This is a genomic window from Poseidonocella sp. HB161398 (genome assembly GCF_005870025.1).
GTDB lineage: Bacteria > Pseudomonadota > Alphaproteobacteria > Rhodobacterales > Rhodobacteraceae > Mangrovicoccus.
The window spans coordinates 1-40,741 of record NZ_VATA01000058.1 but is presented as its reverse complement, the minus strand read 5'-3'; the positions used below and the strand labels follow the sequence as shown (position 1 = coordinate 40,741).

General features: G+C 69.2%; 45 protein-coding genes. 18 read left to right on the top strand and 27 right to left on the bottom strand.

What is annotated here, in order from left to right:
* Positions 1–259 (top strand): IS30 family transposase (locus tag FGX59_RS28980; protein WP_138470928.1); only part of this gene is annotated, 259 nt, incomplete at its 5' end.
* 53 nt (positions 260–312) lie between these two features.
* Here the strand turns inward: FGX59_RS28980 and FGX59_RS28975 are convergent.
* Together FGX59_RS28975 and FGX59_RS28970 are read right to left on the bottom strand one after the other, a co-directional pair.
* On the bottom strand, positions 313–915 hold the full coding sequence (locus FGX59_RS28975) for a superoxide dismutase (RefSeq protein WP_138470926.1): 603 nt from the start codon (positions 913–915) through the stop codon (positions 313–315).
* Between the two features lie 217 nt (positions 916–1,132).
* Complete coding sequence (locus tag FGX59_RS28970; RefSeq protein WP_138470924.1) at positions 1,133–1,819, bottom strand: FadR/GntR family transcriptional regulator; 687 nt, start codon at positions 1,817–1,819, stop codon at positions 1,133–1,135.
* A 175-nt stretch (positions 1,820–1,994) separates the two neighbouring features.
* On the opposite strand from FGX59_RS28970, the gene FGX59_RS28965 reads away from it, so the two are divergent.
* From FGX59_RS28965 to FGX59_RS28940, 6 genes are all read left to right on the top strand, one after another.
* Complete coding sequence (locus FGX59_RS28965; RefSeq protein ID WP_138470923.1) at positions 1,995–3,230, top strand: mandelate racemase/muconate lactonizing enzyme family protein; 1,236 nt, start codon at positions 1,995–1,997, stop codon at positions 3,228–3,230.
* Positions 3,231–3,263: 33 nt separating this feature from the next.
* Entirely contained in the window at positions 3,264–4,352 is a 1,089-nt protein-coding gene (locus tag FGX59_RS28960) for a mandelate racemase/muconate lactonizing enzyme family protein (protein WP_171060877.1), read from the top strand.
* Between the two features lie 37 nt (positions 4,353–4,389).
* Positions 4,390–5,364 carry a tripartite tricarboxylate transporter substrate binding protein gene (locus FGX59_RS28955; RefSeq protein ID WP_138470918.1) on the top strand — a complete coding sequence of 325 codons (975 nt, stop codon included), beginning with the start codon at positions 4,390–4,392 and terminating at the stop codon, positions 5,362–5,364.
* Positions 5,365–5,390: 26 nt separating this feature from the next.
* Positions 5,391–5,846, top strand: coding sequence for a tripartite tricarboxylate transporter TctB family protein (locus tag FGX59_RS28950; protein WP_138470917.1), 456 nt, complete (start codon positions 5,391–5,393; stop codon positions 5,844–5,846).
* A gap of 10 nt (positions 5,847–5,856) precedes the next feature.
* The gene (locus FGX59_RS28945; RefSeq protein WP_138470915.1) at positions 5,857–7,350 is read left to right on the top strand and encodes a tripartite tricarboxylate transporter permease; all 1,494 of its coding nucleotides are present in this window, start codon (positions 5,857–5,859) and stop codon (positions 7,348–7,350) included.
* A gap of 175 nt (positions 7,351–7,525) precedes the next feature.
* Positions 7,526–7,741, top strand: a complete 216-nt coding sequence (locus FGX59_RS28940) for a DUF1127 domain-containing protein (protein WP_138470914.1) — start codon at positions 7,526–7,528, stop codon at positions 7,739–7,741.
* A gap of 71 nt (positions 7,742–7,812) precedes the next feature.
* On the opposite strand, the gene FGX59_RS28935 is transcribed toward FGX59_RS28940, so the two are convergent.
* The 7 genes from FGX59_RS28935 to FGX59_RS28905 form a co-directional block, all read right to left on the bottom strand.
* On the bottom strand, positions 7,813–8,781 hold the full coding sequence (locus tag FGX59_RS28935; protein WP_138470911.1) for a dipeptidase: 969 nt from the start codon (positions 8,779–8,781) through the stop codon (positions 7,813–7,815).
* A 15-nt stretch (positions 8,782–8,796) separates the two neighbouring features.
* Positions 8,797–9,513, bottom strand: coding sequence for an ABC transporter ATP-binding protein (locus tag FGX59_RS28930; protein ID WP_240722790.1), 717 nt, complete (start codon positions 9,511–9,513; stop codon positions 8,797–8,799).
* A complete protein-coding gene (locus tag FGX59_RS28925) occupies positions 9,506–10,270 on the bottom strand; it encodes an ABC transporter ATP-binding protein (RefSeq protein ID WP_138470907.1) in 765 nt (254 codons plus the stop codon). Before FGX59_RS28925 ends, FGX59_RS28930 begins: the two co-directional genes overlap by 8 nt.
* Positions 10,267–11,247: a branched-chain amino acid ABC transporter permease gene (locus FGX59_RS28920; RefSeq protein ID WP_138470905.1), complete on the bottom strand. Its 981-nt coding sequence runs from the start codon at positions 11,245–11,247 to the stop codon at positions 10,267–10,269. Before FGX59_RS28920 ends, FGX59_RS28925 begins: the two co-directional genes overlap by 4 nt.
* A 4-nt stretch (positions 11,248–11,251) precedes the next feature.
* Positions 11,252–12,121: a branched-chain amino acid ABC transporter permease gene (locus tag FGX59_RS28915; protein ID WP_138470903.1), complete on the bottom strand. Its 870-nt coding sequence runs from the start codon at positions 12,119–12,121 to the stop codon at positions 11,252–11,254.
* A 53-nt stretch (positions 12,122–12,174) separates the two neighbouring features.
* Positions 12,175–13,353, bottom strand: a complete 1,179-nt coding sequence (locus FGX59_RS28910; RefSeq protein ID WP_138470900.1) for an ABC transporter substrate-binding protein — start codon at positions 13,351–13,353, stop codon at positions 12,175–12,177.
* Positions 13,354–13,452: 99 nt separating this feature from the next.
* Complete coding sequence (locus FGX59_RS28905) at positions 13,453–14,076, bottom strand: TetR/AcrR family transcriptional regulator (protein ID WP_138470898.1); 624 nt, start codon at positions 14,074–14,076, stop codon at positions 13,453–13,455.
* 304 nt (positions 14,077–14,380) lie between these two features.
* On the opposite strand from FGX59_RS28905, the gene FGX59_RS28900 reads away from it, so the two are divergent.
* Together FGX59_RS28900 and FGX59_RS28895 are read left to right on the top strand one after the other, a co-directional pair.
* The gene (locus FGX59_RS28900) at positions 14,381–15,445 is read left to right on the top strand and encodes a permease (RefSeq protein WP_138470897.1); all 1,065 of its coding nucleotides are present in this window, start codon (positions 14,381–14,383) and stop codon (positions 15,443–15,445) included.
* A gap of 12 nt (positions 15,446–15,457) precedes the next feature.
* The gene (locus FGX59_RS28895; protein WP_138470895.1) at positions 15,458–15,694 is read left to right on the top strand and encodes a thioredoxin family protein; all 237 of its coding nucleotides are present in this window, start codon (positions 15,458–15,460) and stop codon (positions 15,692–15,694) included.
* A gap of 10 nt (positions 15,695–15,704) precedes the next feature.
* On the opposite strand, the gene FGX59_RS28890 is transcribed toward FGX59_RS28895, so the two are convergent.
* The 8 genes from FGX59_RS28890 to FGX59_RS28855 form a co-directional block, all read right to left on the bottom strand.
* Positions 15,705–16,742: an AbrB family transcriptional regulator gene (locus FGX59_RS28890; protein ID WP_206078462.1), complete on the bottom strand. Its 1,038-nt coding sequence runs from the start codon at positions 16,740–16,742 to the stop codon at positions 15,705–15,707.
* Positions 16,739–17,755, bottom strand: a complete 1,017-nt coding sequence (locus tag FGX59_RS28885) for an ABC transporter ATP-binding protein (RefSeq protein WP_138470934.1) — start codon at positions 17,753–17,755, stop codon at positions 16,739–16,741. The genes FGX59_RS28890 and FGX59_RS28885 overlap by 4 nt, the downstream gene beginning before the upstream one ends.
* Before the next feature lie 2 nt (positions 17,756–17,757).
* Complete coding sequence (locus FGX59_RS28880; RefSeq protein WP_138470893.1) at positions 17,758–18,729, bottom strand: ABC transporter ATP-binding protein; 972 nt, start codon at positions 18,727–18,729, stop codon at positions 17,758–17,760.
* Positions 18,726–19,652: an ABC transporter permease gene (locus FGX59_RS28875; RefSeq protein ID WP_138470891.1), complete on the bottom strand. Its 927-nt coding sequence runs from the start codon at positions 19,650–19,652 to the stop codon at positions 18,726–18,728. The genes FGX59_RS28880 and FGX59_RS28875 overlap by 4 nt, the downstream gene beginning before the upstream one ends.
* 6 nt (positions 19,653–19,658) lie before the next feature.
* Positions 19,659–20,633, bottom strand: a complete 975-nt coding sequence (locus tag FGX59_RS28870; RefSeq protein WP_138470889.1) for an ABC transporter permease — start codon at positions 20,631–20,633, stop codon at positions 19,659–19,661.
* Positions 20,634–20,652: 19 nt separating this feature from the next.
* On the bottom strand, positions 20,653–22,266 hold the full coding sequence (gene ggt, locus FGX59_RS28865) for a gamma-glutamyltransferase (protein ID WP_206078461.1): 1,614 nt from the start codon (positions 22,264–22,266) through the stop codon (positions 20,653–20,655).
* Entirely contained in the window at positions 22,263–23,114 is an 852-nt protein-coding gene (locus tag FGX59_RS28860; RefSeq protein WP_138470887.1) for an alpha/beta hydrolase, read from the bottom strand. The genes ggt and FGX59_RS28860 overlap by 4 nt, the downstream gene beginning before the upstream one ends.
* 83 nt (positions 23,115–23,197) lie before the next feature.
* Positions 23,198–24,775: an ABC transporter substrate-binding protein gene (locus tag FGX59_RS28855; RefSeq protein ID WP_138470886.1), complete on the bottom strand. Its 1,578-nt coding sequence runs from the start codon at positions 24,773–24,775 to the stop codon at positions 23,198–23,200.
* Positions 24,776–24,972: 197 nt separating this feature from the next.
* On the opposite strand from FGX59_RS28855, the gene FGX59_RS28850 reads away from it, so the two are divergent.
* Entirely contained in the window at positions 24,973–25,731 is a 759-nt protein-coding gene (locus tag FGX59_RS28850) for an IclR family transcriptional regulator (RefSeq protein WP_206078460.1), read from the top strand.
* Between the two features lie 3 nt (positions 25,732–25,734).
* Here the strand turns inward: FGX59_RS28850 and FGX59_RS28845 are convergent, their stop codons facing one another.
* A complete protein-coding gene (locus FGX59_RS28845) occupies positions 25,735–26,364 on the bottom strand; it encodes a LysE family translocator (RefSeq protein WP_138470884.1) in 630 nt (209 codons plus the stop codon).
* A gap of 183 nt (positions 26,365–26,547) precedes the next feature.
* On the opposite strand from FGX59_RS28845, the gene FGX59_RS28840 reads away from it, so the two are divergent.
* Positions 26,548–27,327, top strand: a complete 780-nt coding sequence (locus tag FGX59_RS28840; protein WP_171060876.1) for a MipA/OmpV family protein — start codon at positions 26,548–26,550, stop codon at positions 27,325–27,327.
* Between the two features lie 14 nt (positions 27,328–27,341).
* On the opposite strand, the gene FGX59_RS28835 is transcribed toward FGX59_RS28840, so the two are convergent.
* From FGX59_RS28835 to FGX59_RS28810, 6 genes are read right to left on the bottom strand one after another with little or no spacing between them, the layout of a single operon-like run.
* Positions 27,342–28,100, bottom strand: a complete 759-nt coding sequence (locus tag FGX59_RS28835) for an IclR family transcriptional regulator (RefSeq protein WP_138470881.1) — start codon at positions 28,098–28,100, stop codon at positions 27,342–27,344.
* 34 nt (positions 28,101–28,134) lie between these two features.
* Positions 28,135–28,521, bottom strand: a complete 387-nt coding sequence (locus FGX59_RS28830) for a RidA family protein (RefSeq protein ID WP_138470879.1) — start codon at positions 28,519–28,521, stop codon at positions 28,135–28,137.
* 24 nt (positions 28,522–28,545) lie between these two features.
* Positions 28,546–29,310 carry an amino acid ABC transporter ATP-binding protein gene (locus tag FGX59_RS28825; RefSeq protein WP_138470878.1) on the bottom strand — a complete coding sequence of 255 codons (765 nt, stop codon included), beginning with the start codon at positions 29,308–29,310 and terminating at the stop codon, positions 28,546–28,548.
* A 9-nt stretch (positions 29,311–29,319) separates the two neighbouring features.
* Entirely contained in the window at positions 29,320–29,982 is a 663-nt protein-coding gene (locus tag FGX59_RS28820) for an amino acid ABC transporter permease (RefSeq protein WP_138470877.1), read from the bottom strand.
* A gap of 10 nt (positions 29,983–29,992) precedes the next feature.
* Complete coding sequence (locus FGX59_RS28815) at positions 29,993–30,655, bottom strand: amino acid ABC transporter permease (protein WP_138470875.1); 663 nt, start codon at positions 30,653–30,655, stop codon at positions 29,993–29,995.
* 25 nt (positions 30,656–30,680) lie between these two features.
* Positions 30,681–31,511 (bottom strand): transporter substrate-binding domain-containing protein, encoded by an 831-nt coding sequence (locus tag FGX59_RS28810; RefSeq protein WP_138470874.1) that lies wholly within the window; start codon positions 31,509–31,511, stop codon positions 30,681–30,683.
* Positions 31,512–31,680: 169 nt separating this feature from the next.
* On the opposite strand from FGX59_RS28810, the gene FGX59_RS28800 reads away from it, so the two are divergent.
* A complete protein-coding gene (locus tag FGX59_RS28800; RefSeq protein WP_138470872.1) occupies positions 31,681–32,724 on the top strand; it encodes a D-TA family PLP-dependent enzyme in 1,044 nt (347 codons plus the stop codon).
* 179 nt (positions 32,725–32,903) lie between these two features.
* Here FGX59_RS28800 and FGX59_RS28795 read toward each other — a convergent pair whose 3' ends face one another.
* From FGX59_RS28795 to FGX59_RS28785, 3 genes are all read right to left on the bottom strand, one after another.
* Complete coding sequence (locus FGX59_RS28795; protein ID WP_138470871.1) at positions 32,904–33,347, bottom strand: hypothetical protein; 444 nt, start codon at positions 33,345–33,347, stop codon at positions 32,904–32,906.
* A gap of 48 nt (positions 33,348–33,395) precedes the next feature.
* Positions 33,396–35,447, bottom strand: a complete 2,052-nt coding sequence (locus FGX59_RS28790; RefSeq protein ID WP_138470869.1) for a response regulator — start codon at positions 35,445–35,447, stop codon at positions 33,396–33,398.
* Positions 35,448–35,920: 473 nt separating this feature from the next.
* On the bottom strand, positions 35,921–36,826 hold the full coding sequence (locus tag FGX59_RS28785; protein ID WP_138470868.1) for a LysR family transcriptional regulator: 906 nt from the start codon (positions 36,824–36,826) through the stop codon (positions 35,921–35,923).
* A 131-nt stretch (positions 36,827–36,957) separates the two neighbouring features.
* On the opposite strand from FGX59_RS28785, the gene FGX59_RS28780 reads away from it, so the two are divergent.
* The 6 genes from FGX59_RS28780 to FGX59_RS28755 form a co-directional block, all read left to right on the top strand.
* Positions 36,958–37,875, top strand: a complete 918-nt coding sequence (locus FGX59_RS28780) for a VOC family protein (protein ID WP_138470866.1) — start codon at positions 36,958–36,960, stop codon at positions 37,873–37,875.
* Position 37,876: 1 nt separating this feature from the next.
* Positions 37,877–38,476 carry an alpha/beta hydrolase gene (locus FGX59_RS28775; RefSeq protein WP_138470865.1) on the top strand — a complete coding sequence of 200 codons (600 nt, stop codon included), beginning with the start codon at positions 37,877–37,879 and terminating at the stop codon, positions 38,474–38,476.
* Positions 38,473–39,141 carry a pirin-like bicupin family protein gene (locus FGX59_RS28770; RefSeq protein WP_138470863.1) on the top strand — a complete coding sequence of 223 codons (669 nt, stop codon included), beginning with the start codon at positions 38,473–38,475 and terminating at the stop codon, positions 39,139–39,141. The genes FGX59_RS28775 and FGX59_RS28770 overlap by 4 nt, the downstream gene beginning before the upstream one ends.
* A 77-nt stretch (positions 39,142–39,218) precedes the next feature.
* Entirely contained in the window at positions 39,219–40,148 is a 930-nt protein-coding gene (locus FGX59_RS28765; protein WP_138470862.1) for a pirin family protein, read from the top strand.
* 64 nt (positions 40,149–40,212) lie between these two features.
* Positions 40,213–40,482, top strand: coding sequence for a DksA/TraR family C4-type zinc finger protein (locus FGX59_RS28760; RefSeq protein ID WP_138470860.1), 270 nt, complete (start codon positions 40,213–40,215; stop codon positions 40,480–40,482).
* A partial coding sequence (locus FGX59_RS28755; protein ID WP_138470858.1) for a hypothetical protein occupies positions 40,479–40,741 on the top strand: 263 nt, incomplete at its 3' end. The genes FGX59_RS28760 and FGX59_RS28755, both read left to right, overlap by 4 nt.

The window sequence follows — 40,741 nt, the reverse complement described above, 5'->3', positions numbered from 1 at the left end:
CACTTCGTGGCGCGAACTCGGCACCGGCATGGGCACCGAGGCATGGTTCTGTGATCCCCAGGCGCCGTGGCAGAAGGGCCAGGTCGAGAACCTGAACCGCCGCGTCCGCCGCTACCTGCCCCGCGACACCGCGGTGTCGGCGCTCCCAAACCGATCCATGAGGTCGATTTGCGACCGCCTCAACGCAACGCCGAGGAAGTGCCTGGGCTACCGGACCCCGGCCGAGGCTTTCCGCGAGGAACTCGCCAGGCTAATCTGAACCCGAACCTATGTCGCAACCGGATTAGAACTCACCTTCGCCCCGGACCCGTCTCAGGCGAGGTTGGCCTCGGCGAAATCGTAATTCGCCAGCTGGTCCAGGAAGTTCGTCACGTAGTCGGGCCGGCGGTTGCGGAAATCGACGTAGTAGCTGTGCTCCCAGACATCGAGGCCGAGAAGCGCCCTGCCCTCGCCGGTGGCCAGCGGATTCGCGCCGTTCGGCGTCTTCGTCACCGCCAGCCGCCCGTCCTCCTTCTGGATCAGCCAGGCCCAGCCCGAGCCGAACTGGCCGGTCGCTGCCGCCTTGAACGCGTCCTTGAAGGCCGCGACCGAGCCGAAATCCTCGCTCAGCTTCGCCTCGAGCCTGCCCGGGACAGTGCCGCCCCAGGGGGCCAGCGCCTGCCAGAAATGGGTGTGGTTCCAGTGCTGGCCCGCATTGTTGAACACGGCCTGGCGCGCGGCGTCGCCATAGGTGGCCGTGACGATCTCCTCGAGGGTCTTGCCCTTGAGGCTGTCATCGGCCGCAACGAAGCCGTTGAGCGCGGTGACATAGGCCTGGTGGTGCTTGCCGTGATGCAGTTCCAGCGTTTCCTGGCTCATGCCGCGCCCGGCAAGGGCGGCGGCGGAATAGTCGAGGGCGGGCAGATCGAATGCCATGGGAGGTCTCCTTTCCCGGCCGGCCGCGGGCGCGGCGCCAGTACTTTTAACAAGTACGTACTTTGAAAACTTTTCCACCCATTTTGTCAAGTAATGACTTGCTAAAATAAAAGCCCCGCGCGAGCGGGGCCGGAGCTTTGGCCAATGGGCGTTCCGCCCGGGATGCCTGGGGACGCGAGCACCCGTGCCGGCGCTTGCCGAGGCGGGGGATGCGCGGTCAGGGCTCGTTGCCGAAGAGCCGGGCGATGCCGGCGCCGAGATGGTCGCGCATCGCCGCGCGTGCCGCCTCGGCATCACCCGCGCGGATCGCCCGGAGCACCTTGGAATGCTCCGCCACCACCCGCGTCGAGGTCTCGTTCAGCGCGACGGTGCGCAGCTTGCGCCCGAATTCGTAGGCCAGCCGGACCTGCGGCTTGATCCCGGTCAGAGCGCGCTCGAAGAAGACATTGCCGGTCGCCCGGGCCAGTTCCAGATGGAAGGCGAAATCCTCCTCGAAGAGGCTGCCGGTGCCTGAGCTGACCGAGAGCCGCTCATTGGCCTCCGCTAGCCGGCGCAGATCGGCGGGGGTGGCACGCAGCGCGGCGGCGGCAGCGATCTCGGCCTCGACCACCTGGCGGAAGAGCAGGCACTGCTCCAGCTCGCCGAGATTGCGCACCGTGCCCTCGCCCTCCTCCGGCGGGACCTCCGTCTCGCGCGGGCGGACGAAATTGCCCGAGCCCCGCCGCGAGGTGATGCGCCCCTCGGCGCGCAGCTCTGCCAGGGCGCGGCGCAGCACCGGACGCGACACGCCGACACTGCGCGACAGCGCGTCCTCGGGCGGCAGCCTGCCCCCCTCCGCCCAGTCGGGCCCCGCGATCATCTCGGACAGGCGGCGATAGGCCATGGCGGCGAAATCGTCGGGCATTCTTCCTCCGGTTGTTTCCTAATTAGTAAATATCAGTAAACCCTCGTCCCGTCCATGGAATTTTTCTCACGCAATTACAGCCATTAAAACGCGAACCGTCGGTTCTCCAAGAAAGACTCATTGACTCATTAGGACTAATTAAAACTAATCTCCGCACCAGGGAGGACTGCAGTACATGAAGATTACCGGCGTCGAAACCATCCAGATCGAGGAATTCAGCAACCTCCTCTGGGTCCGCCTGCACACGGATGAGGGGCTGGTCGGACTGGGCGAGACCTTCCGCAACCCGCAGGCGGTGGCGGCCTATGTGCACGAGACCTGCGCGCCCTTCCTGATCGGCAAGGACCCGATGCAGCGCACCGCGCTGCACGAGGCGATCCGCCATGACATCGGCAACCACTTCCAGGGCTTCCCGACCCGCTCGGTCGAGCTGAGGGGCAATTCGGCGGTCGATATCGCGCTGTGGGATCTCTGCGGCCAGGCGATGGGCCAGCCGGTCGCGATGCTGCTCGGCGGCTTCGTCAACAGCGAGATCCGGCTCTACAACACCTGCGCGAACTCCGCCTACAACAACAAGGTCCGCAGCGGCTACAACAGCCAGATCTATTCGCGCAGCGATCCGGCGCCCGGCCGCATCGGGCGGCACGAGGATCTGCTGATGCAGGTCTACGAGCCCGCGCGGCTGGCCCGCGAACTGCTCGACGAGGGCATCACCGCGATGAAGATCTGGCCCTTCGACGTGCATGCGCTGCGCAGCCGGGGCCGCTATATCGACGCCGCCGGGATGAAGGACGCGCTCTGGACGATCGAGGAGATCCGCCGCGAGACCGGCGACGCGATGGATGTCATGATCGAGTATCACGGCCTCTGGCAGCCTGCCGCGGCGCTGGAGATCGCGCGGGCCGCCGAGGCGTACGGGATCTTCTGGCACGAGGACCCCTTCGCCACCGACAATTTCGACGACCTGGCCGCCTATCACCGCGCCACCGGCAGCCGTCTCGCGGGGTCGGAGGCGCTTGGCACCACCGCCTGGTACCGCGAGATGTTCGCCCGCGGCGCCATCGACGTGGCCAATTTCGACATGGCCTGGGTAGGCGGGCTGACCGAGGGCCAGCGGATCGCCCATCTGGCGCAGATCCACAACCGCTGCATCGCGCCCCATGACTGCACCGGGCCGGTGACGCTGCTGGCCAATCTCCAGCTGATGGCCGCGTCGCCCAACGCGATCTTCGCCGAGACCGTGCGCTCGCATCTAGAGGGGTTCTACCGCGCGGCGATGACCGCGCTGCCCGAGGTGGAGAACGGCCATATCCGCCCGACCCGGACGCCGGGGATCGGCGCGGCGCTGAGCCCGGAGGTGCTGGCGCGGCCCGATCTCGGTCGCCGCGTGACCGGAAAGACCTGCGCCTGAGCCGCGCGGATGCATCGAAAAGAGGAAAGAGACGTGAAGATATCGAATGTCCGGGTCCGCCTGGCCGAGGTCCATGACGCCGACGGGGCCACGCTGGCCGCCGCGCGCCAGCCGAAGACGCGCCAGGTCGTGGCGGTGCAGGTCGAGGCCGGCGGGATCGAGGGGCTGGGCGTGGGCTTCCTGCATGGCGGGCTGACCGCCGCGCTGCTTTCGGCGACCGAAGAGCTGGCGGGACAGCTTCCGGGGGCGGATGCCGCGCGCCCCGAGGCGATCGCCGCGCAGCTGATGCGCCATGTCTACAAGCTGGAGGATGTCGGGCTCTTCCGGGTCGGGCTTTCGGCGATCGACATGGCCTGCTGGGACATCATCGGCAAGGCGGCCGGCCTGCCCCTGTGGAAGCTCCTCGGCGGGGCGCGGAGCAGCATCCCGGCCTATTCCTCGGGCCAGCTCCATCGCGGCCTGACCGACGAGGTGCTGGCCGAGTCCGCGGCGAAAATCGCCGCCGACGGGTTCCGCCATGCCAAGCTGCACCTGGCGCTGCCCGGCGGGCACGACCCGGCCCGCGAGGTGGCGCGCGCGCGGATCGCCCGCGAGGCGCTCGGCCCGGACGTGCGGCTGCAGGTCGATGCCAACGAGCTCTGGTCGGTGCACGAGGCGGTCGATACCGGCCACCAGCTGCAGGAGGCGGGCATCCGCCTGTCGATCCTCGAGGATCCGGTGCGCTACACCGATTTCGCCGGGCTGGCGCGGGTGACGGATGCGCTGGCTGCGCCGGTGATGGCGGGCGAGAGCAACTGGGGCGTCGCCCCGTTCGAGCACATGATCCGCCACCGCTCGGTCGACATCCTGATGGTCGACATCATGCAGGCCGGCGGCTTCACCGCCTGGCGCAAGATCGCGGCCATGGCCGAGGGCGCCAACCTGCCCGTGGTCTCGCACCTGTTGCCCGAGCTGCAGGCCCATGCCGTGGCCGCCGTGCCGAACGGGCTGATCTGCGAATACAAGGAATGGCTCTGGCCGCTCTTCGACGGGCTGCCCGAGTTCCGCGACGGGTGCTTCCACCTGTCCGAACGGCCCGGCCACGGCCTCGGCCTGTCGCCGGAGTTCCGCGACCTGTTCTGACGCGGGCCGGAACATTTGCCACAAATGGGAGGATACCATGGCAGTAACGAAACGCGCATTGATCGCGCTCGCCCTGGCCGCAGCCGCGGCCGTCCCGGCCGCATCGGCCTTCGCGCAGGAGGACTGGCCGAGCCAGCCGGTGAAGATCATCGTGCCGGTGGCGCCCGGCGGCACGACGGACGGCATCGCGCGGCTCCTGCAGGAGCCGCTCTCGCAGCGGCTCGGCCAGCCGGTGGTGATCGAGAACAAGCCGGGCAGCGCCGGGGTGGTGGCGACCGATGCGGTGGCGAAGGCCCCGGCCGACGGCTACACGTTCGGGATCGTCTTCACCTCGCATGCCGCCAACCCGGCGATGATGCCGAGCCTGCCCTATGACACCGAGAAGGACCTGGTGCCGGTCGCCTTCATGTGGCGCTCGGTCGTGTCCTGGTCGGTGCCCGCCAGCTCGCCGATCCAGACTTTCGACGACCTGGTCGCGGCCGCGCAGGAGCCGGGGGCGGTGATCTACGGCACCGGCGGGGTCGGCCAGGCCAGCCATTTCTCCGCCGAGCTCTTCGAGCAGGCCGCGGGGGTGGAGATGACCCATGCCCCCTATCGCGGCGCGGCGCTGGCCACCGCCGATGCCATCGCCGGGCAGCTGCCGCTGCTGATCGTCAACACCTCGACGGTGGGCGAGCATGCCCGGGCCGGCACGATGCGCATCCTCGCCACCGCCTCGCCCGAGCGTTCGAAGATGTTCCCCGACGTGCCGACCCTGACCGAGCTCGGCTATCCGGTCTCGATCGGCGAGTTCAACGTGCTGGTGGCCCCGGCCGGGACCGATCCGGCGATCCTGCAGAAATTCAACGCGGCGGTGCGCGAGGCAATGGCCTCGGACAAGGTCATGGACCAGCTCAACGCCCGCGATCTCGTCACCCAGGACTACGACCTGGAGGAGGTGCAGCAGTTCATCGCCGAGGAGACGGAGCGGATGGGCAAGCTGGTCGAGGACAATGACATCAGGCCGCAGTGAGCGGGCCCGCGGCAGGGAGGACGACCATGCAGATCAAGGATAGCGGAAGCGCGCTCGCCGGCGCGGGGATGATCGCCTTCGGGGCGGTGTTCCTCTGGGCCGGGCGCGACCTGTCGATGGGCAGCCTCCAGCGGATGGGGCCGGGCTATTTCCCGGCCCTGGTCGCCGGGCTCTCGCTCTTACTCGGCGCGGTGCTCCTGGCGGTGTCGCTGCGCCCGGGCGAAGGGGTGATGCGGATCGGCCGCCGCGGCGCTGTGGTGATCGGCGCGGTGGCGGCGGCGATCCTGGTCTTCGGCCACGGCATCGGCCTTTTCGGGATGGTGCCCTCGGCCTTCGCGGCGACCTACCTCGTCACCCTCTCCCAGCCCGAGGCCGGCCGCCGCCAGCGCCTGGCCCTCTCGGCGGTTTCGGCCGGGGTGATCTGGGGCATCTTCCTAGCGGCGCTGGGGCTTCAGGCCCCGGCCTTCGCCTGGCCATTCTGAGGAGGCGCGGATGGATCTCCTGCACAATTTCTACAGCGGCATCGGCATCGCCTTCCAGCCGCTTAACCTTTTCGTCTGCGTCGCCGGGGTGTTCTTCGGCACGCTGATCGGCGCCCTGCCCGGCATCGGCGCCATCGCCGCGGTGTCGATGCTCCTGCCCAGCACCTTCTACCTGGAGCCGGTCACGGCGCTGGTGATGCTGGCCGGGGTCTATTACGGCGCGGAATACGGCGGCTCGATCGCCTCGATCCTGCTCAACATCCCCGGCACGACCTCCTCGGCGGTGGTCTGCCTCGACGGCAATCCGATGGCGCGGCAGGGCCGCGCGGGGGTAGCGCTGCTGATCACCGCAGTGGCCTCCTATACCGGCGGCACGATCGGCATCGTGCTGCTGATGGCGGGCTCGCCGCTTCTCGTGGCGCTGGCGCAGTCCTTCGGCCCGGCGGAGTACTTCTCCTTCATGCTCCTCGGCCTTGCCGCGGCGGGGATGATGGGCAGCGGCAGCCCGGCCAAGGGGCTGGCGATGATCGTGCTGGGGCTGCTGCTGGGCTGCATCGGCGCGGACGTCAACACCGCGGCGCCGCGCTTCACCTTCGGGCTGACCCATCTCTATGACGGCATCAACGTGATCGTGGTGGCGATGGGGCTCTTCGGCATCACCGAGGTGATCTTCGGCATGATGGCGCCGGGGCGCAGTACCGAGGTGCCGCGGGTCAGCCTGCGCTCGATGGTGCCCACGCCGGAGGACCGCCGCCGCGCGGTGATGCCGATCCTGCGCGGCTCGACCATCGGCTCGATCCTGGGCGTGCTGCCGGGCGCGGGGGCGACGCTCTCGACCTTCATGAGCTATTCGCTGGAGAAGAGCCTGGCCCGCGACCCGTCGCGCTTCGGCAAGGGCGCCGTCGAGGGCATTGCCGGTCCCGAGTCCTCGAACAACGCCGCGGCGCAGACCGCCTTCATCCCGACGCTGACCCTCGGCATCCCGGGCACGGCGACCATGGCGCTGATGCTCGGGGCGATGATGATCCACGGCATCCAGCCCGGCCCGGCGATGATGACCCAGCATGCCGACATCTTCTGGGGGCTGATCGCCAGTTTCTGGATTGGCAATGCGGTGCTGCTGGTGCTGAACATCCCGCTGATCGGCATCTGGGTGCAGATGCTGCGCCTGCCCTCGCTCTATCTCTATCCGACGGTGATCTCGCTGATCTGCATGGGGGTCTACAGCATCAACTTCGCGGTGGCCGACATCCTGCTGGTGCTGCTCTTCGGGCTGCTTGGCTGCGCACTGCGGCTCCTGAAATGCGAGCCCGCGCCGCTGCTGATCGCCTTCGTCCTGGGACCGATGATGGAGGAGAACTTCCGCCGCGCCATGCTGATGTCCCGCGGCGATGTCGCCACCTTCGTCGAGCGTCCGCTGAGCCTGGCGATCCTGGCCGTCACCGTGGCCATCGCGGGCGGCATGCTTCTGGTCAGCCTGCGGCGGCGCCGTGCCGCGCAATAGCGGCACCCCGCGGGTCCCGGTTTCCGCCGGGTCCCGCAGGATGCAGTTTCTGCATGGCGGCATTGCCGAGCTATGCGTTGTACGACCATCGAAAAAGCGTACGTTACCGCTAACAGCAAACACCGGCGGACGCGGCTAGAACGAGCCCTCCGCCCCCAGTTAACGGAGACGCACAATGTCCGATTTCGCAGCCAACCGCCACGCCGCCGCCCCCGCCTTCGCAGGCCACATCGCCCATTTCTTCGCCGGCATCGCCGAAGGCATCCGCCGCTACCAGAGCTACCGCATCGCGCGCGCCGAACTGGAAATGCTGGATGACCGCGAACTTGCCGATCTGGGCATCGCCCGCCGCGACATCGGCCAGATCGCTGCCGACGCCGCCCGCGGCTAAGCCCCGGCGGCTTCTGCTTCAATGCCTGCTGCGGCGCGCCCCGTCTTCCGGCGGGGGCGCCGCTGCCCTGTTTACCAGACCCGCTCGAGCAGCGAGAGCCAGTTCTCGCCCATGATCCGGCGGATCTTGGTCTCCGGCCAGCCCGCGCGCTCCATCGCCGCCGTCAGGTTCGGGAAATCCGCGATCGAGCCCAGCCCGTCGGGGAATTCGACCTCCCAGATCTCGGTCAGCTGGCGGGCATAGCCCTTGTCGCGGTTGAGATACTCGAAGAACTTCGCGCCGTAGCCCATGGTGAAGTCGGTGCCGAAGCCGGTCCGCTCTTCCCCCACCAGATTGACGATGTAGTCGATCGCGGCGACATAGTCGTCGATCGTCGCGCCGTTGCCTGCCGCCAGGAAGGGCGGGAACATCGTCACGCCGACGAAGCCGTCCTGTTCCGCGATGAAGCGCAGCTGCTCGTCCGACTTGTTGCGCGGATGCGCCTTGAGGCCCGCGGGCAGGCAGTGGCTGTAGGCGACGGGCCGCGTCGAGGCGCGGATCACGTCCTCGGAGGTCTTCGGGCCGACATGGCTGAGATCGCACAGCATGCCGACGCGGTTCATCTCGGCGACGACCTCGTGGCCGAAATCCGACAGCCCGCTATCGACCGACTCGTAGCAGCCCGAGCCAACGAGATTGCGGGTGTTGTAGGTCATCTGCACGATGCCGACGCCCTGTTCCTTGAAGAGCTCGATAAACTCCAGCCGGTCCTCGAAGGCCGAGGTGTTCTGGAAGCCGAGCACGACCGCGGTCTTTCCGTCCGCCTTGGCCTTGCGGATGTCGGCGACGGTCTTCGCCTTGACGATCAGGTCGCCATGGTCGCGGAACATGCCGTTCCAGCGGCCGATCTCCGCCATCGTGTCGCGGAAGTTCTCCCAGACCGAGCAGGTGCAGTTGGCGGCGGTCAGCCCGCCGGCCTGCATCGCCTCGAAGACCGGGCGGCCCCAGTCGGAAATGATGAGCCCGTCGAAGACGATCAGATCATCGTGCAGCGTGGTCATGTCTTGGTCCTTGGTTCAGAGATAGATATTGCGCACGATCGCGTCGTGATCGCCCGCCATGGCGCGGACATCGCCGCCATCGACCACCTGCCCGTCGCGCAGGACGATGAAGCGGTCGGCGGCGCGGAAGGCGAGGTTCAGGTTCTGCTCGACCATCAGCATGGTGACGCCCTCGAGCTTCAGCGCGTCGATGATCTGGGCGATCTCCTCGCAGAATTGCGGCGAGAGCCCGCCCGAGGGCTCGTCGAGCAGCAGGAGCCGCGGCCTCGACATCAGCGCGCGGCCGATGGCGACCATCTGCTGCTCGCCGCCCGAAAGCGTGCGGGTCGGCTGGCGGCGGCGCTCCTTCAGGCGGGGGAAGCGGGCATAGATGCCCTCGAGCGTCTGCGACAGCTCCCGCCCGCCGCGGCGCATCGCGCCGAGCCGGAGATTGTCCTCCACCGAGAGATCGGGGAAGAGGTCGCGCGCCTGGCTGACCTGGGCGATGCCATGGGCGAAGATGCGGTGCGGCGGCAGCCCGGCGGTCTCGGTCCCGTCGAACATGACCGAGCCCGAGCTCGGCCGCACGAAGCCGCAGACCGCGTTCAGCGAGGTCGACTTGCCCGAGCCGTTGGCGCCGAGCAGCGTCAGGCACTCGCCCGGCATCACGTCATAGGAGGCGCCGCGCAGGATCGGCTTCTTGCCGTAGCCGACATGCAGGTCGCGGATTTCCAGAAGGGGCTTGTCAGGCATGTCCAAGATAGGCCTCCAGCACGGCGCGGTCTTCGCGGATTTCGGCAGGCGTCCCCTCGGCGATGCGGGCGCCCGCGGCCATGACAAGGATGCGGTCGGCGGCGGCCATCACCAGCTCCACCGCGTGCTCGATCAGCAGGATCCCGACGCCCTTCTCGCCGGCGAGCCGCTGGATGATTTCCATCATCTGCGCGCGGGCCACCGGCGAGAGGCCGACCGCAGGCTCGTCGAGCAGCAGCACCGGCGGATCGGAGGCGACGGTGCGCACGATCTCGACGATGCGCTGCTGCCCGCCCGAAAGGTCGCCGGCCCTGGCATCGGCCATGTGGTCCATCGACATCAGTTTCAGCAGATCGCGCGCCTTGGCGATCATCGCCGCCTCGGACTCGATCGCCTTCGCCCTTCCCAGCAGGATGTCGAGGAAGCTCCCTTCGGTCTGGGCATGCAGCCCGGTCAGCACGTTTTCCAGCACGGTGAGCTCGGGGAAGAGCCCGCCATTCTGGAAGGTGCGGCGGATGCCCTTCTCGGCGATCTCGTGCGGGGAGAGCTTCGTCAGCTCCTCGCCCTTCAAGAGGACGCTGCCCGAGGTCGGGGTGACATAGCCCGAGATCGCGTTGAAAAGGGTCGATTTCCCGGCCCCATTCGGGCCGATCACGGCGCGGACCTGGCCCTCGTCGAGGCGGAAGGACACGCCGTCGAGCGCCGTCAGCCCCGAGAAGCGGACGGAAAGCCCGGTGGTTTCCAGAAGCAGGGTCATGCGCCCTCCCGGTAGTAGCGTTCGGTGAAGACCGGCGAGAGGCGGCGCAGCAGGCTGGCCAGCCCCCTGGGCATCGCGACCAGCACGGCGGCGACGATCAGGCCGAAGAAGAGCTCCTCCATCCCCGGGAAGGCGCGCAGGTATTCGGGCAGCGCGGTCAAGAGGACAGCGCCAAGCACCGCGCCGAGGACCGAGCCGAGCCCGCCCACCAGCACCATTGCGAAGGAGGCGATCAGCTGCAGCATGCCGAAGCTTTCGGGGAAGACATGGCCGACATGGCGGGCGAAGAGCGCGCCGGCGCAGCCGACGACCAGCCCCGACCAGGCGAAGGTGGCGAGGATCACCCGCGCCGTCGGAATGGCGAGCGAGGCGGTGGCGATCTCGTTTTCGCGCACGGCCATGACCGCGCGGCCGAAGCGCGAGCGCATCAGGTTCAGCGTGCCCTTCACCAGGAGCACCGTGACGGCGAGGAAGATGTAGAATTTCAGCGTGTCGTCCGAGAGCGAGATGCCGAACATCGTCTCGCGCGGCATCGGCATGCCGTCGGTACCGCCGGTCAGCGGCTTGGCATGCAGATAGGCCCATCGCATCAGCTCGCCGAAGGCCAGGGTGATGATCGCCAGGTAGTAGCTGCGGATGCCGCGCAGCGCCGCGACCGAGGCGAGGAAGCCGCCGAGCGCGCCGAAGGCGCCGGCCAGCGGCACGGTCAGGATCCACGGGATGCCGAGCTTGGCCGAGAGGATCGCCGAGGCGTAGGCGCCGATGCCGAAGAAGGCGGTATTGGCGAAGGCGAGCTGGCCGAGATTGCCGATGACGAGGCTGAAGCCCAGCGTCACCAGGACCGAGATCAGCATGCCGTTGACGATGAACTGGGTATAGGCGTTGGTCGCCAGCGGCAGGAACAGCAGCGCGGCAGGCACGGCCCAGAACAGCACGGTGCGCAGGCTCTGCTGGCGGGGGGTGGGCATGTTGGACATCGGCTTACACCTTCACCACGGCCTTGCGGCCGAACAGGCCCTGCGGGCGGATGAAGAGAACGAGGACGATCACCAGATAGGCGGTGATCTCGATCAGGGCGCTGTCGATATAGGCCCCGGCATACTGCTCGGCGATGCCGAGGAGCACGCCGCCCAGCACCGCGCCGCCGAGCGAGCCGAAGCCGCCGAGCGTCATCGCGGCGAAGCCCTTGATTAGGAAGGACGCGCCCAGATCGGGATGCAGGAGCGAGACCGGCGCCACCAGGATGCCGCCGAGCGCGCCGAGCGCGGCGCCCACGCCCCAGGCGAAATCGTCGAAGCGCTCGACATTCAGGCCGATCAGCCGGGCGCCGCGCGGGCTTTGGTAGACCGCCTGCACCATTTTCCCCAGATCGGTCAGGGCGAGGAGCCCGAAGAAGACGAGGAGCAGCACCAGCACCGTGCCGATGATGAAGACCGCGTCGCCGGTGATGACGAGATTGCCGATGAAAATCGGCTCCATGTCGAAGGCGGGCGGCATCGGCAGGACCTCGCGGCCCCAGACCATCCGCGCGATCCCGCGCAGCAGGTACCCCGCGGCGATGCACATCAGCGCCAGGCCGATATGCGGCCCGCCCTTCACCGGACGGATCAGCCCGCGGTTGAAGAGCACGCCGAGGGCGAACATGGCGATCATCGCCAGCGCCGCGGCGGGCAGGAAGGCGATCCCCGCCAGCACCACCAGCACGTAGGACAGGAAGGCCCCTGCCATCACGAAATCGCCATGGCCGAAATTCACCACCGTGGTCGAGCGGTAGACCACCGTCAGCGACAGCGCGACGAGCGCGTAGATCATGCCCTGGGAAAGCCCTCCCAGGGTGAGCTGCATCAGCATCTTGTCTGCTCCTTGGATGGGCCGGGCGCAGCGCGCGCCCGGCGGTCAGGCCGTCAGTAGGACTGGCCCCAGGCCTTCAGCACGGTGGGCGAACCGTCGACGAAGCCCGCCACGGCCGAGCCCTTGACGCCCTGGTGATCCTCGGGCGTCCAGGTGATCGGGTCCGAGAGGATCCCGGTGTCGAAATCGCGGACCTCTTCCAGCGCCGCCATCAGCTTGGACCGCGTCAGGTCCGGCCCCGCGGCCTCGAGCGCGGCGACCAGCGCCTCGGCCGAGCCGATCGAGACGAAGGAGAAGGTCGAAAGCTCCTCGTCGGGATAGTACTTGTGGATCATCTCGCCCCAGGGCGCCATCTTCGGCCCGTCGAGATTGTCCACGTAGGAGTGGATCACGTAGTAGTTCTTCACCGTGTCGAAATCGCCGGTGCGCTTCAGCGTGTTCTCCAGGTCGGTGCCCGCGGTGCCCATGACCGGGATGTCGCCCATGCCGTATTTCTTCAGGTCGCGCAGAAAGATCGCGGTCTCCGCCTCGTAGAGCGCGGCGATGATGAAATCGGGCTTCTCCTGGCGCAGCTTCAGCACCTGGGCGGTGGCATCGGTCTGGCCGCGCTCCATGGTCAGCTCCAGCGAGGGGGTGACGCCGTGCTCTTCCAGATAGGCCCGCGCCGGGTTGGAATAGCTATGCGCCCAGTCGTTGGAATGTTCGATGATCGCGACGTTCTTCGTGTCGGGCTTCGACAGCACGAAAGCCGCCATGGCCCGTCCATTGGCGCCGCCCGTCGGCACGCCGTGGAAGATGTTCTTCGCCAAAGGGTCCGAGATCGAGTCGCTGACCGCATGGGCGACGATCCACGGCACGCCCGACTCCTCGATCGTCGGCCGCAGCGCCAGCGCCACGCCCGAGCAGGAATTGCCCTGCAGCATGAAGACCTTGTCCTGCGAGATCAGCTTCTTGGCGGCGGCCAGCCCCTTGGCGCTGTCGCAGGCCGTATCCTCCTGCACCGCGACCAGCTTGCGGCCATGGACCCCGCCCTCGTCATTGATCTTGTCGTAATAGGCCATCATCCCGATCAGCGCCTTGCTGTAGGAGGCGGCATTGCCCGAGAACGGGCCCATCACGCCGATGGTGATGGCGTCATCGGTGAGACCTTCGGTCTCCCAGGCGGCATCCTGGGCGAGCGCCGGCGCGGCCGAGACGGCTAGCGCGGCAAGCAGGGAAGCAATTCTTCGCATCTTCTGGCTCCTGTTGGACTTGCGGGAAAGAGCGGCTTGGCACCGCTTCTTGATAGTTAACGGAATACTAATTTGCCGACCGGTCGGTATGTTTCCGGGTCATTTCCCCGGCTCCACCGGGCGGACATGGACGGCGATCACGGTCTTCAGCGCCTGCAGCATCTCGCGGAAATAGCGCTCGTCGCGGCGCAGCACCGCCTGAACGGCCATGCCGCGGAAGACATTCATCACCAGGTTCATCGCCACCCGGGCCGAGACCAGCCCGGGCGCGGTGGCGACGAAGCTGCGCGACCAGGTGGCCTCGAATTTCTCGTGCAGCTCCAGGATCAGCGGCGCCAGGTGGCGGCGCAGCTCCTCGTCGCCGCGGGCCGCGACGATGATCTCCAGCGAGGAATAGAACCAGTCGCCCTTCAGGACATTGTCCCAGACCGCCTCGAAGAAGCCGTCATAGTCGAGCCGCCCGGCGCGCAGCTCCGCCGCCAGCGCCTCGAGCCCGTCGGAGAAGATGGCGAACATCTCTTCGGTGGCGGCGACGATCAGGTCCATCTTGCCGGGATAGTGATGCGTCTGCGCCCCGCGCGACACCCCTGCCCGGCGGGCGATCCCCGCCGTGCTGGTATTGGCATAGCCGACCTCCATCAGCGACTGGATCGTCGCGGCAAGCAGCAGCTTGCGGGTCTCGGCACTGCGTTGGTCCTGGGTCCGGCGCTTCTGAACTGTCATGATCGATTCATTAACAAACAGTTCGGTCGGTTTTTAACACTTATTTTACATTTGCCCCGCCAATCCGCTCCGATGCCCGGGATTTCGGCGCCGGAGCGCGAAACTGGTCATTTTCCGGGCAGCTTTTCCGGGCGCCGCGGGTCCCTGCCCCGCCCGGGACCCCGCCCGGGGGAGCATGCGCCGTGCCGGGCTTGAGCTGCATCAACGACCGGCCACGTTTTACATGCGAAAATCCCGATCCAACCACCGCCGATACGGCCGCCGGATCCGGAGGCCTCTGGGCGCTGCAGGAAAGGACTGCAAGATGAGCGCCGGCACCTTCCCCTCCCGACATCCTGCGCCGCGGCGCGACTGGCACTGGCCTCTGGGCCTGCTGGGCGCCGGGACGCTCTGGTGGCTCGTCTACCGGCAGCTGCAGCCGCTGGCCGAGACGCTGGTCGGCCTCCTGCCGGTCGAGCGCCACAGCCGCACGGGCGAGGCGCTCGCCTTCTTCTTCTACGACGTGCCCAAGGTGATGATGCTCCTCGTGCTGATCGTCTTCGCCATGGGCGTGCTGCGCAGCTACTTCTCGGCCGAGAAGACCCGCGCGCTGCTATCGGGGCGGCGCGAGGGGGCGGGCAATGTCCTTGCCGCGGGGCTCGGGGTGATGACGCCCTTCTGCTCCTGCTCGGCGGTGCCGCTCTTCATCGGCTTCGTCTCGGCGGGCGTGCCGCTGGGCGTGACCTTCTCCTTCCTGATCGCCGCGCCGATGGTCAACGAGGTGGCGCTGGTGCTGCTCTTCGGGCTCGTGGGCTGGCAGGTCGCCGCCGCCTATCTGGGCTTCGGCCTGGCGATCGCCATCGCGGCGGGCTTCGTCATCGGCAAGCTGCGGCTCGAGGGCTGGCTGCAGGACTGGGTGCGCGACATCCAGTCGGGCGCGGCCGCCGCGGGCCTGGCCGGAGACGCGCCGCCGGCCTTCGCCGAGCGCTGCCGCCGCGGGCTGGAGGCAGTGCGCGAGATCTTCGGACGGGTCTGGATCTGGATCCTGCTCGGCATCGCGCTCGGCGCGGCGATCCACGGCTATGTCCCCGAGGACATGATGGTCCGGATCATGGGCGCCGGGACCTGGTGGTCCGTCCCCGCCGCGGTGCTGATGGGCATCCCGATGTACACCAATGCCGCGGGCGTCATCCCGATCGTCGAGGCGCTCCTGTCGAAGGGCGCGGCGCTCGGGACGGTGCTGGCCTTCATGATGAGCGTCATCGCGCTCTCCCTGCCCGAGATGGTCATCCTCCGCCAGGTCCTGACCCTGCGCCTGATCGCCGTTTTCATCCTGGTGGTCGGCAGCGGCATCCTGGCGGTCGGCTACCTCTTCAACTTCCTGTTCTGAAAGGACGCTTCCATGAAATCCGTTGCAATCTACGGCCCCGGCTGCAAGCGCTGCGCGGCCACCGCGCAGATGGTCGAGGCCGCCGCCGCCAAGCTGGGCATCGAGGTCGGCATCGAGAAGGTGACCAATGCCAGGGCCATCGCCATGGCCGGCGTGCTCGCCACCCCGGGCATCGCCATCGACGGCCATCTGGTCCATGCCGGCGGGCTCCCGGACGAGGCGCGGCTGGAGGACTGGCTGTCCTCCTGAGCCCGGCCGGTCATCCCCGGCGCCGGCGCGACAGAAGGCCGGCGCCGAGGATGACCATGCCGATCCGGCTGATATGGCAGACCACCACGAAGGAGACCTCGAGGTTCAGCGCCAGCGCCAGCAGGCTCATCTCGGCCAGCCCGCCCGGCGCAAAGGCCAGCAGGATCCCCTCGGGCGGCAGGTCGATCACCAGATGCAGCCCGAAGGCGAAGGCCAGCGCGACGCAGAGCAGGATCACCGTCGCCCCGGCCGAGGTCGCCAGCACCTGCAGCACCCGCCCGGTCGAGATCCCCGCGAAGCGGCAGCCGACCGTGGTGCCCAGGACGACCTGGGCCGCGGCGATGACCAGGCTCGGCACGGCGAAGCTGCTGGCGCCGCTCCAGTGCAGCAGCATCGAGGCCAGCATCGGCCCGATCAGGAAGGGCGCGGGCAGCCGCGCCAGCCGCCCCAGCCCGGTGCCCGCCGCGATCGCCCCGAGGAAATAGGCGGCGTCCATCGCGCCCATCGCCGAGAGCGGCCGCCACTGCGCCGCCTGCGCCACCGGATCGGCGCCGGTCGCCAGCGTCATCACCAGGGGCAGGAACATCACCACCAGGAAGATCCGCGCGGAATGCATCAGCGCGATGGTGCGCTCGTCCCCGCCCCGCTCGGTGCCGAGGATCACCATGTCGATCAGACCGCCCGGCATCGCCGAGAAGAAGGCGGTGACCGGATCGAGCCGGGCGACGCGGCGCAGGTAGAGCGTGCAGATCGCCGCCGAGACCGCCAGGTAGGCGGCGAGCCCCGGCAGGGCCGGCCACCAGAGCGCGGCGCTTTCCAGCGTGTCGCGGCCGAATTGCGATCCGAGCATCGCGCCGATCACCGCCGACATCGGCGGCCGGGCGCGGCGCGATCCCTTGACCGGCAGATGCAGGATCGAGGCCAGCCCGGACGCCGCCATCGAGCCCAGCATCCACGACAGCGGCATGCCGATCCAGGTGAAGAGCGCCCCGCCCGCCGTTCCCGCGGCGAGCGCCATGGCGAAGCTGGGGCGGAGCCCGGCCGTCATGCCGCCCTTGCGTCGTTGAGATGGCAGGCCGCGCGGTGTCCCGGCGCGACCTCGCGGATCACCGGCACCTCGGAACGGCAGCGCGCCGTCGCCAGCGGGCAGCGCGGATGGAAATGGCAGCCCGGCGGCGGATCGAGCGGGCTCGGCAGCTCGCCCTTGACGGCCGAGAAGCGCCGCTTGCCCGGGCGGATCCGCGGCACCTCGGCCAGGAGCTGGCGGGTATAGGGATGGTTCGGCCGGGCGAAGACCTCTTCGACCGGCGCCTCCTCGACCACCCGGCCGAGATACATGATCGCCACCCGGTCCGAGATATGCTCGACCACGCCCAGATCGTGGCTGACGAAAAGATAGGTCAGGTCGAGCGCCTCGCGCAGATCCATGAAGAGGTTGAGGATCTGCGCCTGGATCGACACGTCGAGCGCCGCCACGCTCTCGTCGCAGACCAGGAAATCCGGCTGCACCGCCAGGGCGCGGGCGATGTTGACCCGCGCCCGCTGCCCGCCCGAGAACTGGTGCGGCAGCCGCCGCTTCATCGCCGGGTCGAAGCCGGCCTTCCTGAGATAGCCGTCGACATAGGCGCCGCGCGCGCCCGCGATCATCCCGTGGATCTGCGGCGCCTCGGCGACCAGCGCCTCGACGCTCATCCGCGGGTTCAGCGCCGCCATCGGGTTCTGGAAGATCATCTGCGCCGCCAGGTCGGCCTCCTTCAGCCGGCGGCCCTTCAGCTTGCGGCGGTCCTCGCCCTTCCAGAGCACGGCACCTTCGGAGGGCGGCAGGATGCCCGCGGCGATGCGGCCGAGCGTGGACTTGCCGCAGCCCGACTCGCCGACAAGGCCCAGCACCTCGCCCTTGCGGATGCTCAGGTCGACCGCGTCGAGCGCATGGACCACCGGGGCGGGCTTGGCGGCGCCGATCGCCATGGCCAGGCGCTGCGCCAGGTCGGGCGCGCTGCCGAAGCGGCGCGAGACCTGGCGCAGCTCGAGAAGGGGCGCGGCGGCGGCGGGATCGGTCATGCTCACGCGAGCGTCTCCTCATGCGGGTGGAAGCAGCGGTGGTAGGCGCCGAGGCTGCCGAAGCGGCCCGGCCGGGCGGCGCAGGCGGCATCGGCGCGGCCGCAGCGGCTGCGGAAGGCGCAGCCGGCGGGCATCCGGCCGAGGCTGGGAGTGACGCCGGGGATCTGCGCCAGCCGGGTGCCGCGGGTGTTCTCGGACGGGACCGAGCGGATCAGCCCGCGCGTATAGGGATGGCGCGGCGCGCGCAGCACCTCCTCGATGCCGCCGGTCTCGACGATGCGGCCGCCATACATCACCGCGATCCGGTCGGCGAGCCCCGAGACGATGGCCAGGTCATGGGTGATCCAGATGACAGCCGTGCCCTGCTCCTCGGTCAGCTTCTGGAATTCCGACAGGATCTGCGCCTGGATGGTGACGTCGAGCGCGGTGGTCGGCTCGTCGGCGATGATCAGATCCGGCCGGTGCAGCAGCGCGATGGCAATCGCCACCCGCTGCCGCATGCCGCCCGAGAATTCATGCGGATAGCCGTCGAGCCGTTCCTCGGGCGAGGGAATGCCGACCAGGCCGAGCGCGTCGCGCGCCCGCGCCCGCGCCTCCTGGCGCGAGATCTGCACATGGGCATGCAGCGCCTCGGTCATCTGCGTGCCGATCCGCAGCACCGGGTTCAGCGTCATCATCGGGTCCTGGAAGACCATGGCGATCCGGCGCCCGCGCAGCGAGCGGCGGGTGTCGGCATCCGCCTGCGCCAGATCCGCCCCGTCGAACAGGATCTGCCCCGCGGCGACGCGGCCGGGCGGATCGACCAGCCCCATGATCGAAAAGCCGGTGACGCTCTTGCCGGACCCGCTTTCGCCGACAAGGCCCAGCACCTCGCCGCGGGCGAGCTGGAAGGAGACCTCGTCCACCGCGCGCAGGTCGCCTTCGGGACCTGGAAAGGCGGTGACGAGGCCGCGGACATCGAGCAGAGCGGTCATCGGGCCCTCCGGGGATTGAGCACGTCGCGCAGCCGGTCGCCGACGAGATTGATGGAAACGATGGTCAGGAGCAGCGCGATGCCGGGATAGAAGCTGATCCAGTAGAGCCCCGAAAGCAGGTACTGGTAGCCATTGGCGATCAGCATGCCGAGCGACGGCTGCGTAACCGAGGCGCCGAGCCCGAGGAAGGAGAGCGTCGCCTCAAGCCCGATGGCGCGGGCCACCTGCATGGTGGCGATGACGATGATCGGCGCCAGGCAGTTCGGCAGCATGTGGCGCAAGAGCACCCGGTGGCCGGGGATGCGCAGGCAGCGCGCGGCCTCGATATACTCCTTCTCGCGCTCCACCAGCGCGGTGCCGCGGGCGGTCCGCGCATAGGTCGCCCATTCCGCGACGATGATCGCCAGCACGACATTGGCCACGCCGTTGCCGAGGATCGCCAGCACCATCAGCGCCATCAGGATCGTCGGAAAGGACAGCTGCAGGTCGACGAGCCGCATCACCGCGGTCTCGGCACGCCCGCCCAGATAGGCCGCCATCAGCCCCGCGGTGGTGCCGATCAGCGCCGCAACGATGGCCGAGGCCAGCCCGACGATAAGCGAGGTGCGCAGCCCGTACATGATCCCCGAGAGGATGTCGCGCCCCTGCCCGTCCGTGCCCAGATGGTAGGGCAGCCCGGCGAAGCTCTCGGATCCGGGAGGCAGGCGGCTGTCCATGATGTCGAGCTGCATCAGGTCGTAGGGATCCTGCGGCGCCAGGAGCGGCGCGAAGACCGCGACTGCGATGATCGCGACCAGCCCCAGGGCGCCGACCAGCGCCGAGGGCGCGGCGAAGAAGCGGCGGATCGCGGGCCAGGCGCGGGCGGGCGGCGGCGCCTCCTCGGCGGCGGCGATCCCGGCAGTGTCGGCAAGCTTGCTGTCCATGGCGGCCTATCCCTTGCCGTCGAGCCGGACGCGCGGGTCCAGCAGCGTGTAGCAGATGTCGATGACGAAGTTCAGCGACACGAAGAGCACGACCATCATCATCAGGTAGGCGACGATGACCGGACGGTCGAGCAGGTTGATGCTGTCGATGATCAGCTTGCCCATGCCCGGCCAGCCGAAGATGCTTTCCGTCACCACCGAGAAGGCGATGAGCGATCCGAATTCCAGCCCGATGATGGTGATGACCGGGATCATCAGGTTCTTCAGGATATGGACCAGCACGATGCGGCTCTCGCGCAGGCCCTTGGCGCGGGCGAACTTGACGAAGTCCTGCAGCACCACCTCCTGCACGCCCGCGCGGGTCAGCCGCAGGATCAGCGAGGTCTTGAAGAGCGCGAGGTTCAGGGCGGGCAGGACCAGATGCGCCAGCCCGTCGCGGGTGAGGAAGGACCATTTCGCGCCCAGGAACTCCGCCGTCTCGCCGCGCCCGTTCGAGGGCAGCCAGCCCAGCTGCACCGCGAAGAGCAGGATGAACATCAGCCCCACCCAGAAGGTCGGCAGCGAGAAGCCGAGGATCGAGCCGGTCATGATCAGCCGAGAGGAGATCCGCTCGGGATAGAGCCCGGCATAGAGCCCCAGCGGCAGGCCGATGACGATGGCGATGACCATCGCGCAGAGCGCCAGCTCCAGCGTCGCGGGCAGCCGTTCGGCGATCACCTGCAGCGCCGGGCGGCCATAGACGAAGCTGTCGCCGAAATTGCCCTGGGCCAGCCCGTGGAGGAAGCCCAGGTACTGCCGCCAGAGCGGCTGGTCCAGCCCGAGATTCTGGATCACCCGCAGCCGCTCGGCCTGGTTCAGATCCGGGTTGATCAGGATGTCGACCGGGTTGCCGATCACGTTGACGCCGAGAAAGACGATCAGCGTCATCGCGAAGATGACGAATCCCGCCTGTATCGCGCGCCGGATGAGAGTGGTGATCATGACTCTGGGTCCTTCGGGGTCACGCGACGCTGATCGCCATGCCGTCGCGCTGCGGATCGGCAGCGCCCGAGGAGATCCCGTCGCTGATCCGGATACCGTGAAGCGCGGCAAAGGCATAGGTCTGCGGCGAGCGCACCACGTCATAGCCCTCGGCGCGCAGCTCGGCGGCGACGGAGCGGCGGATGCGGTTGCAGATGTCGATGCTGTTCGACACGCCGACCAGCCGCGGCGCCGCCACCGCCTCGTGGATGCCCATGCCGAAATCGATCATGTTGACGATCCCCTGGGCGACGGTGGGCGCGATGTAGCTGCCGCCCGGCGCGCCGATCACGATGGCCGGGCTGTCGCCGTCGAAGACGATGGTCGGCGCGGCCGAGCTGGCGCGGCGCTTGCGCGGGGCGATCGAGGCGGCTCGGCCCGGGCGCGGGTCGAACCGGCCCATCAGGCCGTTGTACATGAAGCCCAGCCCGTCGGTGATCGCGCCCGAGGGCGATCCCAGCGAATGGGTCAGCGCCACGGCATTGCCCTCGCGGTCGATCACCGAGATATGCGTCGTGTCGCGCTGCGACAGGTCCAGCCGCTCGACATTGGCGCGCTCGCCCCGCTTGATCCGGTCCGCGATCGCGGCGGCATGGGCCTTCGACAGCAGCCGTTCCACCGGCACCTCGACATAGGCCGGGTCGCCCATATGGGCATCCTTGTCGATCGTCATGTGCTTCATCGCCTCGAAGAGCGTGCGCACGTATTCCGCCGTGCCATGGCCCATCGCGGCGAGGTCGAAATTCTCCAGGATGTGCAGGAGCTCGATCATCGGCATGCCCGATCCCGGCGGCGGGCTGGAGGCGACCGGATGGCCGCGGTAGCTGCCCCAGACCGGCGCCGCGCGGGTGACGGCGTACTGCGCCAGGTCCTCGCGCCCGATCAGCCCGCCATGGGCGGCGAAATCCGCGGCGATCTGTTCGGCGATCTCGCCATGGTAGAAGATGTCGGAGGAGCCGCTTTCCGCGATCCGCCGCAGGGTGCGGCCGAGATCGGGATTGCGCAGGATCTCCCCGACGCCGCGCAGCGTGCCGTCCTCGCGGAAGTAGACCCGCCGCCCGGTGGCGGAGAAGGCCAGCTTGTCGCGGGTATTCACCTGGCCGTCGCCGCTCTGGTCCTTGGTCCAGTACCAGTGCATGTGCGGGCGGATCTTGAAGCCCTCCTCGGCATAGCGGACCGCCGGGGCGATCAGGTCGGCCCAGTCCCAGCTGCCGTAGTCGCGCAGCGCCGTCTCGTAGCCCTTCAGAGAGCCCGGAGTGCAGCAGGCCAGGTAGCCGAGCTCCGAGATATTGTCCTCGAGGATGAAGCCGAAGCCGTCGCGGCTCTGGCCCTTGAGCTTGTCGAGCCACATGTCCGGCACCGCCTTCGCCGGGGCGAGCGCGTAGAATTCCAGCACCTCGTGGAGGCCGCGCCCGGGCATGTAGACCTGCATCGAGCCGAAGCCGCCGATCCCCGACATCTGCGGATCAACCACGCCCTGCACGAAGGCGCAGGCCAGCGCCGCGTCGACGGCATTGCCGCCGCGCTCCAGCACCTCGGCCCCGGCCTCCACCGCTTCGGGCTGGGGCGCGACAATGGTGGCGTTGCGGATCATGCGCGGCGCTCCTTCAGGGTGCGGGCCAGGAAGGCCTTGACCCGGCCGATGCATTTCATCCGGTCATGCGAGACGCCCGGCACCTCGTCGAAGGTCACGCTGGCCCCCGCCGCCTCGAAGGATCTCTGCAGGCTGCGCAGCCGCTCTGGCCGGGTGCTGCCGGCATCGTTGGCGCCTTCCATGTAATAGGCCGCGCCGGGCGCATGGGTGATCTCCCAGGTCTCCAGGTCGAGGCTGCCCACCACCATGTGCACCGGCAGCCGCGCCAGCGCCGCCGCGTCGAAGGGACGGCCGAACTTCTCCGCCAGGTCGCGGATGCCGACCCACCAGTCGCGCGCGGGATCGAGCAGCGTCACCGAGCCCGGCGCGCCGATCGAGACCGCCCAGAGCTTCTCGGGATGCAGGATCGCGAAGCGGTGGGCGAAATGGCCGCCGCCGGAATAGCCGAACAGGGCGAAGCGCGACCAGTCCTGGCCGTATTTCTCCGCCATCTCGGCGACCATGGCGAGGACCAGCTCGTCATAGCGGATGTCGCCCTCGGCCATGTACTTGTAGCCCGAGCGCGCGCCGTCGCCGCGGACATTGACCGGGAAGACCGGGCAGAGGATGGCGCAGTCGTTGTAGAGCCCGAATTCGGCGAAGCCGTCGCGGAACTCGAAGGCCGAGGTGCGGCCGGTGCCATGCACCGCCACCAGCAGGTCCAGCTTGCGCCCGTCCGCCGCGGCGGGCGGCACGTAGAGCATCATGTGGAAGCGCGGATCCGCGCTCGAGGCGAAGATGGCGGTTTCGCCATAGTCGTAGATGGCCCGGGCGCGCGCTGCGCTCCCGGCCGTTGCAAGCTCCTGCATGGGGTCTCCTGTCGGGAAGGGTCGTCTGCGCCGCCGGAGGGGCGGCAGGGGCCGGGGACATGCGCCGTCCCCGGCGGGCCGTTTCACTCGGTGCTGCCATGCACCTCGTAGGCCAGGGTGTACTTGTCGCCGCGCGGCGCGAACTCGATGCTGGACTTGGCGCCCATCACGACATTCTCGTAATGCATCGGCAGCAGCCAGACATGGTTGAAGGTCAGCTCGGACACCTTCTGCAGCAGCGGTTCGCGGGCGTCCTCGGCCAGGGTGGAGGTCGCCTCGTCGAGCAGCGCGTTGATCTCCGGCACGTCGATGCCGCCGCCATTGTAGCGCCCGGTGCCCTTCTCGGCGTCTCGGCCCGCGACCACGGCCAGGGCCGGGTTCGACACCTCGCCGGTATTGACGCCCCAGGAGCCCAGGAAGAGCGAGTAGTCGCCTTTCGAGTACTTGCCGGAATAGACCGACCAGGGCAGCACCTCGACCTTGGTGTCGATGCCGATGCGGGTCAGCATCTGCCCCGCGGCCTGCAGCACCTCGCTGTCATTGACATAGCGGCCCGAGGGCCCGTGGATGGTCAGCGCGAAGCCGTCGGGATAGCCCGCCTCGGCCAGCAGCGCCTTGGCGCCCTCGGGGTCGTAGCCGACCTTCTCCACCAGGTCGGAATGGCCGAAGAAGCCCTCGGCGACGAACTGGTCGGCGACGGTGCCGTTCTTCTGCATCACCCGGTCGACGATCGCTTCGCGGTTCATCGCCATCAGGAGCGCGCGGCGCACCCGCTCGTCCTTGAACGGGTTCGATCCCAGCGGCGAGCCGTCCTTGGCGGTGACGAAGGGCGACTCGTCGCGCGCCACGTCCATGCCCAGGAAGACCAGCCGGGTCGACTGGCCGCGGATCACCTTCAGATCGGCATTCTGCTCGACCCGCGCGACGCCCTCCGCGGGCAGGGTCTCGATCAGGTCCAGGTCGCCCGCCAGCAGCGAGGCCAGTCGGCCGCCATCGTCGGGCACCAGCCGCAGCGTGACCTTGCTCCACTCCGCGGGGCCGTCGAAGTAGTCGTCGTTGCGCTCCAGCTCGATCCGGTCGCCGGGCGTGTAGGAGACCAGCTTGAACGGGCCGGTGCCGACCGCGGCGGGGCCGGTCTCGAAATCGGCGACGGACGCGTCGGCATAGTCGGCGCTGATGATGCGGATGCGGCTCAGCGAGTTGAGGATCATCGGGTCCGGCACCGTGGTCTCGACCAGCACGGTATGCGGATCCTCGGCGGTGACGCTGGCGATGTTGCGGGTATAGGAGGCGAAGGCCTGGCTGTCCTTGTCGCGCGCGCGGATCAGCGAGGCGACCACGTCCCCGGCGTCGAAATCGCTGCCGTCATGGAATTTCACCCCCTCGCGCAGCTTGAAGCGCCAATGGGTGTCGTCGACGATCTCCCATTCGGTGGCCAGCTGCGGCTTGTTCTCGGCGGCGCCGCCGCGGTTGATCAGGCTGTCCCAGATATGGCGGCTGGTCGCGTTGTTGGGCGAGTTGGAATCCTCGTGCGGGTCGAGCGAGGTGATCGGCGCGGCCATGCCGATCGACAGATGCGCCTCCTGCTGTGCGAGGGCGGGGACGGCGGCAGAGGCGGCAAGCAGAGCGAGAACGGAGCCATGGAAACGGCGCCGGGTCATGGAGGTCAGCAAAGTCAGGTTCCCTTGTTGGAGGCCGGTCCGTCCTTGTCCGGGCGGTTCGGCAAGGCCGCGCAAGCGGTCCAGATGCGCCGAGAAAACGAAAGACGGGACATGAATGTCAATTTCATTTTGATCTTGTTTCGGTAGACGAAACGCCTAGGATTGACGGCGGATACCCCAGGACCAGGTGACCGGATTTGCAGGATTACGTCGTAGATTCAGTAGATAAAGCGCTCAATCTGCTCATGGCCGTGGCGCGCAAGCCGAATGTCGGCGTCACGGAACTGGCGCAGAAAACCGGCATTACCAAGTCCCGGGCCTACCGTCTGTTGCATACAATGGAACAGCGCCAGATCGTCAAGCGCACCAGCGAAAGCACCTACGGGCTCGGCGATGCCATGCTGATCCTCGGGATCACCGCCAGCACGCAGACCGACATGATTCGCCTGGCCACGCCGATCCTCGAAGAGCTCTGCCAGCGGGTGAACGAAACCGTGCAGCTGCGGATCATCGACGGGGTGGAGGCGCTGTGCATCGCCAAGGCGGAGCCCTCGCGCGACCTGCGGGTGCATGCCAATGTCGGCCGCCGCAGGCCGCTCTATGCCGGGTCGCCGAAATGCCTGCTCGCCTACCAGCAGCCGGACTTCATCGACCGCTGCGTGCCGGCCAAGCCGCCGGCGCTGACCGCACAGACGCCGAAATCGCGCCGCGCCATCCTGGCCGAGCTCGAACGGATCCGCGGCCAGGGCTACTGCGTCAGCCGCGGCGAGGTCAGCGAGCACCAGGTTTCCTGCGCGGCACCGGTCTACGCGCTCGACACCTCGGTCGTCGCCTCGATCCACGTGGTCGCCCCGGCCTTCCGCATCCGCGATTCAGAGCTGGCGCATATCATCCGGCTGGCGACCTCGGCCGCCGAGCGGCTTTCCCGCGCGCTCGGCTGGTCCGAGGAGGGCTGAGCCCTAGCGCTCCTGCAGCGCCAGCCGCAGCCCCAGCGCGCAGTAGATCCCGCCAGTGACCCGGTCGAGCCAGCGGCGCAGCCCCGGCGCGCGTCCGAGCGCCCGGCCGAGCTGCCCCGCGCCAAGCGCCGCCGCCATGGTCGCCACCGTGCCCATCGCCACGAAGATCGCGCCGAGCAGCAGGAGCTGCAGCGCGATGGCGCCGTTCTCCGGGGTGACGAATTGCGGCAGGAAGGCGAGGAAGAACATCGCCGATTTCGGGTTCAGCATCTCGGCGAGCCAGGCCTGGCGGAAGGCGGCCCCCACGGCCAGATACGGGCCCGCGGCACCGGGGGCGGTGCCCCCGGGCCGGGCGAGCAGGCTGCGCAGGCCGAGATAGACCAGATAGGCGGCGCCCGCGAGCTTCACGACGGTGAAGGCGCTGGCGGAGGCCATCACGATGGCCGAGACGCCGATCACCGCCAGCACGGTATGGCACAGGTCGCCCAGGGCGATGCCGAGGCTCGTCGCCATGCCGACCCGCAGCCCCGAGGAGGCCGTGCGCGCCAGGGTCATGAGGATCGAAGGGCCGGGAAAGAAGACGAACCCTGCAAGCACGGCAATGTAGGTCATCAGCGTCGCAGGATCGGGCATCGGTCTGTCTCCTTGTCCGGGGTGATCCGGCGAGGCTAGCGGGCGATGCGCCGCCTGGCCAGTGCGCGCGCGGAAAACCCCGCCCCTGCGCCACCGCGTCCTGGCCGCACGGGGCGTCCTGCCGCTATGCTGGGCGGGACGGGACCGCGACCGGTCGCGACGGGCCTGCCGGAGGAGGACCGCATGAGACTGCTGCCTTGCGCCATGCTCGCCGCCATGGCGACCGCCGCCCAAGCCGAGGGGCCGGTGCTCGACCTGCCGGGCTTCCCCGACTACGCCATCCTCGGGACCGGCGCGGGGCCGCGCTATCCGGGCTCCGACGAGACCGTCTGGGCGGTGGTCCCCGCGGCACGCAAGAGCTTCGGGGCGCGCTATGTCAGCCTCGAGGCGAATTACCTGAGCATCAACCTGCTCGACCAGCCGAACTGGAAGGCGGGCCCGGCGGGCATCCTGCGCTTCGGCCGCGGCGAGGCCGACGACCCGGCGATCGACGCGCTGCCCGACATCGCCATCTCGGTCGATCTCGGCGGCTTTGTCGCCTGGGAGACCGGCGGCGCCGATCCGCGCGACCGCTGGCGCATCGGCGCGGGGGTCCTGCAGGATGCGACCGGGGTCCATGACGGCTATGTCGCCGACCTGAACCTGCGCCGCTGGCTGCCGGTCGGGCGCTATGGCGCGCTGGGGCTCGGGCTGGCGGCAAGCTGGGCGTCGGAGGACTACATGGACACGTATTTCTCGGTCGATGCCCGCGCCTCCGCGCTGAGCGGGCTGCCAAGCTATTCTGCCGGGGCGGGCTGGCGCGACGCGCGGATCACCGCGATCTACGTCCAGCCGGTCAGCCGCCACTGGGCGGTGGGCGCGGGGCTTCTCTATGCGCATCTCCTCGACGGCGCGGCCGACAGCCCTGTCACGGCCTCGCGCGGCCAGCTCTTTGGCGGGGTCGGCATCGCGCGCGCCTGGTAGCGCGCGTTAGCGGGTCAGGGCACGAAGCCCGAAAGCTCGCGGCCCGCGCGGATCAGCTCGCGGCGGTAGTCGCCGTAATGCGCCAGCGCGTCCTCCTTCGGCGCGACGATGCAGACCGTGGCGACGCAGCGCCCGCGCGGATCGGACACCGGCGCGGCGAAGCAGTGGGTGAAGGTGTCGACGATGCTGTCGAAGGAGAAGAACCCCTCGGCATGGGCCTGGCGGATCTCGGCCAGCCAGGCGGGCACGTCCATCGCCGCGCCATCGGGAAGGGTGAAATCCTCCGGCGGGATCAGGTCCAGGATCTCCTGCTCGGAGCGGCCGCCGAGCAGCAGCCGCCCGGAGGCGGTCCAGGGGATCGGGGTGAGCTGGCCAATATCGGCGCTGATGCGGAAGGGCCGGCTGCCCTCGATCTGCAGCGCGACCGTGTACTTGTCGCCGTCTAGCATGCAGAACTGCGACATCTCCCGCGTCCGCCCGGTCAGGTCGCGCAGCACGCTTTCGGCGCGGCGGGTCAGGTCGAAATGGTCCTGGTAGGCGAGGCCGAGGAAGAACAGCCGCCGCCCCAGATAGACGCCGCCATCGCCGGTCTCCTCCAGCATGCCGTGATCGGTCAGCGAGGCGACGAGGTCGTAGACGGTGGATTTCGGCGCGCCGATCGCCTGGGCGATCTCGGCGGGGCGGCGGGGCGCCTTGACGGCGCGCAGATGGTCGAGGATGTCGAACGCGCGGTCGATCCCGCGCGCCCTCTTGCGTTCCGTGCCATCCTTCATCGCCATCCGTTCCCCGCCCGCGCCTGCCCGTCCGTCAGCTGCGGCGATAGGCGATGCAATCCACTTCGATCTTGCAATCGACCACCATGGAGGACTGGACGCAAGCCCTGGCCGGAGGGTTGTCGCCGAAGTACTGCGCGAAGACGCCGTTGAAGGACCAGAAATCGCGCGGATCGTCCAGCCAGACGCCGATGCGCATGATGTCCTCTGCGCCATAGCCCGCCTCCTCGACGATCTTCAGCATGTTGCGGATCGCGATATGGGACTGCTCGACGATGCCGTTTCCGGACACTTCGCCGTCGACCATCGGCGTCTGGCCGGAAACATAGAGCCAGCCATCGGCCTCGGTGGCCTTGGCGAAGGGCAGCGCCTTGCCGCCATTGCCCTTGGCATCGCCGACGCCGTGTCGCTTGATCGTCATGGGGGGTCTCCGTTCTTTCGTCATTCAGGATTGGGAATTCGAGAGGAAGGCCTTCAGCCGCTCGGTGCCGGGCGCGCCGAAGATCTGCTCGGGCGGGCCCTCCTCGTGGATGCGACCCTGGTGCATGAAGACCACGCGCGAGGACACGTCGCGGGCGAAGCGCATCTCGTGGGTGACCAGCAGCATGGTCATGCCGTCGCGGCCCAGGTCGCGCACCACGGCCAGCACCTCGCTGACCAGCTCGGGATCGAGCGCCGAGGTGACCTCGTCGAAGAGCATCAGCTGCGGCGCCATGGCGATGGCCCGCGCGATGGCGACGCGCTGCTGCTGGCCGCCCGAGAGCTGGCCGGGGAAATGGTCCTTGCGCGCCAGCATGCCGACCCGGTCGAGCCAGCTCTCGGCGATGGCGCGGGCCTCTTCGGCGGGCAGCTTCTTGGTCTTTGTCAGCCCCAGCATGACGTTCTTCACCGCGCTCAGATGCGGGAAGAGGTTGAACTGCTGGAAGGCCATGCCGGTCATCGCGCGCTGCCGGGCGATCTGGCGCTCGGGCAGGCGGCGGCGGCGGCCGCCCTCCTCGCGGTAGCCGATCGGCTCTCCCGCGATCTCGATCCGGCCGCGGCCGAACTCCTCCAGCAGGTTGACGCAGCGCAGGAGCGTCGTCTTGCCCGAGCCCGAGGAGCCGATCAGCGAGACCACGTCGCCCTTGTGCATCGCCAGGTCGATGCCCTTGAGCACTTCGAGCTCGCCGAAGCTCTTGTGAAGGTCGGTGATGTTCAGGACAGGGATCATGCGGAGGCCTCAGCGGGGGATGGCGATGCGGCGCTCGACGGCGCGGCCCGCCTGCTCGATCGCGAAATTCAGGACGAAGTAGACCAGCCCGGCGAAAAGGTAGAATTCGAGGCTGAGATAGGTGCGCGAGATGACCTGCTGCACGGCCAGCAGGAACTCCACCACGCCGATCACCGACAGCAGCGTCGAGGCCTTGACGATTTCGGTCGCGGTATTGACCCAGGTCGGCAGCATCTGGCGCAGCGCCTGCGGCAGCAGCACCGAAGTGAAGGTCTGCCCGAAGGTCAGGCCGATGGATTTCGCCGCCTCGGTCTGGCCCGCGGGGATGGCGTTCAGCGCGCCGCGGAGAATCTCGCCGACATGGGACGAGCAGAACAGCGTCAGCGCCAGGCAGCCGGCCTGGAAGGCATCCAGATCGAGCCCCGCCGCCGAGAAGATGTAGTAGCAGGCCAGGATCAGCACGAAGACCGGCGTGCCGCGCAGGAAGTCGGTATAGATGCGCAGCGCGATCCTCAGCGGCAGCCGACCGTAGCTGAGCCCCAGCCCGACGAGAAGGCCCAGCAGCGTGCCGAGCGCGACCGAGCCCGCCGAGATCAGCACCGTCTGCCAGAGCCCGGCAAGGAGGTTCGCGCGCGCCGCCCAGAGATCGGCGAGGAAGAACTCGAAATTCATGGCGGGCTCCTCAGCGCGGGATCGACAGGCGGGCTTCGAGACGGCGCAGGAGCGCGGCGATCGCCACGCAGGCGCCGACATAGATCAGCGAGGCGACCATCCAGGTCTCGATCACCCGGAAGCTCTCGACATTGATCTTGCGGGCATAGAAGGTCAGCTCGGGCACCGCGATGGCGGCGGCCAGCGAGGTGTCCTTGAAGAGCGAGATGAAGTTGTTCGACATCGCCGGCAGGACGTTGCGGAACATCACCGGGATGATCAGGTAGCGCTTGATCTTCCATTCGGTCAGCCCGATCGCCAGCCCCGCCTCGCGCAGCCCCGGCGGCAGCGCCACCAGCCCCGAGCGGTAGACCTCGGCCAGGTAGGCGCCGGCATAGAGCGACAGGGTGAAGATGAAGGACGGGATCTTGTCCATCGCGATGCCGAGCTGCGGCAGCGCGAAATAGCAGAAGAGGATCAGCACCAGGATCGGCGTGTTGCGGATCGCCGAGACGTAGCATTGCGAGATCCAGCGCAGCGCCCGGTGCCGCGAGAGCATCCCGAACGCCGCGGCCAGACCCAGCACGCAGCCGATGGCGATCGAGACCAGCGCCAGGAACAGCCCCAGCATCAGCCCTTCGGCCAGCAGGTCCCAGTTGCGCCAGACGACGGCGAAGTTGAAGTCGTAGGTCACGGGTCAGGTCCGGGATGCGGCTGGGTTACTTGTACTCGACCGGGAAGCCGATCTGCGGCTGCTCCAGCTCCTCGCCGAACCACTGGGCGAAGCTGGCGCTATAGAACGGGAACTCGACCCCGGTCATGCCCTCGTGCAGCACGGTGTTGACGAAGTTCAGCCAGCGCTGGTCGCCCGGCGCCACGGCGCAGGAATAGCTCTGCGGGTTCCAGCCGAAGCCCGCATCCTTGTAGCGGCCCGGGTTCTGCACCATGAACCAGCGCAGCGCCGACTGGTCGGTCGCCGCGGCATCGGCCCGGCCGGAATTCAGCGCCTGGTACATGAGGTCGACGCTGTCGTACTGGTCGACCTCGGCCCCGGGCAGCGCCTGGTGGACCATCTCCTCGGCATAGACATTCTGCAGCACGGCGACGGTGACATCGCCGCCTGCCGCCTTCAGCGCGTCGTAATCGGCGAAATCGCCGCGATCCATCATCAGGAGGCCGACGCCCTCGCGGTAGTAGGGGATGGTGAATTCCACCTGCTGCGCGCGCTCGGCGGTGACGGTCATGAACTGGCAGGTCAGGTCGACCTTGCCGGTGGCGAGGTTCGGGATCCGCGCATCGCCCGACTGCTGGACGTACTCGATCTTGTCGGGGTCGCCGAACAGCGCCTTGGCGACCAGCCGGCCCATGTCGACATCGAAGCCCTGCAGGCTGCCATCCTCGCCGATGAAGTGCCAGGGCGGGTTGGTCGAGCCGGTGCCGAGGATCAGGTGGCCGCGGTCCAGCACCTCCTGCAGGCGGCTCTCCTGGGCGGCGGCGGGCAGCGCGCCGAAAAGGGCCGCCGCGGCAGCCAGGGCGAGAGTGGTCTTCATGTCGGTCTCCACTGTTGCGCCAGCGGGGCTGGCGGTCTGTTCGTTGTCCGTTATAGCGGATTTAAGTCCGTTCTTGCGTATTTCATCTTTTGCGGATTGCCGCCCTGTGTCAATACGGAACTGCAAGAACCCGCCGGGGACCGCCCCGGCCCGAGAGGAGTCATCCCCGATGGACACGCCCGCCCTTGTCGTCGACCTTGCCGTGGTGGAGAGGAACATCGCGGCATTTCAGGCCCTTGCCGATGCTGCCGGGCTGGCCGCGCGGCCCCACGTCAAGACGCATAAAATTCCGGCACTGGCGCAGATGCAGGTCGCGGCGGGGGCCGTCGGCATCACTTGCCAGAAGATCGGCGAGGCCGAGGTCATGGCAGAGGCGGGGCTCGCGGACATCCTGCTGACCTACAACATCCTCGGGGCGGAGAAGCTCGCGCGGCTGCGCGCGCTGGCCGGGCGCTGCCGCCTGTCGGTGACCTGCGACAACGCTCCGGTCGCGCAGGGGCTCTCCGCCGCCTTCGCCGATGCGCCCGCCCCGCTCGAGGTGCTGGTCGAATGCGATACCGGTGCCGGGCGCTGCGGCGTCCAGAGCCCGGCCGCGGCCCTCGCGCTGGCGCAAGAGATCGACGCCCTGCCCGGGCTCGCCTTCGGCGGGCTGATGACCTATCCGCCGATGGCGGAGGCCGGGGCGGTCGATGCCTGGCTGGCCGAGGCGCGCGATCTCTGCCTTGCGGCGGGGCTGGCCTGTCCTCGGATCTCGACCGGCGGCACGCCCAATCTCGGCGACCTCTCCGCCTTCGCCACGGCGACCGAGCACCGCGCCGGGACCTATGTCTACAACGACCGCTCGCTGATCGCCCGCGGCGCCTGCCGGGCGGAGGACTGCGCCGCGGTGGTGATGGCGACCGTGGTCTCGCGCCCCTCGCCCGCGCGGGCGATCCTCGATGCCGGCTCGAAGGCGCTCAGCTCCGACCTGCTGGGGCTGGAGGGGTTCGGCCTGATCCGCGAGGCGCCCGGCGCGCGCATCGCCAGCCTGTCGGAGGAGCATGCCATCGTCGATCTCTCGGGCACGGACTGGCAGCCGCAGATCGGCGCGGTGGTCTCGATCATCCCGAACCATGTCTGCGTCGTGTCGAACCTCTTCCCCGCCGTGACCCTCGTCCATCCTGACGGGCGCCGCGAGGAGGTCCCGGTCGCCGCCCGCGGCAGGCTGCGCTGACCCCGGCGCCGGCAGGGGCCGAAGACGCAGGGGGGCGAGGCCTCACTGATGAGAAAGAAGCTCTTCAGCTCGCTGAACCCGCTTCGGAGGAGAGCACGCCTAGCCGCGCGAGGGCCGTTTTTCCGGTCTTGCCCCCGTCTCCCGTCTCTCGTCGCCGGACGGACATTGCCGGCAGCTTGCTAGGGCGCGAAGCGCAGCACTCGCTGGCAGCCGTCAGCTCCGCTCCGGGGCGGCGTGCAGAACTGGCCGTGGAGCGACAGCACCACCCCGCCCTCGCCCAGCGACCAGGCCTGGGCATGGCCCGACCAGCCCGGCTCCAGCCCGCTGCCGCGCGACAGCCAGACGGTGACCGGGCAGCCGGCCGAGCCGCAGAAATAGCTCGCCGCCCCGTCGCAGCCCAGCCCGGCAAGGTCGGTGACATAGTCCGTCCCGCCATCGCCATCGAGATCGCCCGCCTCCGACAGGAACGCCCCGGTGAAGCCCGGCACGCCGCCGGCGCCGCGGCAGGCGGCGGCGGTCTCGTCGATATAGGCGGTGATCTCCGGCGGCGGTCCGGCCAGAGCGGGAAAGGCAGCACTCATCACGGCCAGCATCGCCGCGGGCAGCAGGGGGAAACCGGGCATCTGCGCCTCCTTCGGTCACGCCGATGGAGCCGCAGAATCGCGCCTGGCTCAAGCGGAATCGAGGCGCTGGCCGCTGCGCGCGGGGCGCGGCGCCTCGCGCAAGGGCACCGCGGCAACGGCCTCGCGCAGCACCGACCAGGCGACCGGCTTCTGCAGGGCGGGCATCGCGGCATCCTCGGTGCCGTCGCGCGGGCCCGGCAGGCTGCAGCCCGACATCAGCAGGACCGGCAGCCCGGGATGGCGCGCGCCGATCGTCCGCGCCAGCGCATGGCCCTGCATCCGGCCCGGCATGACCACGTCCGAAATCACCAGATCCGGCAGCGGCCCCGCCGCCAGCAGCGACAGCGCCGCATCCGCGTCCTGGCAGAGATCGACGCTGTGGCCGTCCATCCGGAGCTGGCGCGCCATCACCTGCGCCACGTTCGGATCGTCGTCGACCAGCAGGATCCGGCGGCTCTGCGCCGCGGGGCGGGGCACCGCGCCGGGCGTCTCCGGCACGGAAGCCCCCCCGGCCAGCGGGAAGGCCATCGAGACCGTCAGCCCCTCGCCCGGCGGGCAGGACAGCCGCAGCCCGCCGCCCGACTGGCGGCAGAAGCCGGAGGCCGCCGACAGCCCCAGCCCGGTGCCCTCGCCGAGCGGCTTGGTGGTGAAGAAGGGCTCCGCCGCCCGCGCCAGCAGCCGCGGCTCCATCCCCGGCCCGTCATCGGAAACCAGCACCGTCGCATGCCATCCCGGCGCCAGGCTCTCGTCCCGGCCGAAGCCCGCCACCGCCTCGGGCCCGAGCTCGTCGATGCGGGTGGAGACGGTGATCGCGCCGCCGCCCGGCTGGGCGTCGCGGGCATTGATCAGCACGTTGAGCAGCGCCTGCCGGAAATTCGCGGCATCGATATCGACCACCGCCGAGGGCGCCGCAAGCCGCGCCGTGACCGCGACATTGGCCGGGCAGAGCCGCCGGAACATCCGCAGGCTGTCCTCCACCAGCGCGTCGAGCGCCACCGGCGCCGGGTCGAGATAGGACTTGCGCCCGTAGGCGAGGAGCTGCCGGGTCAGCTGCGTGGCCTGGTCCGTCGCCCGCAGCGCCTCGTCGACATAGATCTGGTGGGCGCTGCTGTCTCGGTCGCTCTGCAGCAGCTGCAGATTGCCGAGGATCACCGCCAGCGTGTTGTTGAAGTCATGCGCCACGCCGCCGACCAGCCGGCCGAGCGCCTCGATCCGCTGGCCGCGCTCCATCGCCAGCTCGGCGGCGAGCCGCGCTCGCTCGCTGTCGCGCCACATGATCTCGGCATGGGCCGCGCGCAGGTCCGAGCGGTTGGCGAGATGGGCGAAGAAGATCGCCGCCGACTTGCCCAGCACGATCATCGCGAAGGTCAGCATCGCCGCCCGCAGATCCGGCGCGAGCGCGTCGCGCCGCGAGGCCACCAGCGCCATGCCGGTCAGCGCCACGGGTCCCAGCACCAGCACCGGCAGCAGGCGCCGCAGCATCTGGCTGCCCGGGCCCGGCCCCGTCACCACCGCCATCCAGCCCAGCCGGGCATCTTCCGCCAGCAGCGCCAGGAAGAGCAGGCCGAACCCCGCCGCGGTATGCAGCGCCATCTTGGTATAGACCGGGTTCGAGAACAGCGCCTCGGCATTGAAGAGATAGCCCAGAAGCGGGATCGCCACGATGCCGAGCCCGGCAGTCTCCGCCGCCAGCCGCGCAAGGTCGGTCCCGGCCCGCCCGCGCGGCAGCAGGAGGCAGAGCGCGGCGAACAGGCAGATCATCTCCGTCGCCACCGACATGCCGTCCGGCTCGAGGTCCAGCGCCGGTACCGTCAGCGAGGCCGCCACCAGGGCCGGAATGGCCAGCGCGAAGGCGATCCGCAGCGGGCGCAGGGCCGCGCCGACGCCTGCGGCAACCGCCCCCGCAGCGAGCAGCAGGCAGGCCGCCGTGCCCGGCACCATCGCCGGATAGCCGGGGCGGATGCGCAGGAAGACATCCGTCCCGAACCCCCAGCCGGCCGAGAGGTTGAGCAGCGCGACCAGCCCCGCCAGCCCGGCGAGGCCCCGCGGCCAGACCGCCCATCCCGGCGGCAGAGCAGACGGACCGGACGTTGCCGTCACCCCAGGCGCGCGCAGGCCGGCGGGGCCGCGCGGAACGGCAGGACCGGCAGGATTTCAATGAGTCTCGGCATTCTCCTCCCTCCAATCGGCGCCGCTGCCGGACACCGGAAGCGCGGCCTTCCTCTGCCGCGCGCTCCGGGGCTCCCGTCCGGTCAGCCTGTGCGGGACCTCCCCTTGACGCTGGGTCCCGGCCGGATGGCGTCGTTAATCTAGGCAAGCGGTTCGCCGCCGCACAAGAACTTTCTGCCGACTGCGCGTTATCACCTATGCCGCGAGCCCCGGAAAATTGATTCGCCTTACAGTAATACCTGCGCCAGACTGGATCTGCCGCACTGGCAGGCCGGATCCGGCGCGCCGGAGGGGGAGAAGGGAGATGCGCCATGACACATAGCCAGACGAAAATCGCGATTCTGCTCTGCGCGGCGGTCCTCGCCATGCTGCTGGTCGGCCTTGCCGCGGCGCCCTAGCGCCGGTCAGCTGCCGAACTTGCCCGATTGCGTCACATGTCGCTCGACATGTTCGGAGAAGAGCTTCAGCCGTGCCGGGATGCGCTCCAGCGGCGGGTAGTAGAGCGTCAGCCACAGCTCCGGCGGCTGCCAGCCCGGCAGCACGCGGACAAGCGCGCCGCGGTCCAGGTCGGCCTCCAGCATGAAGCGCGGCAGCATCACGATCCCCTGCCCGGCCAGCGCCAGCCCGGCCATCAGCGCGGCATTGTTGGCGGCCAGCTCGGCCCCCGCGCGGATGCGCGCGACGGCGCCGTCGCGGCGCAGCTCCCAGCTTTCGCCGCGAGCGCGGACGTCATGGCCGATGCAGGCATGGTCCGCGAGGTCGTCGGGATGCGCCGGCACGCCGCGGGCCTCCAGGTAGTCCGGCGCGGCGGCCAGGATGCGGTCGACCCGGCAGATCCGGCGCCAGATGCTCGCCGCGTCGCGCGGCGCGACGGAGATGCGGATCGCCAGGTCGAAGCTGTCATCGACGCTGTCGACGAAACTGTCCGACAAGAGCACCGAGAAGGTCACCTGCGGATGCTCGCGGCGGAAGGAAGCGATCGCGGCCGGCAGGGTCTCGGCGCCGAAGCCGATCGGCGCGTTCAGCCGGATCAGCCCGGCGAGGTCGCCATGGCGCTCGCGCAGCTCCTCGGCCGCGCTGCCCAGCCCTTCGAGCAAGGGCGCGACCTGCGCGGCGTAATCCGCCCCCGCGGGCGTCAGCGACACCCGCCGCGTGGTGCGCAGGAACAGCTGCACCCCCAGCCGCGCCTCCAGCGCCGCGACCGCCCGGGTCACCGACGGCGCCGGCAGGCCGAGCGTGCGCGCCGCCCCTGCGAAGCTTGCCTCGCGCGCCACGGCCAGGAAGACCCGCAGCTCCTCGATCTCGCCCATGCGCTGTCCCTCCGCCCGTGGCCTGCTGCAATATTACTGCCGAAAATGAAATGGTGAATGCCAAATTATACCCGTTCACGGAAATGATCTGACACGCCATCTTGGGGACAGCAGAACACAGGAGCGAGACCATGACCCTTCCGATCAACGGCCTTCACCACGTCACCTCGCTGGCCTCCGATGCCCGCGCCAATAACGGCTTCTTCACCCGCACCCTCGGGCTGCGGCGCGTCAAGAAGACGGTGAATTTCGACGCCCCCGACGTCTACCACCTGTATTACGGCGATGCCGCGGGCACGCCGGGCAGCGTGATGACCTATTTCCCCTTCCCCGGCATCGGCAAGGGCCGCGCCGGCGCGGGCGAGGTCGGCGAGACCGTCTTCGCCGTGCCCGAGGGCAGCCTCGGCTTCTGGAAAGAGCGGCTCGGCGCAGGCAACGTGACCGAGAGCGCCCGCTTCGGCGAGACGCATCTGCACTTCGCGGGCCCCGATGGCGACAAGTTCTCGCTGGTGGAAACCGCGGACGGGCGCGACGGCTGGACCGGCGAGGTCGATGCCGACCATGCGCTGCGCGGCTTCCGCGGCGCGACGCTGCGGCTGCGCGATGGCGGCGCCACCGGCGAGCTGCTGCGCTTCATGGGCTATGAGGCGGAAGAGACCCAGGGCAACCTGACCCGCTTCCGCGTGCCCGGCGGCAACGGCGCGGACATCATCGATGTCGAGACCCTGCCCGGCGCGCCCGCGGCGCAGCAGGGCGGCGGCTCGGTCCACCATATCGCCTTCTCGGTCGCCGACCGGGCGGCGCAGGACGAGGTCCGCAAGGCGATCGCGGATACCGGCTACCAGATCACCCCGCCGATCGACCGGGACTACTTCTGGGCGGTCTATTTCCGCACCCCCGGCGGCGTGCTCTTCGAGGTCGCGACCGACGCGCCCGGCTTCGACCGCGACGAATCCCCCGCCCATCTGGGCGAGGCGCTGAAACTGCCCCGCCAGCACGAGCATCTGCGCAAGGTGCTGGAAGGCCATCTGGAACCGATCGGAGACTGACATGCACGCGTTCGAGACCAAGGGCACGCCCCAGATCTTCGCCTTCCACGGCACTGGCGGCGACGAACGGCAATTCGCCGGGCTGGTGCAGCAGCTCTGGCCGGAGGCGGGCCTTGTCGCGCCGCGCGGCGGGGTCTCCGAGCACGGCGCCAACCGGTTCTTCCGCCGCCGCGCTGAGGGCGTCTACGACATGGAGGACCTTGCCGCGCGCACCGCCGAGATGATCGACTTCATCCGCGCGCGGCGCAATGCCGAGGGGCCGGTCTTCGGCTTCGGCTATTCGAACGGGGCCAACATCCTGGCCGCGGTCAGCTTCGCCGCGCCGGATCTCTTCGACCAGCTGGCGCTGCTGCACCCGCTGGTCCCCTGGACCCCGGCACCGCAGCCCGGCCTGTCCGGGCGGCCGGTGCTCCTGACGGCCGGGCGGCGCGATCCGATCACGCCGCCGGGCGCCACCGCCACGCTCGCCGACTGGTACCGCAGCCAGGGCGCCGAGGTGACGCTGGCCCAGCACGAGGGCGGCCACGAGCTGCAGCACAGCGAGATCGCCGCCCTGTCCCGCCATTTCGCCCTGTCCCAGACAGAAGGAGCAGTCCCATGATCCTGATCCACGAGAACATGAGCCGCGGCCGCTCGCAGAAGGGCTGGCTCGACGCGCAGCACACCTTTTCCTTCGGCACCTTCGAGGATCCCGCGCGGATGGGCTTTGCCCGGCTGCGGGTGCTGAACGAGGACCGGATCGTCCCCGGCGCGGGCTTCGCCGCGCATGACCATGCCGACATGGACATCCTGACGCTGGTCCTGTCGGGACGGATCCGCCATGAGGACAGCCTCGGCAACCGCGCCGAGCTGGCCCCGGGCAGCCTGCAGCTGATGCGGGCGGGCCGCGGCGTGACCCATTCCGAGGTCAATGCCTCGCAGGACGAGACCGCCCATGCGCTGCAGATCTGGCTGATCCCGGACGCCCCGGGCGGAGACCCCGGCTACCAGTCGGCGCCCCTGGCCGAGGGGCTGCTGGCCTCCCGCGAGGGGCCGCTGCAGCTCGGCTCGGACACCCGGATCAGCTACCTGCGCGCCGATGACGGCAGCCGCACGGAGCTCCCGGTCGCGCCCGGCCGCGCGGTCTTCGTCCAGGTGCTCGAAGGGCTGGCGCGGATGGAGGACGAGCGCATCGCCGCGGGCGACGGGCTGGCCCTCGAGGAGACGCCGCCGGCGCTCGACTGGCAGTCGGAGGGGGCGCTCCTCGTCTTCGACATGCCCGCCTGAGCGGGCACGCCACGGGCGGCGGCCTTGACCGGGCCGCCGCCGATCCCCAGAGTCATCCCAAAGGAAAGGGCCGTGCCATGAGCTGGAACCCGACGCAGACCCCGCATTCGCCGCAGAGCCTCGATGCGATCGAGACGCTCATCATCCCCCGCGCCCGCGACCTGGGCGGGTTCGAAGTGCGCCGCGCCCTGCCCTCGCCGAAGCGGCAGATGGTCGGCCCGTTCATCTTCTTCGACCAGATGGGCCCGGCCGAGTTCCTGACCGGCGGCGGCATCGACGTGCGGCCGCATCCCCATACCGGGCTGGCCACCGTCACCTATCTCTACAAGGGCGAGTTCCAGCACCGCGACAGCACCGGCGCCAACCAGATGGTCCATCCCGGCGAGGTCAACTGGATGATCGCCGGCGGCGGCGTCACCCATTCCGAGCGCACCTCCGAGGAGATGCGCCGCCAGCCCGGATCGCTCTTCGGCATCCAGACCTGGGTCGCGCTGCCCGACTGGGCAGAGGACCGGGAGGCCAGCTTCGAGCATCACGGCCGCGAGGCGCTGCCGGTGATCGAGGAGGGCGGCAAGACCGTGCGGCTGATCCTCGGCAATGCCTGGGGCGCGGCCTCGCCGGTGAAGACCTTCACCGAGACCTTCTATGCCGATGCCATCCTCGCCCCCGGCGCGCAGCTGCCGCTGCCCGACACTCACGAGGACCGCGGCATCTACGTCTCCGAGGGCGCGATCGAGGTCGCGGGCGAGGTCTTCGAGGCCGGCCGGATGATGGTCTTCCGCCCCGGCGACCGGATCAGCGTCACCGCCGGGCCCGCGGGCGCGCGGCTGATGGTGCTGGGCGGCGAGACGCTGGAGGGGCCGCGCTACATCTCGTGGAACTTCGTCGCCTCCTCGCAGGAGCGGATCGACGCGGCCAAGGAGGCCTGGCGGCAGGGCGACTTCACCCATGGCCGCTTCCACCTGCCGCCGGGCGACCAGGAGGAGTTCATCCCGCTGCCGCGCTAGCGCGCGGAGATTGACGGCGGCCGGGGCGCGGCGCTAGCCTCGGCCATCTTGAAGGAGACAGGCAATGGCAGGCGGCTGGGCCCAGGACGGGGCGGTGAACGAACAGATCGAGGCGTCCATCCAGGACGAGCTGCAGCGCATGAAGCAGCGCCGCCAGCTGGTCGGCGAGAGCCTCGAGACCTGCGCCGAATGCGACGAGGCGATCCCCGAGGCGCGCCGCCGGGCAATCCCGGGGGTCAAGCTGTGCATCGACTGCCAGGGCGCCCGCGACCGGCGGCCGGTGCAGCGCGCGGGCTTCAACCGCCGCGGCTCGAAGGACAGCCAGCTGAAGTGACGCCGACCGCCGCGGCGCAGCCTGCCGTCGCGGACCCGCCTGCAATCCGGACGCACGGGCCGGCGGCGGTCCGCGCCCCCGGCAGGTCCCGCATCGCGGACATATCCCGGCCTGCGGCGGTCCGGTTGGGCATCGCGGGCGCCGCAATGCCGTCCGCGGACCTCGGCATCTTCTCCTTCAGCGGGAAGATGAAAATCCTTCACCTGACCTGGTTCGCGTTCTTCCTGACCTTCGTCGTCTGGTTCAACCTCGCGCCGAT

What these genes read in the sequence shown, in the direction of transcription:
- FGX59_RS28765 (WP_138470862.1), top strand. Translation starts at nt 39,219, where the DNA reads ATGAGCTGGAACCCGACGCAGACCCCGCATTCGCCGCAGAGCCTCGAT.
- FGX59_RS28800 (WP_138470872.1), top strand. Translation starts at nt 31,681, where the DNA reads ATGGACACGCCCGCCCTTGTCGTCGACCTTGCCGTGGTGGAGAGGAAC.
- FGX59_RS28955 (WP_138470918.1), top strand. Translation starts at nt 4,390, where the DNA reads ATGGCAGTAACGAAACGCGCATTGATCGCGCTCGCCCTGGCCGCAGCC.
- FGX59_RS28880 (WP_138470893.1), bottom strand. Translation starts at nt 18,729, where the DNA reads ATGACCGCTCTGCTCGATGTCCGCGGCCTCGTCACCGCCTTTCCAGGT.
- FGX59_RS28895 (WP_138470895.1), top strand. Translation starts at nt 15,458, where the DNA reads ATGAAATCCGTTGCAATCTACGGCCCCGGCTGCAAGCGCTGCGCGGCC.
- FGX59_RS28935 (WP_138470911.1), bottom strand. Translation starts at nt 8,781, where the DNA reads ATGACCACGCTGCACGATGATCTGATCGTCTTCGACGGGCTCATCATT.
- FGX59_RS28845 (WP_138470884.1), bottom strand. Translation starts at nt 26,364, where the DNA reads ATGCCCGATCCTGCGACGCTGATGACCTACATTGCCGTGCTTGCAGGG.
- ggt (WP_206078461.1), bottom strand. Translation starts at nt 22,266, where the DNA reads ATGATCCGCAACGCCACCATTGTCGCGCCCCAGCCCGAAGCGGTGGAG.
- FGX59_RS28975 (WP_138470926.1), bottom strand. Translation starts at nt 915, where the DNA reads ATGGCATTCGATCTGCCCGCCCTCGACTATTCCGCCGCCGCCCTTGCC.
- FGX59_RS28930 (WP_240722790.1), bottom strand. Translation starts at nt 9,513, where the DNA reads ATGCCTGACAAGCCCCTTCTGGAAATCCGCGACCTGCATGTCGGCTAC.
- FGX59_RS28945 (WP_138470915.1), top strand. Translation starts at nt 5,857, where the DNA reads ATGGATCTCCTGCACAATTTCTACAGCGGCATCGGCATCGCCTTCCAG.
- FGX59_RS28795 (WP_138470871.1), bottom strand. Translation starts at nt 33,347, where the DNA reads ATGCCCGGTTTCCCCCTGCTGCCCGCGGCGATGCTGGCCGTGATGAGT.
- FGX59_RS28920 (WP_138470905.1), bottom strand. Translation starts at nt 11,247, where the DNA reads ATGTCCAACATGCCCACCCCCCGCCAGCAGAGCCTGCGCACCGTGCTG.
- FGX59_RS28775 (WP_138470865.1), top strand. Translation starts at nt 37,877, where the DNA reads ATGCACGCGTTCGAGACCAAGGGCACGCCCCAGATCTTCGCCTTCCAC.
- FGX59_RS28890 (WP_206078462.1), bottom strand. Translation starts at nt 16,742, where the DNA reads ATGACGGCCGGGCTCCGCCCCAGCTTCGCCATGGCGCTCGCCGCGGGA.
- FGX59_RS28900 (WP_138470897.1), top strand. Translation starts at nt 14,381, where the DNA reads ATGAGCGCCGGCACCTTCCCCTCCCGACATCCTGCGCCGCGGCGCGAC.
- FGX59_RS28915 (WP_138470903.1), bottom strand. Translation starts at nt 12,121, where the DNA reads ATGCTGATGCAGCTCACCCTGGGAGGGCTTTCCCAGGGCATGATCTAC.
- FGX59_RS28835 (WP_138470881.1), bottom strand. Translation starts at nt 28,100, where the DNA reads ATGAAGGATGGCACGGAACGCAAGAGGGCGCGCGGGATCGACCGCGCG.
- FGX59_RS28760 (WP_138470860.1), top strand. Translation starts at nt 40,213, where the DNA reads ATGGCAGGCGGCTGGGCCCAGGACGGGGCGGTGAACGAACAGATCGAG.
- FGX59_RS28905 (WP_138470898.1), bottom strand. Translation starts at nt 14,076, where the DNA reads ATGACAGTTCAGAAGCGCCGGACCCAGGACCAACGCAGTGCCGAGACC.
- FGX59_RS28840 (WP_171060876.1), top strand. Translation starts at nt 26,548, where the DNA reads ATGAGACTGCTGCCTTGCGCCATGCTCGCCGCCATGGCGACCGCCGCC.
- FGX59_RS28970 (WP_138470924.1), bottom strand. Translation starts at nt 1,819, where the DNA reads ATGCCCGACGATTTCGCCGCCATGGCCTATCGCCGCCTGTCCGAGATG.
- FGX59_RS28925 (WP_138470907.1), bottom strand. Translation starts at nt 10,270, where the DNA reads ATGACCCTGCTTCTGGAAACCACCGGGCTTTCCGTCCGCTTCTCGGGG.
- FGX59_RS28870 (WP_138470889.1), bottom strand. Translation starts at nt 20,633, where the DNA reads ATGATCACCACTCTCATCCGGCGCGCGATACAGGCGGGATTCGTCATC.
- FGX59_RS28825 (WP_138470878.1), bottom strand. Translation starts at nt 29,310, where the DNA reads ATGATCCCTGTCCTGAACATCACCGACCTTCACAAGAGCTTCGGCGAG.
- FGX59_RS28780 (WP_138470866.1), top strand. Translation starts at nt 36,958, where the DNA reads ATGACCCTTCCGATCAACGGCCTTCACCACGTCACCTCGCTGGCCTCC.
- FGX59_RS28820 (WP_138470877.1), bottom strand. Translation starts at nt 29,982, where the DNA reads ATGAATTTCGAGTTCTTCCTCGCCGATCTCTGGGCGGCGCGCGCGAAC.
- FGX59_RS28770 (WP_138470863.1), top strand. Translation starts at nt 38,473, where the DNA reads ATGATCCTGATCCACGAGAACATGAGCCGCGGCCGCTCGCAGAAGGGC.
- FGX59_RS28860 (WP_138470887.1), bottom strand. Translation starts at nt 23,114, where the DNA reads ATGCAGGAGCTTGCAACGGCCGGGAGCGCAGCGCGCGCCCGGGCCATC.
- FGX59_RS28810 (WP_138470874.1), bottom strand. Translation starts at nt 31,511, where the DNA reads ATGAAGACCACTCTCGCCCTGGCTGCCGCGGCGGCCCTTTTCGGCGCG.
- FGX59_RS28855 (WP_138470886.1), bottom strand. Translation starts at nt 24,775, where the DNA reads ATGACCCGGCGCCGTTTCCATGGCTCCGTTCTCGCTCTGCTTGCCGCC.
- FGX59_RS28965 (WP_138470923.1), top strand. Translation starts at nt 1,995, where the DNA reads ATGAAGATTACCGGCGTCGAAACCATCCAGATCGAGGAATTCAGCAAC.
- FGX59_RS28875 (WP_138470891.1), bottom strand. Translation starts at nt 19,652, where the DNA reads ATGGACAGCAAGCTTGCCGACACTGCCGGGATCGCCGCCGCCGAGGAG.
- FGX59_RS28830 (WP_138470879.1), bottom strand. Translation starts at nt 28,521, where the DNA reads ATGACGATCAAGCGACACGGCGTCGGCGATGCCAAGGGCAATGGCGGC.
- FGX59_RS28950 (WP_138470917.1), top strand. Translation starts at nt 5,391, where the DNA reads ATGCAGATCAAGGATAGCGGAAGCGCGCTCGCCGGCGCGGGGATGATC.
- FGX59_RS28940 (WP_138470914.1), top strand. Translation starts at nt 7,526, where the DNA reads ATGTCCGATTTCGCAGCCAACCGCCACGCCGCCGCCCCCGCCTTCGCA.
- FGX59_RS28910 (WP_138470900.1), bottom strand. Translation starts at nt 13,353, where the DNA reads ATGCGAAGAATTGCTTCCCTGCTTGCCGCGCTAGCCGTCTCGGCCGCG.
- FGX59_RS28785 (WP_138470868.1), bottom strand. Translation starts at nt 36,826, where the DNA reads ATGGGCGAGATCGAGGAGCTGCGGGTCTTCCTGGCCGTGGCGCGCGAG.
- FGX59_RS28885 (WP_138470934.1), bottom strand. Translation starts at nt 17,755, where the DNA reads ATGACCGATCCCGCCGCCGCCGCGCCCCTTCTCGAGCTGCGCCAGGTC.